Source organism: Pseudonocardia sp. (assembly GCF_025465255.1).
In the GTDB taxonomy this organism is placed as follows: Bacteria; Actinomycetota; Actinomycetes; order Mycobacteriales; family Pseudonocardiaceae; genus Pseudonocardia.
This window is the reverse complement of record NZ_JAODNI010000204.1, coordinates 1-55796: the sequence shown is the minus strand read 5'-3', so window position 1 is coordinate 55796 and position 55796 is coordinate 1. Positions and strand designations below refer to the sequence as shown.

Below are 55796 nucleotides of genomic sequence, written 5' to 3'. Positions count from 1 at the left end.
GTGCGGCGGGGGGCGTTGCGCTCGCCGCGGGCCCCGCACCGCAGAACCGTAGGAAGGCTGGGTCCCGGGCGTTGCGAAGCTGAGGGGCCTGCACGGTGCGTGACCGTCTGGACGCGACGAGCGGCGGCCCCTGCGTCCTGATGCCGCAGGTCCTGCTCCGAATGCCGCGGGCTCTTTCAGGAACGCGCGGAGATGCCCTGCAGGCCGTCCGTTCGACCGTCCGGCTCCCACGCCCGCAGCCGTAACCCGCTCTCGAACCGCCGGGGCTCGCCGCTCACCGGGTCCGTGAACTCCAGCGTGCGCGCGAGCAGCTGCAGCGGGCCGGAATAGTCGTCGAGCGGAGTGTCCAGCAGCTCCGGGTAGAGGTCGTCGCCGACGATCGGGATGCCCAGCGAGCACAGGTGCAGCCGCAGCTGGTGGGTGCGCCCGGTGAGCGGCCGCAGCCGGTAGCGGCCCAGGCCACGGGCGTGGTCGACGAGCTCGACGTGGGTCTCCGCGTTGACCTCGCCCGGCACCTCCTGCGCCCGGATGACGCCGCGTTCCTTGACGATCCGGCTGCGCACGGTGCGGGGCAGCGTGAGCTCCGGCCGGTACGGCGCGACGGCCTCGTAGGTCTTCCGCACGAGCCGGTCCCGGAAGAGCGTCTGGTAGCGGCCGCGCAGCTCCGGGGTGATCACGAACAGCACCAGCCCGGCCGTCACGCGGTCCAGCCGGTGCGCGGGGCTCAGCGTGGGCAGCGCGAGGTCGCGCCGCAGCCGCACCAGCGCGGTCTCCACGACGTGCTTCCCGCGGGGGATCGTGGCGAGGAAGTGCGGCTTGTCCACGACGAGCAGGTGCTCGTCGCGGTGCACGATCCCGATCTCGAACGGCACCGGCGCCTCGACGGGCAGGTCCCGGTGGAACCAGACGAAGGACCGCGGGACGAACGGCGCGTCGACGGCCAGTGGCCCCGTGAGGTCGACGATGCGCTCCTCGCGCAGCATCTCGTCGATCCGGGCGGGGTCCACCCGGGGCAGCCGCTCGACGAGGTGCTCACGCATGGTGCGCCACGGACCGTCGTCGGGGGTCCGCAGCCGGGCCGGGTCCAGCCCGTGCCGCTGCGGCAGGGGAGAGCGGAGCTTGCGCCTCATCGGGGTCCAGCCTACGGGCTCCCGACGAACGGCCGGCTCGCTGCTCCGAGCGGTGTTCCCGCTCGTTCTCAGGCCCGGAAATCCGCGTCATGGAGCCACAACGCGGTTCCTGGGGCTTCGTAAGCGCGTTGTGGAGCCACAACGCGCTTTTCCGGCCCTCAGAACGGGATCAGCGGCACCACGACCGTGCGGAGCAGGATCACCGCGACGAACACGGCCACGAACGCCAGGTCGATCGCGACCGACCCGAACCGCACCGGCTTGAGCACCCGCCGGACCGGCTCGATCACCGGTTCGGTGATGCCGTGGGTGATCCGCCGCGCCTGGTAGAGGCCGCTGCCGCCACCGCCGGTGGACAGCACCCCGATCCAGTCGACGACCACCCGGGCCACGAGCACGAGTTGGAACAGGACCAGGACCAGCCCCACCAGACTTGCCACGATCACGGGACACTCCTTCGCACTCGATCCCGATCGTCCCTCGCACCCGAGTGTCCCCGTCCCAGGTGAGAGTGGCCTGAGAGTTCCCCCGGAGCCGGAAGTGTCGGACCCCCTCCCTAGGCTGCTGCGGCGAAAGGGGGAACGCGTGACGCCATCGGCCGGACCGCCACTGACCGGACCAGCAGTCGTCTCGCCCGCGGCGGACGCGACCGCGCGGGCCCGCTGGCGTGCGCTCGCCCTCACGGACCCGATCGCCCGGCTCGTCCGTAACGCCGCGCACGCCGGGATCGACGACGAACTCTTCGACCTCCGCCAGCTCGCCCTCGCCGCGGTGGACCTGGTGGTCGGGTCGATGGGGTTCGCCCGCGAGGCCACGCTCGAGGAGGTCTCGGACACGCTGACCGGTCTCGCCGCCCGGATGGCGCCCGAGCACGCCGGCCAGGCCCGGGACGTCGCCGCCGTGGTGTTGAAGGGCCTGCTCAACGAGACGCACGAGCACCGCCGCTTCACCTACTGGTTCGCCGACCTCTCCGGCGAACGCGCGCGGTCCGAGCCCTACAGCTTCCGGCTGCTCGCGCTGCGGGATGCCGAGTACGGCCCGGTCCTCGTGGCAAGTGACCAGGCGATCACGCTCTTCCTGCACGGCCTGGACGTCGATCTGGAGGACGCGGACCGCGCACTCGCGCACGTCCTGCAGCGGCAGCTGGACGACCGCCGGTTCGACGCCGCCGTCCGCACCGCCGCCCAGGCCGAGCGCAGCAGCGTCGGCATCTCCGCGACCCTGGCCGAGCTGCTCGACGCCACCCGCCGGGACGTCGGCACGCACGACTGGCTGGTCGACGTGCCGGACCGGCTCGCCGCGGCGCGCCGGCACGTGGAGGAGCGGATCGGCGAGGACGACCGGTTCCTCGAGCACGTGCAGAGCGGTCTGGACGCCGAGACGTCGCCGGACGTGCGGGCCGCGTCCGGCCGGATCGTGGACCTGCTCGCCCGGGTCCGGAGCGTGCACCTGGACCTGGAACGCCGGCTCGTCGGGGCCCGGGAGGTGTTCCTGTCCGCCCAGGTCCGGCAGCGCCTCGCCCGTCGCCGCCGGCTTCGCATGCTGGCGCTCGGGGACGACCTGCTGCTCCCCGTCCTCGCGGCTCCCCGGGCGGACGCGACGGTGGTGACGAGCGCCTTCGCGGACCGGGCGCTCGGGGTGAGCGTGCCCCGCCTCGTCCACTTCGACGACCTGGTGGACCAGCTCTGGGCGCCCCCGCGGCAGCGCGAGGCGGCCGAACCGGAGGTCGAGGACGTCGGCGCTGCGGACCCGGACGCAGAGGAGGACGTGCAGCGCTACCCCGCCCCGGTCGTCGCGGCCGCACGCGAGGTGCTGGACACCGCCCGCGACGAGCCCGCACGCGTCTCGGCCCTGCTGGACGCGTGCGAGGGCTCGGACGAGGCGGACCAGGTGGCCGAGCTGGTGCTGCTCACGGCGTTGTGGGCGTTCGCCCCGGACGCCGCGGACGGGGAGTCGACGGACGAGCGCACGGACGCCGGCGCGCTGGCGTCCGGCCTGGTCGCGGAGGACGACGGGCGCGTGCTGGACCACAGGCTCGCCCGCGGCCGGGACCTCGTGCTGCGGGCGTCGGTGCGCACCGCGGCGGAGGACGAGGCGGAGGACATGGACGCGGAGGAGTTGACGGCATGACGGCCGTGGCGGCGGACCTGACCGAGGTGCGGGCGGCGGCGGAGCTCGTGGCGTTCGGCCTGCGGCGCCGTTCCCGCCCGGTGGAGGGCAGCGAGTACCGGGCCCTGCTGGACCGCTACCGCAGCGAGCTGCGCTTCCGGGACGTCGTGGACACGATGGCCGAGGGGCTCGGGCTGGAGGTCCTCGGGACGCCGCGCTCCGGGATCGTCCTGGCGCCGGAGCCGAGCGGCCCGTTCGCGACCCGGCTCGGGGACCTGCGGACCATGGACGCCGAGGAGAAGCTGGTGTTCGGCCTGATCCTGCTCGGCATCGCGGCGTATGCGTACCCGCAGGACGTGGACTTCGACGATCCCGAGACCAAGCTCGTGGACGTCGTCAAGATCGACGAGTTCCTCCGCTCGGCGATCGACACCCTGCGCGTCCAGGAGGGCGAGGGCCCGGCGGGCGGGCACGACGGCGAGCGCGCCCGCGCCGCCGCCGAGGCCTACGCGGACCTGCCGCAGCTGATCACCACCCAGACCGGGCGCCGCGCCCGCGGCTGCACGCTCCGGGCGATCGAGGACGCGCTGGGCTGGCTCTCGGACCAGGGCGCGGCCAAGGAGGCGCCGACGCTCGGACCGGACGTCCACCACCTCACGGACCGGTTCCGGTTGCTCGTCGGGGACTCGGCGGGCGGCGCGGCGCTGGACGCACTCCGCGAGCTGCGGGCCGCCCAGGACGGGGCAGCGCGATGAGTCCGCCGCTGATGTGGCAGATGCGACGGGTGCGGCTGGACCGGATCGGGCCGACGGCCGCGCGGTTCCTGAACGTCACGCTGGACTTCACGGGCGCGGACGGGCATCCGCTGGACTCCATCCTCTGGCTGCGCAACGGCGGCGGGAAGTCCACCGTCCTGTCGCTGATCTGCGCGTTGATCCGCCCGCACCGGAGGGACTTCCTGGCCACCCAGGCCACCGGCAAGCACCTCGAGGACTATGTCCTCGGGGCGGACACCGCCCACGTCGTCGTCGAGTGGTCCGGGCCGGACGGCAGGAAGCTCGTCACCGGCGCCGTCTACGAGTGGGCGGACCGGGCCCAGCCCGCGGACCCGAACCGGGACCACGACCGGCTCTCCGCGCGCTGGTACCTGTTCCGGCCGGACGCGGACGGGCGGGCTTCCCTGGACGGCCTGCCGTTCGAGACCGACGGGAAGCCGACGCCGCAGAAGGAGTTCGTGGCCGCCGTCCGGGCCTGGGACGTGATCCCGCATGCCGGGATCGCCGTCACGGACGGGCAGGACCGCTGGAGCCGGATGCTCGACGACCACGGCCTGGACCCGGCGATCTTCACCGCGCTGTTGCAGATGAACGCCACCGAGGGCGGCATCGAGGGACAGTTCCAGTTCCGCAACGCGGACCAGTTCGTCCGCTATCTGCTGGAGCTGATCGTCGATCCCGAGGTACCCGGGCAGGTCTCGGACATCCTCGAGCGGGTCCGGGCGGGGCTGGCCGAGCGGCCCGAGCTGCTGGCGGACCTGACGTTCGCGGACGAGGCCTCGCCGCTGCTGCGCCGGCTCGCGGAGAACCGGGCGGCGCAGGAGCAGGCGGAGGAGGCGGAGCGGGAGCTGGAGGGTTCGGCGGTCGCGCTGGCCACCGCGGTCGCCGCCGCCACGGCCCGCGCCGAGCGGGCCGCCGCCGAGCACGAGGACCGGGTCACCGAGCTGCGCGGGGTGGTCGCGGAGCACCAGGACCGGGCCGCCCTCGCCGGGGCCCGGGTGCGCGGGCTGCGCCGGATCGCCGCCGAGCACCGCCGCGCGTCGGCTCAGCGGGACGTCGAGCTGTCCCGGGCCGCGCAGCAGCGGGCCGCGGCGCGGAAGGCGGCGTGGCGGGCGGTCCCCGAGGTCCGACGGCTGCGGGACGCCCGGGCGCGCGTCACCTCGCTGACGGAGCAGCTCGCCGCGGCCAAGGCCGACGCCGAGCCTCTTCGCCGGCGCCGGGACGAGGCTGCGCTGGACTACACGCGCAGCCTGGACGTCGCGCTGTCCGAGCACGACGAGCAGGCCGCGGGCCTGGACGAGGCGGTCTCGACGGCCCGCCGGGGCGAGGCTGCCGCCCGCGCCCGGGCCCACGAGGCGACGGCCGAGCAGGGCCGCCTGTCCGGGGAGCTCGCCGCCGTCGTCGCGTCCCTCGCGGACCTCGACGCGGCCCTGGAGTCGGCCCGCGGGCAGGGCCTGCTGGACGCGGAGGAGGACGTCGCCACGGCGATCGCCCGGCACGAGGCGGCCGACCGCGAGGCGGCCGCGGACCTCGAACGGCTCCGCGAGGAGCGGCCCCGCCTGCGGGAACGCCGCCAGGAGACCGTCCAGGCCGCGGACGAGCTGGCAGGCGAGCGGCGCACACTGACCGAGCGGCGCCGCACGGACGCCGAGCGCGCCGCCGGGCTGCGCGCCGTGGTCGACGAGCTCGCGGGCGACGAGCGCCTCCGCACGCTCTCCGGCGGCGACGAGATCGATCCGGTCGCCGAGGCCGGTGACCTGGAGGACCTCCTCACCACGGCGATCTCCCGTTCGGAACGGCAGCGGGTGGAGCTGGCCGTCGAGGGCGCCGAGGACGAGCGTTCGCTCGCCGCCCTCACCACCACCGGGTTGCTCCCCGCGACGCTCGATCTCGTGCGGGCGCACGAGACCGTCGAGGCGGCGGGGATCGCGGCGACGACCGGCTGGCGCTACCTCGCGGAGTCCGTGTCCGCCGCGGCACACGCCGCGGTGCTCCGGGCCGCGCCCGCGCTGGCCGCCGGGCTGCTCCTGCACGACCCCGCGGACCTCCCCGTGGCCGAGCGGGTGCTGACGGACGCGGGCCTGCGGCCGACGTCGCCGGTGGTCATGGCGACCACGGCGGACCTGCAGGCGGTCGCGGACTCCGCGCACCGCGAGGAGACCCCGTTCCCGTTCCTGGTCCCGCCCGCCGCGGCGCTCCTCGATCCCGCCGCCGCGGGCACGGAGATCACCGCCCGCGAGTCCGCCCGCGCGGGCCGGGCGACCGCCGACGCCCAGCTCGCCGCGCTCCGGGACCGCGACGACGACCTGCGACGGCGCTTGCGCGGCCTGCGCGCGGACTGCCCGCCCGGCACCCTCGAGACCCAGCGGGCCCGCATCGCAGACGCCGACGCGCGGCTCGCCGCGATCAGCGAGGACCTCCGGCGGGTCGAGGCGGACCGCGCCGCCGTCGAGGAGCAGGAGCAATCCCTCGACGAGCGGCGGGCCACCCAGGAGGAGGTCCGCAGGGTCGCGGCGTTCGCCGGTGCCGTGCTCACCGGTCTCGCCGCCCGGCTGACACAGTCCGAGCCGAGCCGTGCCCGCGCCCGCGCGCTGCCCGCCGAGATCGAGGTGCACCGCGCGGCGACCGAGCGGGCCACCACCGAGGAGGAGGGCCACCGCCGCACGGCGGCCGAGGCCGCGGACCGGCTCGCCGCCGTCCGCCGGGCCGCGAGCGGCCACCGGGAGGCCCGGGAGGCCCTGTCCCTCGGGGGCGAGGAGAAGCCGGACGGGCTGTTCGCCTCCGCGTCCGGGGTCCCGGTCCCGCTGGCCGAGGCTTGCCGCGCGTACGAGAGCGCGGAGCAGGCCTACCGCCGGGAGGTCTCGGACTCGGCGCTCGCCGCGTCGCTCGAGGAGGCGCGCCGGGCCGTCGAGGGGCCGTCGGGGCAGGTTGCGGGCCTGACGGCGATCGTGCGGGAGTCCGCCGCGGATCTCGCGGACAGCGCCGAGGCCGCCGATCCGGACTCGCTCGCCTCGGCCCTGGCCCGGGCCGAGGAGGCCGCGGACCGCGCCGGCGAATCCGTCGGCGCGGCCAAGGCGGAGCTGCGCGCCGCGGAGGCCGAGCTCGCCACCTTCCCCACGGCCGAGGTCGAGCTCGCGGACGAGGAGATCCCGGCGGATCGGGCGGCCGCGCTCGCCGCCGCCGAGGCCGCCGAGGAGGAGCTGGTGAGGCTGCGCACCGCCGTCGAGGCGGCGAGGACCGAGGTCGAGGCGGTGAAGGCGCTGGGCGCGGAGGCCCACGAGCGGCACACCGGGCTGACCCACCAGGCCGAGCTGCTGGGCGTCGCCCCGGGAGATTTGTCGGACGCCGCGGATCCGGGCGGTGTCGAGGACGTCCGGAGCGCCGTCGCGGCGATCCGGCAGCGGATCGACGCGGTCGCCACGGACGCCCGGCGCGCCCGCGGGGCGGTCGAGAAGGTGGCCCGGGACATCGTCCTGTGGGCCTCCGCGGACCGGTTCGCCGAGGTCAACCCCACCGTCCGGGACCGCTTCCGGGTCGCCGACGTGGCCGGGGAGATCGGTCCGGAGGCCGCGTCGCTGGCGCAGGAGCTGGACCTGTTCGCGGCGAACTTGCGCGGCCGGCTCGGGGAGCTGGAGGAGCACAAGTCCGTCGTCGTCACGGCGATGACGGGCATGGTGCGGCAGGCGCTGAAGTCCTTGGCGCGGGCGCAGGCGCTGTCCGAGCTGCCGGAGAGCCTCGGCGCGTGGGCCGGGCACCGGTTCCTGGACGTCGGGCCGCGGTCGGCCGTCGAGACGGCGGACGCCGTGGTCCGGGACCGGTGCGCCCGGCTCGTCGACGCGCTGACGGCCCGCGGCGCCGAGGTCCCGCGCGGTCAGGAGCTGCTGTGGCAGGCGACCAACGCCGTCGTCGGGGACGGGAACTGGCGGGCCCGGGTGCTGAAGCCGTCGACGGCGCTCGCCCTGGAACGGGTGTCCGTCGAGCGGATGCGGAAGTGGTCCGGCGGCGAGAAGGTGACGATCTCGCTGCTGCTGTTCTGCATGGTCGCGAAGCTCCGTGCCACGAGCCGCGGGCGTGACCTGCCCGGGCTCGGCGCGCTGCCGCTGGACAACCCGCTGGGCAAGGCGAACTACGTGGTGTTCCTGGACCTGCAGCGCAAGGTCGCCGCAGCCAACGGCGTCCAGCTGATCTTCCTGACCGGGGTGGGGGACATGAAGGCCGTCGGCCGGTTCCCGAACATCATCCGGATGCGGAACACGGCGAACCGAGGCCGGGAGTACGTGCGGGTCGCGGACCGGACGCTGGCGGGGGAGGACCCGTCGGGCGCGATCGACACCACGCGGATTCACCGGGACGACCCGGTACTCACGCTGCTGTGAGCCTCTCCCCGCTCGCCGCGCGACTGGCCGCGTTCGTGGCAAAGGCACCGTCGAGTCGGATCACTCTGGAGCAGATGTGGTCGGCGGCGCTGGCCGCGGACACGAGTCTGCTGGGTGCCGACAACAGCCGCGCACGGCTCCGAGAGGCGTTCGACGAGCTGGCACAGACGGCGGTCGTGACCCTGCCGAGTCCTCGGGGTTCGGCTGGGAGTGCACCCCGTTGCCCCCGCTGCCCTCATGGGTCACGCGCGTGGCGACGGCGCGACCTCCCGTTTCCGCGTCGAAGGTCGTCTGGCACGCAAAGCTCTCGTGGGTCTACCGGCTCGAGCGGGAGCGCCGTCTCACCGCGAATCAGCTCATTCTGCTTCGGGGCGTACAGGAGTTCCTCCGGAACGATGCTGCCCGACTGGGTGTTCCTGCGCAGGAGCGCTCACTGGAACTGACCGGCGACGAGAAGCTCCTGTTCACGATGCTGAACGGGCGCCTGTTCGACTGCTCCACAGAGGAACGGCTGAGCCTGGGCCTGCTCCGCAGCCGGATCGTGCCCACCCCACAGCTGCCGCACGAGGTCGGTGCGGGCCCGGTCACCCTGATCGTCGAGAACATCGCCACCTACGATTCGCTCGCCTGCGAGCTTCCTCCGGACGGCGAGGTCGGACGAGTCGTTCTCGGCCGCGGGAACGATCTGGGGAGCGTCCTCACCGGGCTCGCTGCGGTACCGCCCTGCGAGCTGCGGTACTTCGGGGATCTCGACGTCGAGGGACTCCGGATAGCACGAAGGGGAGCAGCCTCCGCGGCGGTGCTCGGGCTTCCGGAGCTCCGCCCGGCGGCGCGGTTGTACGCCCTGCTCGTCGAGCACGGCCATCCGCAGCCCGCGAAGGCCCGGACGATTGCGGATCTGCCGGCCCTCGTCGCCTGGCTCCCGGAGTCCGTCCGAGGCTCGGTCGGCAGCACGTTCGCTGCCGGACGACGCCTTGCCCAGGAGTGGGTGGGCCGGGAGCTGCTCCGCACGGTCGATCTCGCGAAGGTCTGAGTTCGAGCTCGACAGGGGAGTTGCCGCGATCATGAGCGAACCACGCTAACGTCGAGCTCGACTCGACTGCGACACCACGCTGGTGGCTGGCGTGATCGAACCAGCGTGGTGTCGCGCTCGAGGCTCAGCCGGTGCCGACGAGCTGGTCCGGGTGGCGCCGGACCTCGTCCAGCACCGCGTCCGCGGCCCCCCGCACCGCCGCGTCCTCCCCGAGCGACGACGCGAGCACCGTCGGCGGCGAGGGCTGCAGCGAGCGCGCCCGCAGCTCGGCCTCGAGGGCCGGCCGGATCGCCTCGGCCAGCTCCGCGTAGACCCCGCCGAGGACGACCACCGGCACGTCGAGCACGTTGAGGACGGACGCGAGCGCGACGCCGAGCGCCGTCCCGGCCCGCCCGACCGCGGCGATGGCGCGACCGTTCCCGCCGCTCAGGGCCTCCTGCAGGGCGGCGACGTCGGGAACGCCGGCGTCGACGAGCAGGGCGGACTTCCCCGCGTACTGCTCGACGCAACCCCTGCCGCCGCAGCCGCACTCCGGGCCGTCGCGGTCGACGACGACGTGCCCCAGCTCCCCGGCGAGCCCGTGCACGCCGCGGAACACCCGCCCACCGAGCACGATCCCGCCGCCGACCCCGATCTCCGCCGAGATCACGACGAAGTCCGGCGCCACACCGAGATGGGCCAGCGCGCCGAGGGTGGCCTCGTTCTCCACGATCACGGGCACGCCCAGAGAACGGGCCAGAGCGAGACCCGGCCGGGCGCCGGTGAGCCGCGGCAGGTTGGGCGCGCGGAGGATCTCCCGGGCGTCGGGCCCGCCGTCCCCGAGCAGCGCGGGCACCGCGAGAGCCGCGCCGAGGACCCTGCGGCCGAGCTGGTCGCGAAGGTCGACGGCGAGGTCCGCAGCGGCCGAGCAGAGGGCGTCGGCGCTCCTCCCGCGGTTGTCCCGACCGATCTTCCGCAACGCGCACACGTGCCCCGTCAGGTCCGTCGCGCAGACGGCGAGCGAGTCGACGTCGAGCGCGATCCCGAGCGCGACCGGCCCGTCCGGATGGAACCGGACAGGACGTGACGGCCGTCCGACGCCACGGGGCGGCGCGATCTCCTCGGCCAGCACCCCGGCCGCGAGCAGGGGGTCGAGCAGGGTCGCGACGGTCGCGCGGGTCAGTCCGGTCCGGGCCGCGAGCTCGGCCCGGGAGGCACCCTCGGACTCGCGCAACGCGCTGAGGACGAGCCCCGAGTTGTGCCGGCGGAGCGCCGGCGGCCCGGCGGGTGCGGGCCGGGTCACCGGCGGTCCAGGTACTTCCCGGCCGCGTCGCGGTAGCGCTCGGCGAGGCCGTCCGTCTCGGGTGCCTCGAACACCTCGGTCCCGCCCGCGGCCGCCCACGCCGGCGGCTCGTCGCCCCCGGCCAGCACCCAGGCCGCCTGCCGGGCCGCGCCGTCGGCGACGTACTCGCCCGGCGCGGGCACCGTCACGGGCACCCCGAACACCGTCGGCGCGATCTCCCGCACGGCCTGCGAGCGGGCGGACCCGCCGATGAGCCGGACCCCGTTCAGCGAGACCCCGGCGCCGGCGAGGGCGTCGATCCCGACCCGCTGGCCGCTGAGCATCCCCTCGACCGCGGCCCGCGCGATGTTCGCCGGCGTCGCGTTCCGGAGGGTCAGGCCGTGCAGCGCACCGGTGGAGTTCGGCAGGTTGGGCGTCCGCTCACCCTCCAGGTACGGCACGAGGACGACGCCCTCCGCACCCGGCGGCGCGGACAGCGCGAGCCGGCTCAGCTCGTCGAGGTCGACGCCGAGCATCCGCGCGGCCGCGTCGAGCACCCGGGCCGCGTTGAGGGTGACGACCAGCGGGAGGAACGCGCCGGTCGCGTCCGCGAAGCCGGCGATGGTCCCGGTCGGGTCCGCGGCCTGCTGCGTCCCGCGGGCGGACACCACGCCGGAGGTCCCGAGCGAGACGATCACGTCGTCGCCGGAGCTGAGGCCGAGCGCCGCGCCCGCGTTGTCCCCGGCGCCGGGCCCGATCCGGTACCCCGGCCCGTCGACGCTCTCCGCCGGGCCGAGGACCCGCGGGAGGATCACGTCGTCCCGGCCGAGCCCCTGGCGCAGCAGGTCCCTGCGGTACGCCCCGCCGCGGGCGTCGAAGTATCCGGTGCCGGACGCGTCGGAACGGTCGGTGACCAGCGCGTCCAGCCCGGGTGCGCCCGCGAGCTGCCAGGAGAGCCAGTCGTGCGGCAGGCAGACGGCGGCGCTGCGCTGCGCGTTGGCGGGCTCGTTCTCGGCGAGCCAGCGGAGCTTCGTGACGGTGATCGACGCGACCGGCACGGTGCCGGTCGCGTCCGCCCACGCCTGCGCCCCCAGCTCCTCGACGAGCGCGGCGGCGGCCGGCGCGGAGCGGGTGTCGTTCCAGAGCAGCGCCGGCCGCACGACCTCCCCCCGCTCGTCGAGGCAGACCATGCCGTGCTGCTGCCCGGCGACGCTCACCGCGTCCACGCCGTCGAGGCCGCCGGCCTGGTCCAGAGCCTGCTGCAGGGCGTCCCACCAGTGCTTCGGCTCGATCTCGGTGCCGTCCGGATGCGCCGCGCGGCCTCCGCGGACGAGCTCGCCGCTCTCGGCGTCACGGACGACGACCTTGCACGACTGCGTGGAGGAGTCGATCCCGGCGACCAGTCCCATACCGGTCACCGTGCCCGCATGAGGTGGTCGAGCGCCAGTTGGTGCAGCCGCACGAAGCCGTAGCCGCGCCGTCCGGCCGCGTCGGCGTCGAAGTCCTCGAACGCGGAGCGGTCCGCGAGCAGCTCCGCGTAGCCCTCGCCGGGTGCCAGCGTGGGCGTCGACAGGTCGGGAACACCGGCCGTCGCGAGCGCCTCGGCGACCTCGGGGTCCGCCCGGAACGCGGCCGCGCGCTCCTTGAGCAGCAGGTACATCTGCATGTTCGCCGCCGCGGAGTCCCACACGCCGGTGATGTCCTCGGTGCGGGACGGCTTGTAGTCGAAGTGCCGCGGCCCGTCGTAGCCGGAGTTCTCGAGCAGGTCCACCAACGAGAAGGCATTGACCAGGTCGCCGTGGCCGAAGACCAGGTCCTGGTCGAACTTGATGCCGCGCTGGCCGTTGAGGTCGATGTGGAAGAGCTTGCCGTGCCAGAGCGCCTGGGCGATGCCGTGCACGAAGTTGAGCCCGGCCATCTGCTCGTGGCCGACCTCGGGGTTCACCCCGACCATCTCCGGATGCGCGAGCCCGGAGATGAACGCGAGCGCGTGCCCGACCGTCGGCAGCAGGATGTCCCCGCGCGGCTCGTTGGGCTTGGGCTCGATCGCGAACCGCAGGTCGATCCCTCGGTCGAGCACGAACTGGCAGAGCAGGTCCATGGCCTCGCGGTAACGGTCGAGCGCCGCCCGGACGTCCTTCGCCGAGTCGTACTCCGAGCCCTCGCGGCCACCCCAGAGGACGAACGTGCGCGCGCCCAGGTCGGCGGCGAGCTCGACGTTGCGCAGCACCTTGCGCAGCGCGAACCGGCGGACGGACCGGTCGTTGCTGGTGAAGCCGCCGTCCTTGAAGACCGGGTGCGTGAAGAGGTTCGTCGTGATCATCGGGACGGTCATCCCGGTGGCGGTGAGCGCGTCACGCAGGCGGGCGATCTGCTTGTCCCGCGTGCCGGCGTCCGCACCGAAGGGGATCAGGTCGTCGTCGTGGAAGGTCAGGCCCCAGGCACCGCGCTCGGCGAGCCGCTCGACGGCCTCGACGACGTCGAGGGCCGGGCGGGTCGCGTCGCCGAAGGGGTCCCGGGCCTGCCAGCCGACGGTCCAGAGGCCGAAGGAGAAGCGGTCGGCGGGGGTGGGGGTCGGCATGGCGTCTCCTCATTAAGGCAGAACCTGAATTAATGCCCGGAGGCTAGCGCCTCAAGGGCTTGTGCGCGAACAACGTTGTTCGGGCGACGACAACCGCGCACGAGCGTCGATCCTGCCGGGCAGGCAGGATCATGCTCATGGAGACGGTGCTGATCACGGGTGCGGCGGGCAGGATCGGGCGCATGCTGCAGGCCCGGATGCCGCGCGAGGGCCGGACACTGCGGCTGCTGGACGTCCGGCCGGTCGAGCCGGCACCCGGAGGCGAGGTGGTGGCGGCGAGCGTCACGGACCTCGACGCGATGGTCTCCGCCTGCGACGGCGTCGACGCGCTCGTGCACCTCGGTGGGATCTCCGGCGAGGCGGACTGGGCCGAGATCCGGGACGTCAACATCGAGGGAACGTTCGCGGCGTTCGAGGCGGCGCGCCGGGCCGGGGTTCCGCGGGTGGTGTTCGCGAGCAGCAACCACGCCGTCGGGTTCCAGGTCCAGCCGGACGACCCGGACCTCGAGATGCCGGACGACCTGCCTCCGCGTCCGGACACGTTCTACGGCGTGAGCAAGGTGCTGGGCGAGGCGCTCGGCACGCTCTACCACGACCGGCACGGCCTGGACGTCGTCTGCCTGCGGATCGGGACGTGCGCGGACCGGCCCCACGACCTGCGCGGACTCGCGACGTGGCTCTCCCCGGACGACTGCGCCCGCCTCGTCGAGGCCGCGCTCGCCTGCCCGGAGCCAGGGTTCCGGACGGTCTGGGGTGTCTCGGCGAACACCCGTCGGGTCTGGTCCCTCGACGGCGGACGGGAGATCGGCTACGAGCCGCAGGACGACGCGGAGATCTTCGCGAGCGAGATCGGCCCCCGGGAGGAGAAGCACGACGAGGCCGGTCGCCGGTACGTCGGCGGCGCCTTCACCCTCTAGCGCTCCGCCCCTCGGGCGCGGAAATCGTCGCCAGGGCAACCGTTTCCGCGCACGGGCGGCGCAGCTGCGTCGCAGGGCTGCGTCACAGGGCCATCGCGTCGGTCCAGAGGCGGGCGGAGCGGCCCGTGAGGACGTCGAGGAGGGCGCCGGCCTGCGCATCCGTCAGCGACGCCACGTAGTCGACGACCGCCCGGCTCCGCGCGAGGTCCCCCACCCGACGCTGCTCGACGACGCCCTCGTCCGCCAGTGCCGCGTACTCGCCCCGCGCCAGCTCGACCAGGTCGTGCAGCCGCGGCGGCAGGGACGGCGCGCTCTCGGTCCCGGCGTCGGCGAGCCAGTCGTGCAGGGCGCCGACCAGGCCGGTCACGATCGTCGCCTGTCCGCGTTGGACCGACGCGAGATCCGCGCGGCGCAGGACGAACTGCTGGTGCACGAACTTCAGCACCGCGACCTCGTGCCACTGCTCGGTCCGCAGGGTGACGTGGGCGGCACGGACGGGCGGGTCGGTGAGCACGTGCACCCCCGCCACCAGCCTCGACGTCCAGCGCGCCGAGAACTCCGCGACCGCCCGCTCCGCCGCCATCGAGCCGTCGAACGGGATCGACAGCAGCCCGTCGACGAGCTCCGCACGCACCCGGGCGACCGCATCACGGAACGCCTCGTCGTCGAAGATCCAGCTGTCCCGCTCCCGCATCCGGACGCGCAGCCGCTCGAGTGAACTGCCCGGACCGGCGGCCGGTGAGCGCTCCCAGCCGCTGAGCTCCGCGGACACCCCGGCCTGCTGCAGGATCCCGACGCGGTGGAAGTCCTCGACGTCGTGGATGGCGTAGGCGATGTCGTCCGCGGTGTCCATGACGGCCGCCTCGACGGTCTGTTGCCAGGGCGTGATGACCTGGTCGAAGGGCGAGCGGCTGGCGATCAGCTCGCCGAGCTCCGTGCGGTAGGCGGAGAACTTCGCCGAACCGGCGTGCGGCGCGTCCGGCAGGGGCCCGCCGCCGCGGGGCGGCAGGGGAGCGGTGCTCGGGTGCGGGTCCGGATACCCGCGGCGCGCCCACGGGTACTTCAGCACCGCGGCGCGGACGGCGGCGGTGAGCCCGAGACCCTCCCGGCCGGGCCCGTGCAGGTCGATCGTGGTGATGATCCGGAAGCTCTGCGCGTTGCCCTCGAAACCGTCGGTCAGCCCGAGCCGCTCCCGGGCCAGCCGGTCCAGGACCTGCTCGCCGAGGTGCCCGAACGGCGGGTGCCCGAGATCGTGGGCGAGCGCGGCGGCCTCGACGACGTCCGGGTCGCACCCGCCCAGCCGCGCGATCTGCTGTGCCGCGACCGGATCGTCGTCGAGCCGTTCCGCGATCGCCCGGGCGACCTGCGCGACCTGCAGGCTGTGCGTCAGGCGGTTGTGCAGCAGGAGCCCGGAACCGTTGGGGCTCACCACCTGCGTCACGCCGGCGAGCCGGGCGAAGAACGGGGACGCGGCGATGCGGTCCCGGTCCACCCGGAACGGGCTCCGCGCGAGCCCGGCCCCGGACTCGTCGGCGCCCGGCGCCCGGGCCGCCCGGGCGGCGGGCACGGTCGGCGACGGAAGTGCGGTCACGGCGGGCAGGCTAGCCCGGTCCCGCACGCCACCGCGTCCGCGTCAGGCCTTCAGGGGCCGCAGCCGCACCGGGATCCCGCCGACCGGGACCGGGAGGGACGTGTTGTCCCAGCGCAGCCGGTACCCGGGTGCGACGTCCCACCGGTAGGTCCGCAGCAGCTCGTGCAGGATCGCCGTCACCTCCAGCGTGCCGAAGTGCAGCCCGATGCACTTGTGCACGCCGCCGCCGAACGGCACCCACGCGTCCCGGTCCGAGCGGTCCTCGCGGCGGTCCGGGCCGAAGCGGTCCGGGTCGAACGTGTCCGGGTCCGTCCAGCACGCCGGGTCGAAGTGGTTCACCGCCTGCGCGACGATGATCCGGGCCCCCGCCGGGACGTGATGTCCCACGACCGAGGTTTCCTGCACGGCGGTCCGCATCACGACCGGCACCGGCGCGTTCATCCGCAGCGCCTCCTTCACCACCAGGTCGAGCGTGCGGAGCGAGCGCAGCGCCGCGACGTCCGGTGGCCCGTCGCCGAGCGCGAGCGACTCCGCGCGGGCCCGCTCCTGCCACTCCGGATTGCGGCCGAGGTGGTAGGCCGCGGCGGCGGTGGCGGTCGTCGACGTGTCGTGCGCGGCCATCATCAGGAAGATCATGTGGTTGACGACGTCGTCGTCGGAGAACCGTTCGCCCTCGGGCGTCACCGCGTGGCAGAGGGCGGTGAAGAGGTCGTCCCCGTCGCCGTTGCGCTTGGCCGGCAGGTTGTCCCGGAACCACTGCTCCAGCACCGCCCGCCCGCGGAGACCCTTGTTCCAGCGGGTCCCCGGGATCGGCCGGCGCACGAAGGCGTTGGCCGCTCGGACGCAGTCGACGAACGCGCGGTTGACCTGCTCGGCCTCGGGCCCGCTGCGGCCGTCCATGAAGACCCGCGTCGCGACGTCCAGGGTCAGCCGCTTGAGCGCCGGGTAGAGCCGCAGCTCGGAGTCCCAGGTCGGCATGATCTCCCGCACCACCGGCACGGTCTGGTCGACGTAGGTGGCGACCCGGTCGGCCGTGAACGCCTCCTGCATGATCCGCCGGTGGGCCTTGTGCTCGTCGAAGTCCAGCAGCATGAGGCCGCGGTGGAAGAACCGGTCGACCATGTCGCGCCAGCCCTCCTGGGAGAACGCCTTGTCCCGGTTGGTGAGCACCTCGCGGGTGGCCGCGGGCCCGGCCACGACGATCGTGCGCCCGAGCGGCGTGCGCATCCACCACACCGGTCCGAGCCGCTCGGAGCGGCGGCGCGTGAAGTCGCTGCCGTAGCGGATGTACTGCAGCAGGTGGCCCAGCAGGGGCAGCCCGTCGTCACCGGGGACCGGCACGAGGTCACCGGGGTCTCCCAGGGGGCGCGTCGCTCCGCCGACCCCCCGGCCGAGCAGGGCGGCATCGACGGAATCGGGCACGGGCAGGGTCAGGACGGACGAGAATCGCTCCCGTGCACGCGTGACGGCGCGTTCGACGACGGCCATGGCGTCTCCTTCGACACTCGGTATCCGGTCGTCCTGACGCTAGACACTCAATGCAGATGTGTCCATAGAGTTGACGTTTTACGGTACGGCGTCCACCCTTGGCGCGTGGAACCGCAGTCGATGGCCCGGCGGGCCCGTGTCCGCCTCCGGGACGACGCCCTGGACGTCGCGGAGGAGATGGTCGTCGACCGGGGGTTCGCGGCGTTCTCGATGCGGGACCTGGCCACGCGGGTGGGGGTCAGCCGGCAGACGCTCTACAGCGAGTTCGGGGACCGGCGCGGCGTCGCGTCCGCGCTGGTCCTGCGGTCGACCCGGCGCTTCCTCGACGAGATCGAGGCCGCGCTCGCCGGCGAGGAGGACCTGCACGCCGCCTGGGTTGCCGCGGTGCGCGGTGCGTTGTCGACGGTCGCGGAGAACCCGCTGGTCAAGGCCTTGCTGACGGGTGACGGCGCACCGGAGCTGTTCAGCACGGACAGCGAGCCGATCGTCGCGGCCGCCCGGGACCGCGCGGCCGCCTACCTGCTGCGCCGGTGGCCGGAGCTCGACCCGGACGACGTCGCCCTCGCCTCGGAGGCCGCCACCCGCCTCACGATCAGCCACCTCGCCCTGTCGCTGCACCCCGCGGACCGGGTGGCCGAGCAGATCGCCACCGTCGTCTCACGGATCTGCGGCCCCACTGCTCGTGCGCGGTAATCGTCGTCGGAACAACGTTGTCCGCGCACGGGCGGCGTCAGCCGCGGGACAGGCGTGGGAGTAGCGCGGAGGCGACGGTGATCATGAACGCCGCCGCCACGACCAGGACGCCGAAGTCCAGTGTGATCGTCGCCTCGGTGCCGACCAGGAGCCCGCGCAGGGCGTCGACCTCGTAGCTCAGCGGGTTCACGTGGTTGATCACCTGCAGCCAGCCGGGCATGAGTTCCACCGGGTACAGCGCGTTGGAGGCGAAGAACAGCGGCATCGTGATCGCCTGCCCGATGCCCATCAGCCGGTCCCGGGACAGCACGAGTCCGGCGATGGTGATCGACAAGCAGCAGAAGAACGCCGACCCGAGCATGAGCGCGACGACGACGCCCAGCAGCTTCAGCGGGTTCCCGGTGAGCGATACGCCCAGGACCAGCGCGAGGATGAGCACCACGACGGCTTGTGCGACCGCCCGCACCCCTGCCGCGAACGCCTTCGCCGCGACGAGCGCGACCCGCGGCGTCGGCGTCACCATCAGCTTCGAGAGCACCCCGGCGTCGCGTTCCCAGATGATCTGGATGCCGTAGAAGATCGCGATGAACAGCGCGGACTGGGCGAGGATGCCGGGTGCGAGGAAGTCCAGGTAGGGCGTCGAGCCGGTCGGGATCGCGTGGATCCGGGTGAAGACCTGGCCGAACACGATCAGCCACAGCGCGGGCTGCACGGCGCGGGTGACGAGCTCGGTGCGGTCGTGACGGAGCTTCTGCAGCTCGACCAGGCACATCGTGCCGATCCGGGACAGCGTGGTCCGGACGAGCCGGAGCGGCCCGGGTTCGGTGTCAGCCGACGCGGCCGGCGGTGCGACGGGCAGCACGGACATCCCGCATCCCTCCGTTCTCGGTCGTGAGCGCGTCCCCGGTGTTGTGCCGGAAGACGTCGTCGAGGGTCGCGGCAGGGCCGATCTCGGCCTTGAGCTCCGCGGGTGTGCCCAGCGCGCGGATCCGGCCGCGGTGCATGAGCGCGATCCGCTCGCAGTGCTCGTCCGCCTCCTGCATGGCGTGCGTCGTGACCAGCACCGTCATCCCGGTCGCCGCGCGGATCGCCGCGATGCGGTCCCAGACGCCGTCCCGCGCGACCGGGTCCAGGCCGACCGTCGGCTCGTCGAGGACCAGTAGCTGCGGGGCGCTGACCAGTGCCTGCGCCAGCTCGAGGCGCCGGACCATGCCGCCGGAGTAGGTCTTGGCTGAGCGGTCCGCGGCCTCGGTGAGGTCCATGGCGTCGAGCACGGCGTCGACCTGTGTACGGCGGTCCCGCCGCGGGACGTCGAAGAGCCGCGCGAACAGCATGACGTTCTCGCGCCCGGTGAGCGTGCCGTCCGCCGAGAGTTGTTGCGGGACATACCCGATGAGCCGGCGCACGGCCGTCCGCTGCCGGGCCACGTCCCGGCCGAGGACCGTGATCGCCTCCGGCGGCGCGGGCAGCAACGTCGTGATCATGCGGATCGTGGTCGTCTTGCCGGCGCCGTTGGGCCCGAGCAGGCCGAAGACCTCGCCGCGGCGGACCTCGAGATCGAGCCCGTCGACGGCGACGGTGTCCCCGAAGGCGTGGCGCAGCCCCGTGCAGCGGACAGCGGGGACGGTCATGGAGCCTCCTCGGCGGAAGCCAGCTCGTCGAGCAGGTGGTGGAGCGCGGGCAGGGCCGCGGCGAGCGCGTCGACCTCGGCCGCGGGGAGCCGGTCCAGGGCGTCGCCGACGAGTTCGCGCCGGATGGAGCGCCAGCGCACGAGCCGTTCGGTGGCGGCGTCGGTGAGGAACAGCCGCGCCGCGCGCCGGTCCGCCGGATCGGTCTCGCGGAGCAGGTACCCGGCCGTGACGAGCTGGTTGACCAGCGTCGACACCGAGTTCCCGGCCAGGTGCAGGGACTGCGCGGCCGCGGCGACACCGGTCCCGGGCTCGGACTCGATGAGCTGCAGGAGCTCCACCTGGGCGCCGCGCAACGGTGGTCCGGAGAGCTGCCCGCGCAGCCGGCGACGGAGGACTCGGCGGAGGCCCCTGACGGCGCCCAGCAGGGCGTCCGCGGTCAGGGTCGCGCTCGACGTGGTCACTCTGTCGAGAATAGCTCGTAGTCAGAGCTATTAGCAACGGTAAGAATGCGTCGTGCGTGGTTCTCCTTGCCAGGGCGACGAGAACCGGGCACAGGCGACGCAGTCGCGATTACGCGGCGACCGGGAGTCCGACGGCGGAGGCGAGCTCGTCCAGCACGGCGATGTTCAGCTCGAAGGCGTGGACCGCCTCGTCCGCGACCTGCTCGCGGTTGAGCTCGTCGAACGGGGCGGCGTCGAGCAGGGCGCGGTAACGGGTGCGGAACGCCGACGGGCTGCCGAGGGCGGCGAAGTCGTAGAAGAGCGCGCCGGGACCGGTGATCCCGTAGGTGCGTTCGAGCAGCTTGCCGACCATCTGGCCGCCCGCGAGATCGCCGAGGTAGCGCGTGTAGTGGTGGGCGATATGGACGGTCGGGGACGTCGTGCCCCCCGTCCGGAGCCGTTCCGCGTACGCCTCGGTGGTGGGCAGCACGGTCAGCCGCTCCTCCCAGCCCGGGCCGCGGAGGAACTCCAGGTCCCTCCGCAGAGCGGGGAGCCGGCGCAGCTCGTCGATCACGAAGGGCCGGCCGACCGGGTCCGCCCGCATCGCGTCGCTCGACGCCTCGAGCGCGCCGTAGATCACCCAGTACTGCTCCGCGAGCAGGCCGTAGGCGTCGAGCGGGAGACGGCCGCCGAGCAGCTCCTCCATGTAGGACGAGTGGTGCGCGCGCTCGTGCACCGCGCGCGTCGAGGACCTCAGGACCTGGGACAGCGGAACCAGCTCGTTCACCGGGGCGGCCTCCACGCTCTTTCATGACACCGTGTCAGCAAAAGGCTACGGGAGGGACGCGATCGAGACCAGCCTCAGCCGGCGCCCACGGACCGCAGCACCACCCGGACGGCCGCCTCGATCGCGGCGGGCACGTCCGGCGGCGGGACGTCCACGATCTGCCGTGCGGACAGCGCCGCCCCGATCATCGCGACGAGCACCGCAGGGTCCTCGTCGGCCATCTGACCTGCGGCGATGCCGGCCTCGAGGATGTCGGTGAGCCGGCGGGTGAGCGGGTCCGCGTGCGCGGCGATCCGCCGGTACGCCGACGGGTCCAGGGTGGACGACAGGGTCGGGCCGGGGGGCAGATGGAAGTCCGCGAGACGTTGCAGCTGCAGCCGGACGTAGACGGCGAGCTGCTCGACGGGCGTCCTCGCGGCGTCCAGCGCCTCGGCGAGGTCCTCGACGTAGCGGGCGGCCTCGTGTTCCACGAACGCGACGAGCAGGCTCGACTTGTCCGGGAAGTGGTTGTAGATCGACGTCCGGCCCACGCCCGCCGCGGCCGCGACCCCGGAGAGCGTCACGGCGTCGAAGCCGCGCTCGTAGAGCTCCTCCCGCAGGGCGTCGAAGACCCGGGTGCGGACCTCGCTGCGGTGCTCGGTGAGCGACCGTCCGATGATCTTCGGCATCCCGGCTCCCTCGACGTCGTGGTCAGCGTACGGGGGCCCCGGGCGCGCGGGAGCCGCGAGCGCGTGGGCGAGGCGCGCGACGTCCGCGCGGACCGTTCGGCCGATCCACCGTCGGGCACCGTGCGGGTCAGCGCGACCCGGGTGCCGTGCCCCGTCCCGGGGAGGAACTCCCAGCCGTCGGTCTCGTCGCCGAGGACCTCCCGGGCCGCCGCCTCCGGGCCGACGAGCTGGCGCTCCACCCGGACCGTGTCGCCGTCGATCTCGGGTCGGTCCAGGTCGAACTCCGCGACGTACTCCTCGTGCCGGGCCGTCATGTCGGTGGTCGGGGCCACGGTCTCACCGGCCAGCAGCCGGCCGAGGCCCTCGACGCACGCGGACCAGCCGCTGGCGAAGCTGGCGGCGCCATGATGGTCGTCGAACGCGTGGTGCAGGACGAGGACGCTGCCGGCGCCGTCCGGCCGGATCTCCCGGCGGAGGTGGTCCGTGCCCCAGGAGAACGCGAAGAGCTCCGGCGGGTCGACGTCGATGATCCGGCCGTCGGGCGCGCCACCGAAGGTGATCTCGGCGCCGGCCCGCAGCTCGAACCGGGGCGGCATCCGCCGGTACGGCGCCAGCCAGGCGTCGATCTCGGCGAGCGGTCCCGGGCGGAGCGCGTAGCGGCGGCGCTGGGCGTCGGCCCGGTCTCCGGCTGCGCGCGGCCCCCCCCACCTGGGAGGCTGGACCCATGAGTGACGAGCAGTGGTACTACTGCCTCAAGCACAACACGGTGGAGCCCCGCGACGGCTGCCGCGCGGCGGACCGGCTGGGTCCGTACCCGGACAAGGAGACGGCCGCGCGGGCGCTGGAGATCGCCCGCGAGCGGACCGAGGCCGCGGACCGGGCCGACGAGGAGTGGCGCGAGCGGGGCAGTACCCGCTGATCAGGCGCTCCTCCGGTCCGGGAGGACGGCTTGTCCCGGAGGATGCGGGACTGAACGCTCGCCCGGCTCGCCCCCGATGCGTACGCTTCTCGCGATGATGCAGGTGCATCGACGCGGTCCTCGGTCCGGGCGACGTGTCGGGGCATCGTGGTACGACGCGAGGGAGCGTGGTGATGACCGCTGACCAGCCGGGTCGGGTCGTGGTGGTGACGGGCGGCAGCCGCGGCCTCGGGCGGGAGATGTGTCGCTCGTTCGCCGCGGACGGACACCGGGTCGTGGTGGCCAGCCGCAAGGCCGAGGCCTGCGAGAAGCTCGCCGCGGAGCTGCGCTCGGAGTTCGGCCCGACGACCGGGGCCGAGGCCGTCGGCGTCGCGTGCCACGTCGGGCGGTGGCAGGACTGCGACGCCCTGATCGACCGGGTGCTCGCCGAGTACGGCCGGATCGACGTCCTGATCAACAACGCCGGGATGTCGCCGCTGTACCCGTCGCTGGGAGAGATCTCCGAGGAGCTCTTCGACAAGGTCTTCGGGGTGAACCTCAAGGGCCCCTTCCGGCTGGCGGTGCGGGCGGGGGAGGCGATGCAGGCCGGGGACGGCGGGCAGATCGTCAACGTCAGCAGCATCGCCGCCGTCGTGCCGGCGGTCGGGGAGCTGCCCTACGCGGCGGCCAAGTCCGCCCTGAACACGATCACGCTCGGGCTCGCCCGCGCCTTCGGGCCGACGGTGCGGGTCAACGCGGTCATGCCCGGCATGTTCCGCACGGACATCAGCCTGGCCTGGGACGAGGAGATGCTCGAGCACGGCAGCGCGGACGCCGCACTGAAGCGGATCGGCGAGCCGCACGAGATCGTCGGGGCGATCCGGTACCTGACGGGGGAGGGGTCGAGCTTCACCACGGGCTCGATCCTCAAGGTCGACGGAGGCATGGCGTGGTCACCGGCGTGAACGAGAACGGGTCTCCCCAGCCCGCCCCGGGGCGGACCGCGCAGGCCGCGGAGGGCCAGGACACCCGCACCCGGTTGCTCGACGCGGCCGAGACGCTCTTCGCGGAGCGCGGCACCGAGGCCGTGTCCCTGCGCGAGATCGGCCGTGCGGCCGGTGCCCGGAACGTCATCGCCGCGCAGTACTGGTTCCACGACCGGGACGGGCTCATCCGCGCCCTGCTGGACCGGCACCGCGTCGAGATCGAGGCCCGTCGGCACACGCTGCTCGACGCCTACGAGAGCGACGGCATCGCCGACGCCGACGCGGACCCCGCCGCGCGCTTCCACGCCCTCGCCGGGGCGCTGGCCCGGCCGTTCGCCGTCAAGCTGGACCAGGGGGAGAGCGGCTCGGGCTACCTGCGCACCCTGGCGGACCTGATCACCCGGCCCGACCCGGCGATCGAGACGCTCGGGATCGACGGCAGCGACAGCAGCATCCTGCGCTGGCGCATGCTCGTCGAACCGCTGCTGGAGCCGGAGGCCGTCGCACTGCACCGGCGCTTCCACGTGATCCGCTTCGTGGCCGTCGAGCTCGCGCAGCGCTCGCGGGTGCCGGGCCGCACGGACCATCGGCTGTTCGTCAGCCAGCTCGTCGACGCCGCGGCGGGACTGCTGTCCGCGCGGGTCTCGGAGGAGACCCGCAGGCTCAGCGCCGGCCGTCGGCCCAAGGGCGAGGCGTGAGCGGCTCGGGCGTGGACCGCGAGTCGCTCGGCGAGCTGGTCGACCTCGAGGCGCTCTCGTCCTGGCTGCGCGTCCAGGGGCACGGCGGGAAGATCGGCGAGGTCGAGCCGCTGGCCGGGGGCACGCAGAACGTCGTCGTGCGGATGGAGCTCGACGGGCGGCAGGTCGTGCTGCGCCGTCCCCCACCGCACCCGCGGCCGTCGAGCAACCGGACGATGGCCCGCGAGATCGCGGTGCTGCGCGGCCTGGCCGGGACCGATGTCCCGCATCCCGGGCTGATCGCGGGCTGCGAGGACCCGGACGTTCTGGGCGTCGTCTTCTACCTGATGGAGGCGGTCGACGGGTTCAACCCCGGCGAGACGATCGCGCCCGCCCACGCCGCGGACGAGTCTGTGCGGCACGGCGCCGCGCTGGCCGTGGCGCGGGCGGCCGCCCGGCTCGGGGCCGTCGACCCGATCGCGGCGGGGCTGGAGTCGCTGCGCAAGCCGGGGAGCTTCCTGGGCAGGCAGGTTCCGCAGTGGACGGCGCACCTCGAGTCCTACCGCGAGTTCCCGGACTTCGAGCCGGGCGGGCTGCCGGACGTCGCGCTGGTCGCGCGGTGGTTGGAGGAGAACCGGCCGCCGGATGCGGCGCCGGGGATCATGCACGGGGACTTCCACCTGAACAACGTCCTGCTGGACACCGTCGAGCCGCGGGTCGCCGCGATCATCGACTGGGAGATGTGCACGGTCGGGGATCCGCTGCTGGACCTCGGCTGGCTGCTCGTCACGTGGAGCCGAGAACCGGCCGTCATGGACGTCGGGGGCCCGTTCGCCCGGGCGGGCGGGCTGCCGACGCGCGCCGAACTCGTCGAGGCCTACGGGTCCGCCGGCGGGCGGGAGCCGGTGAACGTCGACTGGTACACCGCGCTCGCCGGGTTCAAGCTCGGCATCGTCCTGGAGGGGACGAAGGCGCGGGCCTCGGCCGGGCAGGCCCCGGTGGAGACGGGGGAGAGGCTGCACGCCCACGCGAAGGGCCTGCTCGCCGTGGCCGGCCGAATCGCCCGCGGGGAGTGGTCCGTCCTGGACTCCTGAGCCGAGCGTGGCGCCCGCTCAGCCGACGAGCAGGACGTGCAGGGTGCGGGGGCCGTGGACGCCCTCGACCCGGTCGAGCTCGATGTCGCTGGTGGCGCTGGGTCCGCTGATCCAGGTTTGGGGGCGGTGCGGGTCCAGGGCCGCGACGGCGTCGGAGACCCCGCCGACGACCTGGTCGGTCCGTACGACGCAGACGTGCAGGTCAGGTACGAGGGTCGCGGCGCGGCGGCCCTGTCCGGGGCCGTGGTCCAGGACGATCGTCCCGGTCTCGGCGATGCCGAGCCGGGCGGTGGTCAGGACCCCGTCGAGGGCGTCGAGCGCGGTGACCGGGAGATGGGTGTCGGCGACGAGCTCGGGTCCGGCCGGGTGCAGGTCCGGCGGGAGGTCGGTGGGGACGAGCAGGCGCCCGACGCCGTCGAGGGCCTCGGCGAGCCGGTCGGGTAGTTCGGCGGGGGTGCAGCGGACGACGGTGGCCTTGTAGTCCGCGACCCGTTCGGCGAAGAGCCCCACCGGGTCCGGGACGACCGGCGCCGTGAGGCGGGGGACCTCGACGTCGGCCGGGGTCTCGTCCCGCGGGACGTCCCGGAGGGCGGTGCGGACCCGGGCGAGGATGGCGTCGCGGGCGTTCACCGCCGGCCCCCGTCGGTGCGCGACCACCAGGCGCGGAACGACTCCGGCGGCGGCACCGGGGTGTCCCGGGCATCCGACCAGGCCGAGACCGGCCAGGGCAGCGAGCCCAGCGCGCGACGCCCACCGGGCGCGCGTCGTCGGACCGTCCGGTCGAGAACGCGGGAGCCGAGGCCGGAGAGCTTCTCGGCCGCGGCGGTCCGTGCGCTGCGGCCGAACATCCACGAGGCCGCCTTCATCGCCGCGCCCTGCAGGGACGGGCGGCCCCGGTGGGCGTCGACGACCTGTGAGCGCAGGTGCACCAGAACCTCCGGGATGTCGATGCGGACGGGGCAGACCTCGAAGCAGGCCCCGCACAGGCTCGAGGCGTACGGGAGGGAGTCGACCTGCTCGTCGTGGCCGACGCCGCGGAGCATCGGGGTGAGGATCGCGCCGATCGGGCCGGGGTAGACCGAGCCGTAGCTGTGCCCGCCGGTGCGCTCGTAGACCGGGCAGACGTTCAGACACGCCGAGCAGCGGATGCAGCGCAGCGCTTGGCGTCCGACCTCGTCGGCGAGGACGTCGGTTCGGCCGTTGTCCAGCAGGACGACGTGCACCTCCTGCGGCCCGTCGCCGGGGGTGACCCCGGTCCACATCGAGGTGTAGGGGTTCATCCGCTCCCCGGTCGAGCTGCGCGGCAGCAGCTGGAGGAACACGTCGAGGTCCTCCCAGGTGGGGACGAGTTTCTCGATCCCCACCACGCTGATCAACACCTCCGGCAGCGTGAGGCACATCCGCCCGTTGCCCTCGCTCTCCACGACGGCGAGCGTGCCGGTCTCGGCGACGGCGAAGTTCGCGCCGGACACCGCGACCTTGGCGCGCAGGAACTTCTCCCGAAGGTGCTCGCGGGCCGCGGCGGCGAGGCGCGCGGGCTCGTCGGTGAGGTCCGCCGGCGCGGGCTTGCCGGCGCGGCCCATCTCGCGCAGGAAGATCTCGCGGACCTCGGAGCGGTTGCGGTGGATCGCGGGAACGAGGATGTGGCTGGGCAGGTCGTCCCCGAGCTGGACGATCAGCTCCGCGAGGTCGGTCTCCCACGCCGTGATCCCGGCGTCGGCGAGAGCCTCGTTGAGGCCGATCTCCACGGTGGCCATGGACTTGACCTTCACGACCTCGTCGGTGTCGTGCGCCCGGGCGATGTCGACGACGATCCGGTTGGCCTCGGCGGCGTCGCCGGCCCAGTGCACGGTCGCGCCGGCCTTCGTCAACGCCGTCTCGAGCTGGGTGAGGTAGGTGTCGAGGTGGCGCAGGGTGCGGTCCTTGAGCGCCGCCCCGGCTAGCCGAAGCTCCTCCCAGTTGTCCACCTCGGCGACCACGGCCGCGCGCTTGCCGCGGATGGTGCCGGTGGCGTGGGCGAGGTTGCGACGAAGCTGGGTGTCGGCGAGGGCGGCCTTGGCGGCGGTGGGGAACGGCGGCGTGCCGAGGAACGTCGCGCCTCGCGCACTCGCTCGTGGCGCGGGCTCGGCGCTCCGCGCAGAACGCCGGGTCGAGGATTCCCTCGCAAGCTCGCTCATCGAATCGCTCCGGCCGGGCGAGGGGCCCGGGGCGGGCCGTCGGTGCGAGAGGCCTCGGCGCTCGCCGCCGCGCTGCCCGCGGTCGGCCGGGCCGGTTCGTCGATCACAGCTTCGGTGCTGGCGAGGATCTCCGCGAGGTGCATCACCCGCACCCCGGAGCGCTCCCGGCTCAACAGCCCGCCGATGTGCATCAGGCAGGAGTTGTCCCCCGCGACCAGCACCTCCGCCTGTGTCTCCCGCACGTGCCGGGCCTTGTCCGAACCCATCGCCACCGACGTGTCGGCGTTCTTCACCGCGAACGTCCCGCCGAACCCGCAGCACTCCGAGGCGGCGGGCAGCTCGACGAGCCGGAGCCCGCGGACCGCCTCCAGCAGCCGCCGCGGCCGGTCCCCGACGCCGAGCATCCGCAGCGAGTGGCACGTCGGGTGGTAGGTGACCAGGTGCGGGAAGTACGCCCCGACGTCGACGACGTCGAGCACGTCGACCAGGTACTCGGTCAGCTCGTATGCGGGCGGGGCCTGCTCGACCGCACGCACCAGCCCCGGGTCCCCGGACCGCTGCGCGACCAGCCGGTGCTGGTGGCGGACCGACCCGGCGCACGACCCGGACGGCACCACGACCGCCTCGTACCCCGCGAAGGCCTCGAGATGGTTGCGCAGCAGGGGGACGGCCTCGTCGAGGTAGCCGGTGTTGACCATCGGCTGCCCGCAGCAGGTCTGCGCGGCGGGGAAGTCCACGTCGACGCCGAGGCGGCGCAGGAGCGTGACGACCGCCCTGCCGGTGTCCGGGAACAGGGCGTCGTTGATGCAGGTGACCATCAGGCCGACCGTCATGGTGTTCCTCCGGTGGTGGACGGAGTTCGTGCTCGGACCCTAGGCCAGGCCTCCGGGCCGGGGCCGCGCCGGCCGTGGTGAATGCGATCGAGATCCGCGCCCGGGGCTTCCACCGGGGCCTCCCCTGAAACCTCGCCCCCCAGGCGCGCGGTCCGGTCTAACGCGCGCGGTCGACACCGCGCGTGGCGCGAGACGCGCGCGTGGGACGGCCGCTAGCTCGTCGCGGCCCGGTGGACCCCCGCGAGGTGCACGTACGCCGCGGCATTGAGCAGGATCGACTTCCGCTCGTCCTCGCCGAGCTCCTTGCGGACCTTCCCCGGCACCCCCGCCACCAGCGAGTTCGGCGGGATCTCCATCCCCTGCGTGATCACCGCGCCCGCCGCGATCAGCGATCCGGAGCCGACCCGCGCGCCGTTGAGGACGACCGCGCCCATGCCGACCAGGACGTCGTCGCCGATCGTGCAGCCGTGCAGCACCGCCCGGTGCCCGACGCTGACCCCCACGCCGACCGTGCACGGGAAGCCGGGGTCCGCATGGACGACGCTGCCGTCCTGGACGTTGGAGCGCTCGCCGATCGAGATCGCGTCCATGTCCCCGCGCAGCACGCATGTGTACCAGACACTGGCCTCAGCGCCGACGCTGACACGGCCGGCCAGGACCGCGCCGGGCGCGACCCAGGCGTCAGGGTGGATGTCCGGGAAGACGCCGTCGATGGTGATCATTCGCTCATGCTTCCAGTTCGCGGAGGGCCTTCTCGAACGCGGCCAGGATCTCGTCGTTGAACAGGACGAACCGCACGAGCTCGACCGCCGTCGGCGTCTCCCGCACCGTCCGCACGGCGATCCGCGCGGCGTCGTCGAGCGGCCAGCCGTAGACCCCCGCGGACACCGCCGGGAACGCGATGCTCCGCGCGCCCAGCTCGTCGGCCACGCGCAGCGACTCCCGGAACGCCGAAGCCAGCAGCCCCGAGCGGTCCTCGCGCTTCGCGTAGACGGGCCCGACGGTGTGGATCACCCAGCTGGCCGGCATGCGGCCGGCCGTCGTGGCGACGGCCTGCCCGGTCGGCAGCCCGTCCTGCAACGGCCCGGCCCGCAGCTCCTTGCACTCCTTCAAGATGTCGGGCCCGCCCGCGCGGTGGATGGCGCCGTCGACCCCGCCGCCGCCGAGCAGCCCGGAGTTCGCCGCGTTCACCACGGCGTCGACCTGCTGTTCGGTGATGTCGCCCTGCGCCAGCTCGATGCGCGTCATCGTGTTCCCTTCAGCCCCGTGCTCTCCTGAGTCTGGCGAGCAGCGGGATCGCCGCGATCTTCTCGTCCGTCAGGGACTCCCACCGGACTTCCCCGGTCGGCCGCGGGCCACGCCTCCCGCGGCAGTCGATGATCCGTTCCGGGGTGACCACCACGTCCACCGGGATGTCGTGCGCCGCCGTCGGGATGACGCCGGCCGGGCGGACCTGCAGCTCGTGCACCGTGGTGACGACGAGCGTCCGCTCCGAGATCAGGCCGGCCGCCCCGGCGAGTGCGAACTCCAGGTCCGCGAACCCGCCGCCCTTGCCCAGCCGGGCACCGTCCTCGCCGACGGCCACGCAGCCCGTCACCACGAGATCCACCGGTTCCAGCTCGTCGACGGCCACCCGCCGGGCCGAGCGCGTGGCGTTGCTGATCGACACCGCGCGGCGCGGCGGATCCGCGAGGTGCTCGGGGTCGAGGAGGAAGAACGGGTCCTCCTCGGCGAGCTTCGGGACCGCCATGTAGAGCGTCTTGCCGTCCTCCAGGGCGCGCTGGCGGACCGGGAGCTGCGCGGAGTCCGGGTTCGACTTGATCGCCCGCGCGTCCTTCCATTCCGGAAGGGAACGCACGAGCTCGGCCGTCGCCTCGGCGCCGCGGAAGTTCGAGATCCGGTGTCGCGCACCGGGGAACCGGGCGACCTTCGCCTCGGTGAGCGCGGTCCAGACCTCGTCGCGCAGCGCCGCCTTCGCGGCGAGTACCTCGGGATCGCCGCCGGCGTCGTGGTCGTGGCGTCGGGGGGAGCGGGGCATGGGGCGATTCTGCGCCGGCGGCGCTCGTGCGCGGAAATCGCTGCCGGAACAACGTCATCCGCGCACAGGCGCAGAATGCGTGGATGATTCCGCACAGCTCGCACTGGGGCGCGTTCTCCGCCGAGCGGGTGGACGGCGAGCTGATCGTCCGGCCCCACCCCGACGACCCGAACCCCTCGCCCCTGCTGCAGAACATCCCCGCCTCGGTCTCGCACCGGGCGCGGATCGCGAGCCCGGTCGTCCGGCGCGGGTGGCTCGAGGACGGCCCCGGGCCCGACGACCGGCGCGGGCGGGACGAGTTCGTGCAGGTGAGCTGGGACGAGGTGCTGGACCGGCTGGCCGCCGAGCTGCGCCGGGTGTACGACGAGCACGGCCCGAGGGGGGTCTACGGCGGCTCCTACGGCTGGGCCAGCGCCGGCCGCTTCCACCACGCGCAGGGCCAGCTGCACCGCTTCCTCGCCCTGGCCGGGGGTTACACCCGCTCGGTCAACACCTACAGCGGCGGCGCGGCGGAGGTCCTGCTCCCGCACGTCCTGGGCCCGTTCGACTCGGTGACCCGCTCGGTCGTCACCTGGGACCAGCTCGCCGCGCACACGGACACGGTCCTCGCGTTCGGCGGGATGGCGCTGAAGAACTCGACCGTCGGCGCGGGTGGGGTCAGCCGGCACGTCGAGCGGGACGCGATGCGCGCGGCAAAGGCCCGTGGCACGGAGTTCGTGCTGGTCGGGCCGCTTCGCGCGGACCTGTCCGAGGACGTCGCCGCGCGGTGGCTGCCGATCGAGCCGGGTACGGACACGGCGCTGATGCTCGGCCTCGCGCACACGCTGCTGGTCGACGGACTGCACGACGGCGAGTTCCTGCGCACACACACCGCGGGCTGGCCGGAGTTCGAGGCGTACCTGCGGGGCAAGGACGCCGCCTGGGCGTCGGCGATCTGCGGTGTCCCGGCGGCCGACATCCGCCGGCTCGCCCGCACGATCGCCCGGGGCCGCACGCTGATCACGGTGTCGCAGTCGCTGCAGCGTGCCGAGCACGGTGAGCAGCCCGTCTGGGCGGGTCTCGCGCTCGCGGCGATGCTCGGCCAGATCGGGCTCCCGGGCGGTGGCTTCGTCTACGGGCTCGGTTCGCTCGCCCACTACGGCCGTCCGCGCAACGCCGTCCCGGTCCCGACGATGACCCGCTCCGTCAACCCCGTGCGGGACTTCATCCCCGTCGCCCGCGTCGCCGACATGCTGCTGTACCCCGGCGAGCCCTACGAGTACAACGGCGAGCACCGCACCTACCCGGACACGAAGCTCGTCTACTGGTGCGGCGGCAACCCGTTCCACCATCACCAGGACCTGAACCGGCTGCGCCGCGCCGTCGCCCGCGTCGACACGTTCGTCGTGCACGAGCCCGCCTGGACCGCCACCGCCCGGCACGCGGACGTCGTCCTGCCCAGCACGGTGACGCTCGAACGGGAGGACATCGGCGCGGGCGGGACGGACCCGCTGGTCATCGCGATGCGCCGCGCCGCGGACCCGTTCGGCGAGGCCCGGGACGACTACGCCATCTTCTCCGGGCTGGCCGCGCGGCTCGGGTTCACCGACGGGTTCACCGAGGGCCGCACCGCCCGCGAGTGGCTCGAACACCTCTGGCTCCGCACGCAGAAGGCGCTGGCGGGCAAGGGCTTCCCGGCTCCGGACTTCGACGAGTTCTGGGCGGCGGGGGAGTGGCGGCTCCCGTCCGGACCCGATGACGGCGGCATGCTCGCGTCGTTCCGGGCCGATCCCGGGGGACGCCCGCTGCACACGCCCAGCGGGCGGATCGAGATCGGGTCGGCGACCATCGCCGGCTTCGGCTACGACGACTGCCCCGGCCACCCGGCCTGGCTCGAGCCGACCGAGGCGCCGGACGAGTGGCACCCGCTCCGGCTCGTCGCCAACCAGCCCGCGACCCGGCTGCACTCCCAGCTGGACTTCGGCGCGACGAGTGCGGCGGCGAAGGTCCGGGGACGGGAGGTCGTGCGGGTGCACCCGCACGACGCGGCGGCTCGCGGGATCGTCGACGGGGACGTGGTCCGCCTGCACAACGACCGCGGCGCCTGCCTGGCCGCGGCCCGGATCACCGACGAGGTCCGGCGCGGCGTGGTGCAGCTGCCGACCGGCGCCTGGTACTCGCCCCTGGATCCCGACGACCCGACGGCCCTCTGTGTCCACGGCAATCCGAACGTGCTGACCAGGGACGTCGGCAGCTCGCGGCTCGCGCAGGGCTGCACGGGACAGCTGACGATCGTGCAGCTCAGCCGCTGGGAGGGGGAGGTCCCGCCGGTCCGGGCGCACGAGCCGCCCGCCGTGCGGACCACGGCGTAGCCGCGGTTCAGCGGTTGCGCTCGGCCCAGGCGTGGATGCGGTCCTCGGGACGGCGGATGCCGTCCAGCCTGCGCACCGCGGCGACCAGCCCGGGACCGGCGCGGTGCTCCGCGACGGCGCGTTCGGCGGCGGCCAGCTCGGCCGCGGCGACCTGGTCCGACGTACTGTTGTCCAGGTCGTTGCCGCCGATCCGGGCGAACTCGCCGCCCTCGGCGTCCTCGGGCGAACGGCCACGCTCGACGTTGTACGGGTTGTCCGCCGGCAGCCGTCCGGTGAACCGGCCGTAGGCGCCCACGCAGAGCAGGAGACCGCCGACGACCAGGCTGAAGATCACGTTCGGCATCCGGAACACGAGGAGGTTCAGGTCGGAGTCCAGCACCAGCACGTTGGCGAGGCCGGACAGCAGGAACAACGCGCCGACGACCGTCTCGATCGTCGAGGCCATCCGGCCGCCACGGACGCCCGCGACGACCAGGACCGCGCCGAACACCACGGAGACCACCGAGAGCAGGCCGTTCGAGGACAGACCGAGCACCGGCGCCCCCGTTGTGGAGAAGAAGCCCAGCCGCTCGCCGAAGCCGAGGACGGCGAAGACCCACAGGCCCAGCCCGATCACCACGGACCCGGTGCGGTGGATCCGGTCCAGCCTCGTCCGGGAGACCCCGGTCGTCTCGGAACCACCGGTGGCGGCGGTCGTCGTGCGTGCGCTCATCACGTCCTCCTCGAGCAGTGCCCGAGGAGGGGATGTCCCGTTCTAAATCGGGTCAAACCTTGTTCACATCGCGGATTGGCTCAGTGGTCCCGGAGGGCCTCGATCAGCTCGTCCTTCGACATGCCCGACCGGCCGTCGATCCCGATCTCCTTGGCCCGCTGGTACAGCTCGTCCTTGGTCATGTCGTCGTAGCTGCCGGCCTTCCCGCCGCGCTTCCCGACCTCGCCCTTCCCGTCGCGGGCCGCCGCGTTGGCGATCCGGGCGGCCTTCTCCTTGGAGTTGCCCTCGTCCCGGAGCTCGGAGTACATCTTCTCGTTCTTGATGCTGGAGTTCGGCATACCGGAGCACTACCCCGAGAAGCTCAGCGCGACACCTCTCGTCGGCGTAGCGGCGTGCGCCGTTCCGGTCGGTCAGGCCTGCGGCCGCACGTACCTCGCGAGCGGCGGCTCGGCGGGCGTGTGCGGGTAGAGCGCCGCGGAGTCCGCCAGGATCGCCGCGGCGTGCGCGAAGTCCGTCGGGAAGGTCACGGGGTTCACCCCGGGCATGAAGGGCGCCAGGCAGACGGATGGGTCGATGCGTCCCGGGTCGGCCGGGCCGTCGTGAGTCAGCGCGTCGAGGGTGAGTGCCCAGGCCACGGCGTCGGACGTCCCGGTGCTGAGGTGGTCCGCGGGGTGTGCGGGGCAGACGTCCTGGAGCGCGACGTTCGTGACGTCGCCGCCGTCGTCGGCGAGGTCCGATCCGGCCGGCTGGGGCGTGACCACCTCGTCGGTGAGCGTGTAGACGGTCGTGTAGTCGACGCCGGGGAACGTCTGGCGGCCGGAGTTGAGCGCGGCGAGGAACGCGGAACCGGTGCGCTGCTGCCAGAAGGAGGGCGCGCACGTCGGGGCGCAGACGCCGACCGCGGCGAGCGTCCCGTCGTTGCTCGGGGCCAGCCCGACGACGTCGGAGACGAGGTCCCGGGTGTCCGGCCAGAAGCGCAGCGCCCAGCGGCCGACCATCCCGCCCTGGCTGTGGCCGAGGAGGGCGACGTCCCGGTCCGCGTGCCCGGCCATCGTCCGAATCGCGTACACGACGTACTCGCCGCGGACCTGGACGTCGGCCATGTTCCTGCCCGGCGAGGTCGAGGTGCACCACGGGATCCCGGCCGCGGTGAGGGCCGGCTCGTAGTTCCAGCCGAAGTTCTCCGGCGGGTCGAGGGTGGTGCCCGACAGCAACAGGACCGGGTCGGCCTCCGCATCGCCCAGGTCGTCGAGCGGCACCGAGCAGTGCAGGCTCGCGGCCAGCACGTCGTCTGGGATCGAGAGGTCCGGGCCGTCCTGGTCGAGCGGGGCGAACTCGCCGGTGTCCGGGTCGGGGAGGAACGGCAGCAGCGGATCGGCCGAGGCCGTCCCGGCGAGCAGACCGGCGCCGAGCACGGCGACGATCACGGACGCGACGAGACTGCGGCGGCGCACGGGTCCTCCTCGGGCCGCGCCCCACGGTGGGCGCGATTACCGAGGAGTAACGACTCACATGATGATCGGTGACGCCCCCGTCTCAACCCCGCGAGTCGGCACCTTCCGTCGTCCGAAACCCTCCGACCGGCGGACGGGGATGTGCGTGTCGGCCTACCGAAAGTGCCGACTCGCGGGTGGGTAGGGTTGAACGGTGAGTTTCACGTTGCTTCCTGCGGTCGATGTCGCCGACGGCCAGGCCGTCCGTCTCGTGCAGGGGGAGGCCGGTACCGAGACCGGGTACGGCGCGCCCCTCGAGGCCGCGATGAACTGGCAGCGCGACGGTGCCGAGTGGATCCACCTGGTGGACCTCGACGCCGCGTTCGGCCAGGGCTCCAATGCGGAGCTGCTCGCCGAGGTCGTGGGCAAGCTGGACGTCAAGGTCGAGCTCTCCGGCGGCATCAGGGACGACGAGTCCCTGGCCCGTGCGCTCTCGACCGGCTGCACCCGGGTCAACCTCGGCACCGCCGCACTGGAGAACCCCGAGTGGTGCGCCAAGGTCGTCGGCGAGCACGGGGACAAGATCGCCGTCGGGCTGGACGTCAAGATCATCGACGGGCGGCACCGGCTGGCCGCGCGCGGCTGGACCACCGACGGCGGGGACCTCTGGGAGACCCTGGCGCGCATGGATCGCGACGGCGTCGCCCGGTATGTCGTCACCGACGTCAGCAAGGACGGGACGCTGCAGGGGCCGAACGTGGAGCTGCTCAAGCAGGTCGCGGCCGCCACCCCGGCTCCCGTGATCGCGTCCGGTGGGATCTCCACCGTGGACGATCTGGTCGGGCTCGCGAAGGCCGCGGCCGACGGCGCGAACATCGAGGGCTCGATCGTCGGCAAGGCGCTCTACGCCGGCCGGTTCACGCTGCCCGAGGCGCTGCGCGCGGTCCAGGCGGTGAGGGCCTGACATGGGGGTCGCGGTCCGTGTCATCCCCTGCCTGGACGTCGACGCCGGGCGGGTCGTCAAGGGTGTCAACTTCAAGGAGCTCCGGGACGCCGGGGACCCGGTCGAGATGGCCGCGGTCTACGACGCCGAGGGCGCGGACGAGCTGACGTTCCTGGACGTCACGGCGTCCTCCGGCGAGCGCGCGACGATGGTCGACGTCGTCCGGCGCACCGCCGAGCAGGTCTTCATCCCGCTGACGGTCGGGGGCGGCATCCGCACGCCCGACGACGTGGACCGGATGCTGCGCGCGGGCGCGGACAAGGTCAGCGTCAACACCGCCGCGATCGCCCGGCCGGAGCTGCTGGGCGAGATGGCCCGGCGGTTCGGCTCGCAGTGCATCGTGCTGTCGGTGGACGCACGGCGGGTGGTGGACGGCCCGCCGACGCCGTCGGGCTTCGAGGTCACGACGCACGGCGGGCGCACCGGAACCGGGATCGACGCCGTCGAGTGGGCGGTGCGCGGTCAGGACCTGGGCGTCGGGGAGATCCTGCTCAACTCGATGGACGCGGACGGCACCCGGGCCGGGTTCGACCTCGAGCTGATCGAGAAGACCCGGGCCGTCGTGGCCGTCCCGGTGATCGCCAGCGGTGGGGCAGGCGCGCTGGAGCACTTCCCGCCGGCCGTCCGGGCCGGGGCGGATGCAGTGCTGGCCGCCAGCGTCTTCCACTTCGGGCAGCTGCGGATCGGCGAGGTCAAGGACGCGCTGCGCGCGGATCACGTGGAGGTCCGATGAGGGTCGAGACGTCCGAGCTGGACCCGGCCGTCGCCGCCCGGCTGACGCGGAACGCGGACGGGCTGGTGTGCGCGGTCGTCCAGCAGCGGGGGACCGACGAGGTCCTGATGGTCGCCTGGATGGACGACGAGGCCCTGCACCGCACGCTGACCACGGGCCGCGGCACGTACTGGTCGCGTTCGCGCGAGGAGTACTGGGTCAAGGGCGACACCTCGGGCCACGTGCAGCACGTGCACGAGGTCCGGCTGGACTGCGACGGGGACGCGGTGCTCGTCGTCGTGGACCAGGAGGGCCCGGCCTGTCACACCGGTGCCCGCACCTGCTTCGACGCGGACCGTCTGCTCTGACACCCGCTCACGCACATGCCGCAACCTGTGCGTCGACCCGTGAACGTGGGCGTCAGCGGGCGGGTGGTGCCATGACCCAGCGGATCCCCTGGGTGACGAGCCCGCCTGCGGCGCGGACGGCGGTCTGCTCGACCAGCGGCAGGTAGGGCAGGCGCAGGGGAAGCCTGGCCCAGCGGGGGAGCAGGGCCACCGCAGCCGCTCCGAGCAGGGCGTACGGCGCGCGGGCGACGATCGGCAGCGGCGGGTTCAGCAGCAGGAACCGGGCGGTCGAGCGGGCCTCGGATGTGCCCTCCAGCTCCGGGCGGAACCCCTCGATACGCGCGGCCAGCTCGGCCTCCGTCTCCGGCGGGTCCGGCACCCCGAGCTCGCGGGCGATGCGGGCGGTGTCCGCCACGTAGCCGTCGCGGCCCTCCTGGTCCAGCGGTGCGGTGCCGTAGCGGCTGTGCGCGCGCAGGAAGCTGTCGATCTCGGCGAGGTGCACCCACTCGAGCAGGTGTGGGTCCGACGCCGAGTACGGCCGCCCGTCCGGTGCGGTTCCCCTGACGACGGCGTGCACGGACCTGATCCGCTCGATGGTCGCGCGGGCCTCGGCCTCGGGGCCGAACGTCGTCGAGGCGAGGAAGTAGCTGGTGCGGGCGAGGCGGCCCCACGGGTCCCCGCGGTAGCCGGAGTGGCCCGCGACGCCGGCCATCGCCAGCGGGTGCAGGGACTGCAGGAGCAGCGCCCGGAGCCCCCCGACGAACATCGACGCGTCCCCGTGCACCGCCCGGATCGGGCGGTCCTCGTCGAACCAGCGCGGGCCGGGCGCCTCGTGGATCCGGACGCGGCGCTGCGGGCCCTCGGCGCCGGCGACCTTCTCGAACACGCCGGCACCGAGCCGGGCCCGCAGATCCGACACGCCCGCCGAGAGACTCACCACGACCCCATCATGCGGCCGCTCCCGGGCGGCGGCCACCCGATGATCCGCGGGCCGGCTCGGCTCATCCGTCGAGGGATCCGGTCAGGTAGCGCTGGATCGTCGGCGCGATCGCCGCGACGACCGCCGGGTGGTCGGCGGAGGCCAGCGGTTCGAGCCGCAGGACGTACCGCACCATCCCGAGGCCGAGGATCTGGGTCGCGCAGAGCGCCGCGCGCTCGTCCGGCCGGTCCGGGGCCACGGCGCCGACGAACCGGCCGAGGATCACCCGCGAGACGAACTCCCGCATCATCCGCGCGGCATCCGGGTGCGCGGCCACGCTGCGGATCATCGCGACCAGCGGGCCGCCACCCGCCCCGTCCCACACCTGCAGGAACATCGCCACGATCCGCTCGCCGATCCGCTCCGGATCCCCGGGCAGGACCTGCTCCAGGATCGCCTCGGGGTCCATCGGCAGGTCCAGGGAGGCCGTGAACAGTGCGTCCTTGCCGCCGAACCAGTGGTTGACCATGGCCGCGTCGACGCCTGCCCGGTCCGCGATGCGCCGGACCGTCGCGCCCTCGTAGCCGCGCTCGGCGAACTCCGACCGGGCCGCGGCCAGCAGCGCCTCGCGGGTGTCCGCGCCGCCGGCCCGCCTGCCGCGGCGACGACCGGGGGATGCGGCGTCGGCGGGCTCCGGAGGGGAAGGACGGGATGCGGACACACACCCATCTTCACCGATCGCGCCGACCGGAGAGGCGGCGAGGTCGTTCACCGCCCGCTCGACCGGGCCCGGCCGGGACGGGCGACAATGGTCCGATGACCGCCAGCCTCACCGCACTCGCCGCCGCGCTGGGCGCGGTCACCCCGAGCCGCGAGGAGTTCCGCCGCCTCGCCGAGAACCACCGCGTCATCCCCGTGGCCCGGCGCCTGCTCGCCGACGACGAGACGCCGGTCGGGGTGTACCGCAAGCTCGCCGGGGGCCGCGCCGGCACGTTCCTGTTCGAGTCCGCGGAGAACGGCCGGTCCTGGTCGCGCTGGTCCTTCGTCGGCGCCCGGTCCGCCGCGGCGCTCACCACGGTCGACGGGGAGATCCGCTGGACCGGCGAGGTGCCGGCCGGCATGCCCGCCGAGGGCGACGTGCTCGACGCCCTGCGGACCGTCATCGAGGAGCTGCACAGCGAGACGCTGCCCGGGCTGCCCCCACTCACCGGCGGCCTCGTCGGGTACATGGGCTACGACATCGTCCGGCGCCTCGAGCGCATCGGCAGCGCCGAGAACCCGCCGGTCGACGACCTGATGCTGCCCGAGCTGGTCATGCTGCTCGCCACGGACATCGCGGCGCTGGACCACCACGAGGGCACGATCACGCTGCTGGCCAACGCGATCAACTGGGACGGCTCCACCGAGCGCGTCGACGAGGCCTACGACGACGCCGTCGCCCGGCTGGACCGGATGACCGACGAGCTGTCCGCCCCGGCCGCGTCGACGGTCGCGGCGTTCACCCGCGTCACCGGGCCGGAGTTCCTCCGTCGCCGCACCCCGGCCGAGCACCACGCCGCCATCGAGGTCGCGAAGGAGCAGATCCGCTCCGGCGAGGCGTTCCAGATCGTCGTGTCGCAGCGCTTCGAGATGGACTGCGAGGCGGACCCGCTGGACGTCTACCGCGTCCTGCGGGCCACCAACCCGAGCCCGTACATGTACCTGCTCAACCTCGAGGACGCCTCGGGCGGCACGCCGTTCACGATCGTCGGTTCCAGCCCGGAGGCCCTGGTCACGGTGGTGGACGGGCAGGCCACCACGCACCCCATCGCCGGGACGCGGTGGCGCGGCGAGACCGACGAGGAGGACGAGCTGCTGGAGAAGGACCTCCGGACGGACGAGAAGGAGCGCTCCGAGCACGTCATGCTCGTCGACCTCGGCCGCAACGACCTCGGTCGCGTCTGCGAGCCGGGCACGGTCAAGGTCCGCAACTTCTTCTCCGTCGAGCGCTACAGCCACGTCATGCACCTGGTCTCTACGGTCACCGGGACGCTGCGCGCGGACCGCAACGCGGTCGACGCCGTGCTGTCCTGCTTCCCGGCCGGCACCCTGTCCGGCGCGCCGAAGGTCCGCGCCATGCAGGTGATCGACGAGCTGGAGCCCACCCGGCGCGGCCTCTACGGCGGGATCGTCGGGTACCTGGACTTCGCGGGGAACGCGGACACCGCGATCGCGATCCGCACCGCGCTGATCCGGGACGGGCGGGCGTATGTGCAGGCCGGTGGCGGGATCGTCGCGGACTCGGACCCCGAGGCCGAGGACACCGAGTGTCGCAACAAGGCGAAGGCCGTCCTGGCCGCGGTCGCGACCGCGGCCACGCTCGCGAGACCGTCGATGCGACGATGAGCCCGCCCCGGCCCAGCGGGGGACGACGGCTCACCGTCGTCTGCCTCGGGCTGCTCGCGGGCGCGCTGGCACTGTGGGGCTCCACCAGGCTGACCTGGGCCTCCGCCGTCGTGGCGACGGCGCGGGGTCCGGTCCCGGCCGAGGCGACGGGGGCCGGGATCGCGCCGTCGGTCACCGGTGTCGCCGTGCTGGCGGTGGCCGCCGTGGCCGCGTCCGTGGCGGTGTCCGGGATCGCCCGCCGGGCCCTGGGGGGCATCGTCGGGCTCGCCGGCGGGGCGTCGGCCTGGGTGGCGTTCGACTCCTGGCTGAGCCCGCCGGACGCCGTGACCCTGCTCCGGCTCTCCGGCACCGCGGCGTCGAGCGAGCCCGTCGGGGACGTCGTGGTGGCGCAGAGCGCGGCGCCGTGGCTCGGGGTGCTGGGCGGGCTCCTGGTGCTGGTCGCGGGCATCGTGCTCGTGGTCGCGGACCGGAGCCTGCCGCGGATGGGCGCGAGGTACGCGGCGCCCGGCGCGGAGAAGACGGCCGTGGACCCCGACCGGGCGGCGTGGGACGCGCTCGACGAGGGCCGTGATCCGACCGTCGATCCGGGGAACGCGCCCGGCCCTGCGGATCTCGATCACACGGACGCAACCCCGGACGACGGGCGGGGACCTGGACGCGGCGGGCGGCGGAGGGCTGTTTAGCATGGGCGGAACGCCTGGTAGGACCGGACCCGAGAGGGGAGCAGCCCCGTGGGCGAGCACGGTGAGGACGAGGCAGTGAGTGGATCCCTGAGCTCCGGAAGTGTGCTCGACTCCATCGTGGACGGTGTCCGGGAGGACCTGGCCGTCCGCGAGGCGCAGATCGACTTCGCCGGGATCAAGAGGCTGGCCGCGGCCGCGCCGCCGCCGCGGGACGTGCTGGCCGCGCTGCGCGAGCCCGGCATCGGAGTGATCGCCGAGGTGAAGCGGCGCAGCCCGTCGAAGGGTGCGCTGGCGAACATCCCTGATCCGGCCGTGCTGGCCAAGGCGTACGCCGAGAACGGCGCGCGGGTGATCAGCGTGCTCACCGAGCAGCGCCGCTTCGGTGGCTCGCTCGCGGACCTCGACGCGGTGCGCGCCGTCGTCGACGTGCCGATCCTGCGCAAGGACTTCGTCGTCACCCCGTACCAGGTGCACGAGGCCCGGGCGCACGGTGCGGACCTGGTGCTGCTGATCGTCGCGGCGCTGGAGCAGAACGTGCTGGACTCGCTGCTGGACCGGGTCGAGTCGCTCGGGATGACCGCACTCGTCGAGGTGCACACCGAGGAGGAGGCGGACCGCGCGCTCGAGGCGGGGGCCAAGGTCATCGGCGTCAACTCGCGGAACCTGCACACCCTCGAGGTGAACCGCAGCGTGTTCGGCGAGCTCGCCCCGGGCCTGCCGAACGACGTCCTGCGCATCGCCGAGTCCGGCGTCCGCGGGCCCAGTGACCTGCTCACCTACGCCGGCTGGGGCGCGGACGCGGTGCTCGTCGGCGAGGGCCTGGTGACCAGCGGGGACCCGGGCGCAGCCGTGCGGGGGCTGGTGGCTGCGGGCTTCCACCCCTCGTGCTCCAGAATGGTGCGGTGAGCGAGCGTACGAGCGAACCAATGTCACAGCGTCCGCGAAGCGCCGAGTTCGCGCAGCGAACGAGAACGGTGAGTACTTCCCAGGTCCAGGCGAGCGACGGCATCGACACGCCGTCGGGTCACGAGCCCGACGAGAGCGGCCACTTCGGCCGCTACGGCGGCCGATGGGTGCCCGAGGCCCTGGTCGCGGCGCTGGACGAGCTGGAGACGGCGTACGAGAAGGCGCGGCACGACCCCGAGTTCCTGAACGAGCTCGACCGGCTGCACCGGGACTACTCCGGCCGCCCGTCCCCGCTGACGGACGTCCCGAAGCTGTCGCAGCACGCCGGCGGCGCGCGGATCCTGCTCAAGCGCGAGGACCTGAACCACACCGGCTCACACAAGATCAACAACGTGCTCGGCCAGGCGCTGCTCACCAAGCGCATGGGCAAGAAGCGGGTGATCGCCGAGACCGGCGCGGGCCAGCACGGCGTCGCCACGGCCACGGCCTGCGCGCTGCTGGACCTCGAGTGCGTCGTCTACATGGGCGAGGTCGACACCCGGCGGCAGGCGCTCAACGGCGCCCGGATGCGGCTGCTCGGCGCCACCGTCATCCCGGTCAAGACGGGGTCGCGGACGCTGAAGGACGCGATCAACGAGGCGCTGCGGGACTGGGTCACCAACGTCGACTCGACGCACTACCTGCTGGGCACGGTGGCCGGCCCGCACCCGTTCCCGCAGATGGTGCGGGACTTCCACCGGATCATCGGGCTCGAGGCGCGGGCGCAGGTGCTCCAGCGCACCGGCCGGCTGCCCACCGCGATCGCGGCGTGCGTCGGCGGCGGCTCGAACGCCATCGGGATCTTCCACGCGTTCCTCGACGACGCGGGCGTCCGGCTGGTGGGCTTCGAGCCCGGCGGCGACGGCATCGAGACCGGCCGGCACGGCGCCACCCTGACCGAGGGCTCGCCGGGCGCCCTGCACGGCGCCTTCTCCTACCTGCTGCAGGACGAGGACGGCCAGACCAGCGAGTCGTACTCCATCTCCGCCGGGCTGGACTACCCGGGCGTCGGGCCGGAGCACGCGCTGCTCAAGGACATCGGCCGCGCGGAGTACCAGCCGGTCACCGACGCGGAGGCGATGGACGCGTTCGCGCTGCTCTGCCGCACTGAGGGGATCATCCCGGCCATCGAGTCCGCGCACGCCGTGGCGGGTGCGCTGCGGCTGGGCAAGGAGCTCGGGCCGGACGCGGTCATCCTGGTGAACCTCTCCGGGCGTGGGGACAAGGACGTCGACACGGCCGCGAAGTGGTTCGGGATGATCGGCGAGGACGAGAGCGCGGAGTCGGCGGACGGGACGGCGATCGCGGAGGGTGCCGTCAAGGACACTGCGGGTTCGTTCGCGGACGCCGGCAGCAAGACCGAAGGGATCCAGTCGTGAGTGTCGCCGACGTCTTCGCGAGGTGCCGGGCCGAGGGCCGGGGCGCCCTGGTGGGCTACCTCCCCGCCGGCTACCCGACCGTCGAGGGCTCCGTCGAGCTGCTCACCGCGATGGCCGAGGGCGGGTGCGACCTCCTCGAGGTCGGCATCCCGTACTCGGACCCGGTGATGGACGGCCCCACGATCCAGGCCGCCGCGGAAGGTGCGCTGCAGAACGGCTTCCGGCTCCGGGACGTGTTCTCGGTGGTCGAGCGGGCGACCGCGGCCGGCGGCAACTGCGTCGTCATGACGTACTTCAACCCGGTGCTGCGCTACGGCGTCGAGAACTTCGCCCGGGATCTCGCCGCGGCGGGCGGGCTCGGGGTGATCACCCCGGACCTGATCCCGGACGAGGCCGGCGAGTGGTTCGCGGCGTCGGAGAAGTACGGCCTTGAGCGGATCTTCCTGGTCGCGCCCTCGTCGACGGAGCAGCGGATCGCGTCCACCGCGGCCGCGAGCTCGGGCTTCGTCTACGCCACGTCGATCATGGGCGTGACGGGCGCGCGGGACACCGTGGCCGGGGCGGCCTCGGAGATCGTGGCCCGGACCCGTCCGCACACGACCCTGCCGATCGGTGTCGGGCTCGGGGTGCGCAACGGCGACCAGGCCGCCGAGATCGCCGGGTTCGCGGACGGCGTCATCGTCGGCTCCGCGTTCGTGACGGCCGCGGAGCAGGGCGGCCCGGAGGCCGTCCGCGCCCTCGCGCAGGAGCTCGCGGCCGGCGTCGCCCGCGCAGGCCTGGCCACCCAGCCCGCCTGACCGCGAGCCGCCCCTGGCCGCGTTATGGCTCCACAACGCGACTTTTCGGGCGCTCTGAGCGCGTCGTGGCTCCACGACGCGGCTCGACGGCGGCGGCGGTTCCGTCGGGGACGCGCGCTACGGTGGGCCGGTGAGTGGCGCGCTGCCCGGCTTGGTCCTGGCCTACCTGCCCAGTCCTGACCGCGGGGTCTGGCACCTCGGCCCGATCCCGATCCGGGCCTACGCGCTCTGCATCATCCTGGGCATCGTCGTGGCGGTGACGTGGGGCGAGAAGCGCTTCGTCGCCCGCGGCGGGGAGCCCGGCACGGTCCTGGATGTCGCGGTGTTCGCGGTGCCGTTCGGCCTCGTCGGCGGCCGTCTCTACCACGTCGCGACGGACTGGCGGACCTACTTCGGCCCCGGCGGGGACCCGATCCGGGCGCTGATGATCTGGGAGGGCGGCCTCGGGATCTGGGGGGCCGTCGCGCTCGGCGCGGTCGGCGCCTGGATCGGCTGCCGCCGCAGAGGGGTCCCGCTACCGTTCTTCGCGGACGCGGTGGCGCCCGGGATCCTCGTCGCGCAGGCCGTCGGGCGGCTCGGCAACTACTTCAACCAGGAGCTCTACGGCGGCCCGACGACGGCGCCCTGGGGCCTGGAGATCTACGAGCGGGTGGACCCGGCGACGGGCCTCCAGGACTCGCTGAACGGCGTCGCGGTCGGTGATCCGATCGCCGTCGTGCAGCCGACGTTCCTCTACGAGCTGATCTGGAACCTGATCGTCGCCGGGCTGGTCGTCGTCGCGGACCGCAGGTTCAGACTCGGGCACGGCCGGGTGTTCGCGCTCTACGTCGCGGGCTACACCTTCGGCCGGTTCTTCATCGAGCTCCTGCGCACGGACCCGGCCACGCGCGTGTTCGGGGACATCCGGATCAACGTCGTCGTCTCGGCCGTGGTGTTCGTGCTCGCGGTCGTGTACTTCGTGCTGGCCCGGGGCCGGGGACCGCGCGAGGTGCCACCCGCCGCCGCGAGCGGCCCGGACGGCGGTTCGAACGAGGGGGACGCGCCCGCGCCCGGCGGGACCGACGCGACGGACCCGGACGAGAAGAGCGAGGCGGACCGGGAGGCGGAGCGCTCGGCCTCCGGCAAGGCCGGCGACCGCAGCTCGTGAGCGCGTTCTCGGGCTTCGGGGACGGCGCCGTCGAGTTCTACGACGGGCTCGAGGCGGACAACTCGAAGGCGTACTGGACGGACCAGAAGGCCGTCTACGACGAGCACGTCCGCGGCCCGATGCTGGCACTGCTCGCCGAGCTCGAACCGGAGTTCGGTGCGGGCAAGGTCTTCCGGCCGTACCGGGACGTGCGGTTCTCCGCGGACAAGACGCCCTACAAGACGCACTGTGGCGGGTACGCCTCGCCGTTCTACGTCCAGGTGGGCAGCGACGGCCTGATGGCCGCCTGCGGTTACTACGCGATGGCGCCCGACCAGGTGGCGCGCTACCGCACGGCCGTGGACGACGAGCGCCGCGGCGAGGAGCTGCGGAGGATCGTCGCGACGGCGGAGAAGGCCGGTCTCGAGATCGGCGGCGAGACGCTGAAGACCCGGCCCAAGGGCGTCGCCCCGGAGCATCCCCGGCTGGAACTGCTGCGGCACAAGGGCCTGCACGTCCGCCGTCGCTGGGGCCCGGACGACGTCCTGCACGAGCCCGGCTGCGTGGACCGGGTGCGCGAGGTCTGGCGGGCCGGGCGGCCGCTGGCGGAGTGGCTCGCGGACCACGTCGGCCCCAGCGAGAACCCGCGGCGGTGATCGCGTTCGCCGGTCACGGCCGCGGCGCGGTGACGAGGCGCCGCACCCCGGCGTAGGCCGCGACCCCCAGCAGCACCCCCGCCACGTCGCCCAGCCCGTCGGACACGTTCCCGTCCCGGCCGATCGGCAGCAGCGCCTGCAGCACCTCGGAGAGCGCCGCGTACGCGGCCAACAGGGCGAGCACGGCCCACGCCGCCGTCCCGGCGAACCTGGCGGCCACCGCCAGAAGCGTGAACAGGGCCAGATGGACAAGCTTGTCCGCACCGGAAAGAGCAGTCGGCAACCCGGATGCGGGAGCGAACAGCACGACCACGCTGACCAGCAGCGCAAACGTCACCGGCCACCACCGCACTGTTCCCTCGCCTCCAACCTGATCGTTACAGAGAGCGCGCTAGGCTGTCCCGTGTGACCCGCCGTACGAAGATCGTCTGCACCATCGGCCCCGCCACGGCCACCCCGGACCGTATCCGGGAGCTCGTCGACGCGGGGATGGACGTCGCGCGGCTGAACTTCAGCCACGGGACCCGGGACGACCACAAGCGCGTCTACGAGATGGTCCGCGCCGCCGCGGACGCGTCGGGCCGTGCCGTGGGCATCCTGGCGGACCTGCAGGGGCCGAAGATCCGGCTCGGCACGTTCGCCGACGGCCCCACCGAGTGGCACACCGGCGAGGAGGTCCGGATCACGGTCGAGGACGTGCCCGGCACGCACGACCGGGTCTCGACCACCTACAAGGGCCTCGCCGAGGACGCCAGGGCGGGGGACCGCCTGCTCATCGACGACGGCAAGGTCGGCCTGCGCGTCGTGGCCGTCGAGGGCGACGACGTGGTCTGCAAGGTCACCGAGGGCGGCCCGGTCAGCAACAACAAGGGCCTATCCCTGCCCGGCATGAACGTGTCGGTCCCCGCCATGTCGGAGAAGGACTGCCTGGACCTCGAGTTCGCGCTGGACCTGTCCGTGGACGTGATCGCGCTGTCCTTCGTCCGCAGCCCCGCGGACATCGACGGGGTGCACAAGATCATGGACGGCAAGGGCGTCCGGCTGCCGGTGATCGCCAAGCTCGAGAAGCCGGAGGCCGTCGACAACCTCGAAGCCATCGTGCTGGCGTTCGAGGGCGTGATGGTCGCCCGCGGCGACCTGGGCGTCGAGCTGCCGCTGGAGAACGTGCCGCTGGTGCAGAAGCGGGCGATCCAGATCGCGCGGGAGAACGCCAAGCCGGTCATCGTGGCCACCCAGATGCTGGACTCGATGATCACCAACTCGCGGCCGACCCGCGCCGAGGCCTCGGACGTCGCGAACGCGGTGCTCGACGGCGCGGACGCGCTGATGCTCTCCGGCGAGACGGGCGTCGGCCGGTTCCCGATCAAGACGGTCCGCACGATGGCGACGATCATCGAGGCGGTCGAGGCCGGACCGGCCGGCGTCCCGCCGCTGAACCACGTGCCGCGGACCAAGCGGGGCGTGCTGTCCTACGCCGCGCGGGACATCGGCGAGCGCCTCTCCGCCCGTGCCCTGGTCGCGTTCAGCCAGTCCGGGGACACCGTGCGCCGGCTCTCCCGCCTGCACACGCGGCTGCCGCTGCTGGCGTTCACCCCCGCCCCCGAGGTGCGCAGCCAGCTCGCCATGACCTGGGGCGTCGAGACGTTCCTGGTGGACCGGGTGGATTCCACGGACGCGATGGTCCGCCAGGTGGACCAGGCCATGCTGTCGATCGGCCGCTTCCAGCCCGGTGACCTGGTGGTCATCGTGGCCGGTTCGCCGCCCGCGACGGTCGGCTCGACGAACCTCATCCGGGTCCACCGGCTGGGCGAAGAGGATCACGCCTGACGCGACCTGCGAGACTGCACGCGTGAGCAGCAGCGATCCGCAGGTCGGGACCGAGGTCGGGGTCGACGGGACGCCACGCGGGCAGGCCGTCCTGGACGATCTGGTGCGCCTCCTGGACCTGGAGGTCCTCGAGGTCAACCTGTTCCGGGGCGTGAGCCCCGCCGAGTCGCCGACCAACGTGTTCGGCGGCCAGGTGGCGGGGCAGGCGCTCGTCGCCGCGGGCCGGACGGTCCCGGCGGACCGGCACGTCCACTCGTTGCACGCGTACTTCATCCGGCACGGTGATCCGAGCATCCCGATCGTCTTCGAGGCCGAACGGATCCGCGACGGCCGCTCCTTCAGCACCCGCCGGGTCCTCGCGATCCAGCGCGGGGAGGCGATCTTCGCGCTCTCGGCCTCGTTCCAGGTCGACCAGTCGGGGCTCGCGCACACCACGCCGATGCCCGCCGGCGTCCCCGAGCCGGAGGCCCTGCCCGACCTCGCGGAACGGGTCGTGGGCGGCGACAAGGGCGGCTGGCTGACGATGCTGCCGCGCTCGCTGGACGTCCGGCTGGTCGACGAGCCCGTGTGGACCGAGGGCCGGGTCGCCACCGACGAGCCGGTGCGGGCCTGGATCAAGGCCGACGGGGTGCTGCCGGACGACCGGTTGCTGCACCTGTGCCTGCTGACCTACGTCAGCGACCTCACGCTCCTGGGATCGGTGGTGTCCCGGCACGACGTCAGCACCACGCAGGTGCAGATGGCGAGCCTGGACCACGCCATGTGGTTCCACCAGCCCTTCCGCGCGGACGAATGGCTCCTCTACGAATGCTGGTCGCCGGCGGCGTCCGGTGGCCGCGGCCTGGGGATGGGCTGCTTCTACACGCGCGAGGGGGTCCTGGTGGCGAGCACGATGCAGGAAGGTCTGGTCCGGCTGCCGCGCGCCTGAGCCGGGCGGGGCAGGATGGGGCCATGACGGAGCAGGATCGCGCCTGGGGTTTCCGGACCCGGGCGGTGCACGCGGGGTCGGTGCCGGACTCGGCCGTCGGAGCGCGGGCGGTGCCGATCTACCAGTCGACGAGCTTCGTCTTCGAGGACACGAACGACGCCGCCAGCCTCTTCGCGCTGCAGAAGTACGGGCTGATCTACAGCCGCATCGCGAACCCCACGGTCTCCGTGCTCGAGGAGCGGCTGGCCAGCCTCGAGGGCGGGATCGGTGCGGTGGCGACGGCCAGCGGCCAGGCCGCGGAGTTCCTCACGTTCGCGTGCCTCGCGGGAGCGGGGGACCACGCCGTCGCGGCGTCCGGGCTCTACGGCGGCACGATCACCCAGCTCGACGTGACGCTGCGCCGCTTCGGCGTGGACACCGTGTTCGTCGGCGGGGGAGACCCGGCGGACTACGCGAAGGCCATCACGGACAGGACCAAGTTCGTGTTCACCGAGGTCGTCTCCAACCCGGGCGGTGAGGTCGCGGACATCGCCGGGCTCGCGGAGGTCGCGCACGCCGCGGGCGTCCCGCTGATCGTCGACGCCACGCTGGCGACCCCGTACCTGTGCCGGCCGATGGAGCACGGCGCGGACATCGTGATCCACTCGGCGACGAAGTTCCTCGGCGGGCACGGCACCACGCTCGGCGGAGTCGTGATCGAGTCCGGCCGGTTCGACTGGGGCAACGGGCGCTTCCCGTCGATGACCGAGCCCGTCCCGTCCTACGGCGGCCTGACGTGGTGGGGGAACTTCCAGGAGCTCGGCTTCCTGACCAAGCTGCGGGCCGAGCAGCTCCGTGACATCGGGGCCACGCTGTCCGCGCACTCGGCGTTCCTGCTGATCCAGGGCGTGGAGACGCTGCCGTTCCGGATGGACGCGCACGTGGCGAACGCCCAGGCCGTCGCCGAGTGGCTGCAGGCGGACCCGCGCGTCGAGTACGTCCGCTACGCCGGGCTGCCGGACCACCCGCACCACGAGCGCGCGAAGCGGTACCTGCCGAAGGGCCCGGGCGCGGTCTTCGCCTTCGGGGTGAAGGGCGGCCGGGCCGCGGGCGCGAGGTTCATCGAGTCCGTGCAGCTCTGCAGCCACCTCGCCAACGTCGGCGACGCCCGCACGCTCGTCCTGCACCCGGGCTCGACGACGCACCAGCAGCTCACCGACGCCCAGCTCGAGGAGGCGGGCGTCCCGGAGGACCTGATCCGGATCAGCGTGGGCATCGAGGATCCGGAGGACATCCTCTGGGACCTGGACCAGGCGCTGGCCGCCGCGGTGAAGGAGGCCTGATGGGCACCGTGCCGAATTCCTGGGCGAACCCGTCCGCGCTCGCGCGGCAGCGGATCCTGCGCGAGACCCGGACCGTGGCCATGGTCGGCGCGTCGCCGAACCCGGCGCGGGCCAGCAACTTCGTCGCGACGTACCTGCTGGCCAGCACGGACTACGACGTCTGGTTCGTGAACCCCAACGCGACGGAGATTCTCGGCAGGCCTGTGTACCCCACGCTCGCGGACCTGCCCGCCGTCCCGGACATGGTGGACACGTTCCGCCGCCCCGAGGACCTCGGGGGCGTGCTCGACGAGGTGCTCGCCCTGGACGGGGTGAAGACGTGGTGGCTGCAGTTCGGACTGTGGGACGAGGCCCTGGCCGCGAAGGCGGAGGCCGCCGGGCTCGCCGTCGTCATGGACAGGTGCCTGAAGGTGGAGCACGCGCGTTTCCACGGCGGGCTGCACCTGGCCGGGTTCGACACCGGCGTGATCAGCGCCCGCCGGCGCGAGGCGTAGGAGCTCAGGTCAGCAGCAGGACGGTCAGGATCGACGTGAGGGCACGCAGGAACCAGAACGCGGGGAAGGCGATCAGGGCGAGCCGCCAGAGCTCGCTCCAGCCGCGCTTCCTGGCCACCTGGTGGGTCGGCCAGGAGGCGCCGGCCGTGCAGATCGCGATCCAGAGGAGCTGGATCACCCAGCCGACGGCATTGCCGGGCCTGCCGAACAGCACCACCAGCAGCAACGCCACGACGGCCCACACGGCGGCGCCGGCGAGCGCGCGGGAGTAGGGGACGGCCGGCCGGAGGCCGGTCGGCGGGAGTGCCTCGGCGGCCGGGTAGGGCGGCGCGCCGGGCATCGGTGCGTGCGGGAGCTGCGCCGAGGGGTCGATCGGCTGGTACCCCGGCCCGCCCTCCCAGGAGAAGGACTCCCGGGGCCGGCCTCGCGCCGGCCGAGACCTCTTGCCCCCACCCGGGCGTCCGCCGCCATTTCCGGCCATACGGCGAGGGTAGCCCGGCGGCAGCTCAGCCGTAGGTGAGCCGCCGCAGGAGGCGCTCCGCGGGGCCCCGCTCCCCGTACCGTTCCGCGACGACGGCGAGCACCAGGATCAGCAGCCACGTGCCGACCGCCAGCACGGACACCTGCCACACGGTCAGCCGGGCGCCGAGGTCCAGTGTCCAGGCGGGCAGCAGCGCGGCGAACACGACGGACTGGCCGAGGTAGCAGGACAGCGAGCGTCGCCCGCACGCCCCGAGCGGCCCGCCCCCCGTGCTCCTGGCGCGGGTCGCGAGCAGGCCGAACAGCGCCGCGTACCCGAGCCCGCCCGCGTAGCCGGTGAGGGCGTGCAGGGCGTGCACCAGCCCGCCGACGGCGGGGCCCATGGTCCAGAGTCCGGCCGCCGCGAGCGCCAGTGGCAGCCCGCCCAGGACCGCCGCCGCGAGGCCGCCCGCCGCGACCCGGGCCAACAGCGCCCGGTGGCGCTCCGGCTCGTCGAGGATGCGTCGACGGGCCGCCCACGCCCCGAAGGCGACCGCGCCGAAGACGCTGAGGGTCTGGGAGAGCACGCCGATCAGGCCCCACTCGATCGCGTGGTTCACCAGCGCGGTCAGCGGGTCCCGGACGCCCGAGGAGAACAGCACGCTCGTGCCCCGGCCGTCCGCAGCGGCGCTGCCGAAGGCCACGAAAGTGCCGACCACGGTCCCGACCACCGCGGTGGTGAGCAAGGACACCGTGGCGCCCACCACCAGGACCCCGGCCAGCAGCACGGTCGTCAGGCCGTAGGCGCCGATGATGTCCCCGGGGAACAGGAGCAGGCCGTGCACCAGCCCGATCAGCAGCAACGCGCCGCCCCGCCGGCGGACGAGGGACGTGACGGCCCGTGGTTCGGCGCCCGCGTCCGACCGGCGGCGCGCGAGCTGGGTCACCCCGTAGCCGACCAGCACCGCGAACAGGGGATAGGCGCGGCCGTCGACCAGGACGAGCTGCGCCGCCGCCACGACCGCGGAGACGCGGTCGAGCTCGGCGGGGTAGCCGCGGACGCCCAGCGGCCGCCCGTGCAGCAGGACGTGGGCGTTCGCCAGGGCGATGAGCAGCAGCATCCCGCCACGGGCGAGGTCCGGTGCGAGGGCCCGCGCGGCGGTGGGGGTGGCGCCGGGATCGGCCTGGCGGGTCATGGCGACAGCCTAGGGAAGCACCGGCGCGTCACCCGATGAGCGCAGGGGCGGCGCCGGGCGTGATCCCCGTCGCGGCGCGCCCGGGGGCCGAGGGTCTAGCCTTCGTGCGTGTCTACCCCTCCTGTCACCGTCACTGTCACCGGAGCCGCTGGCCAGATCGGTTACGCGCTGCTCTTCCGGATCGCCTCCGGGCAGCTCCTGGGGCCCGACACCCCGGTGAAGCTGCATCTCCTGGAGATCCCGCAGGCCGTCAAGGCCGCCGAGGGCACCGCCATGGAGCTCGAGGACTGCGCGTTCCCGCTGCTGTCCGGCATCGAGATCTTCGACGACGCCACGGCCGCGTTCAACGGCGCCAACGTCGCGCTGCTCGTCGGCGCCCGCCCGCGCACCAAGGGCATGGAGCGGGGAGACCTGCTCGAGGCCAACGGCGGCATCTTCGCCCCGCAGGGCAAAGCGATCAACGAGGGCGCGGCGGACGACATCCGCGTGCTCGTCGTCGGCAACCCGGCCAACACCAACGCCCTCATCGCCCAGGCCGCCGCGCCGGACGTCCCGGCCGAGCGCTTCACCGCGATGACCCGGCTGGACCACAACCGCGCCCTCGCGCAGCTGTCGAAGAAGCTGTCGGTCCCGCTGAGCGACATCAAGAAGCTCACGATCTGGGGCAACCACTCGGCCACCCAGTACCCGGACCTCTACCACGCCGAGGTCGCCGGCAAGATCGCCGCCGAGCAGGTGGAGGAGTCCTGGCTCAAGGACGAGTTCATCCCGACCGTGGCCAAGCGCGGCGCGGCGATCATCGAGGCCCGTGGCGCGTCGTCCGCGGCGTCGGCGGCGAACGCGGCCATCGACCACGTCTTCGACTGGGTCAACGGCACCCCCGAGGGTGACTGGACCTCCGCGGCCATCCCGTCCGACGGCTCCTACGGCGTCGCCGAGGGCATCATCTCGAGCTTCCCGGTCACGTCGAAGAACGGGAAGTGGGAGATCGTCCAGGGCCTGGAGATCGACGCGTTCTCCCGCGGGAAGATCGACGCGTCCGTCGCCGAGCTCGTCGAGGAGCGCGAGGCCGTCAAGGGCCTCGGCCTGCTGTAACCCTCTCCTCATCGCACGAACGGCACTCTCGTTCAGACCTTTTGAGCGAAAGTGCCGTTCGTGCGTTCGGGCGGGGGCTCAGGACTCCAGGACGACGATCGCGAAGGCTTCGGCCGGCATCGTCAGGGCGTCGCCCTCGCCGACCACCGGCTCGCTCGCCAGCAGGATCCGCTCGACGGGCGCCGCGAGCTCGAGCGTCACCTGCTCCGGGCCGAGGTTCACCAGCACCCGCAGCCGCCCGCGGTGGATCACCAGCGTGCGTGCCTCCGGGTGGACGTCGACGCCGACCTCGTCCAGCCAGGGGTCCGAGAGCTCCGGCCACGCCCGGCGCAGCGCGATGAGCTCCTTGTACAGGGCGAACAGGGTCTTGTGCGGCTCCTGGTGCGGCTCGGTCCAGTCCAGCTTGGAGTCCGTGAAGGTGCTCTCGGCGTTCGGGTCCGGGACCTCGACGTCGCTGTCCCAGCCGTGCTCGGCGAACTCCGCGGTCCGGCCCTTGCGGACGGCCTCACGCAGGCCCTCGGCCGGGAAGTAGGAGAAGAACTGCCAGGGCGTTCGCGCGCCCCACTCCTCGCCCATGAACAGCATCGGGGTGAACGGCGAGGTGAACAGCAGCGCCGCCCCGCAGGCCAGGATGCCGGGGGAGAGCGTCTGGGTGAGCCGGTCCCCGGTGGCGCGGTTGCCGATCTGGTCGTGGTTCTGCAGGTAGGTGACGAACCGGTGGCCCGGGATGCGGGTCGTGTCCACCGGGGCGCCGTGCGTCCGCTTCCGGAAGCTGGACCAGGTGCCCTCGTGCAGGAACCCGTGCGTGAGGACGTGCGCGAGCCCGGCGAGGTCCGCCTCGGCGAAGTCCGAGTAGTAGCCCTGGGACTCCCCGGTGAGCACGGTGTGCAGGCTGTGGTGGATGTCGTCCGCCCACTGGGCGTCCATCCCGAGTCCGCCCGCGTCGCGTGAAGTGATCATCCGCGGGTCGTTGAGGTCGGACTCCGCGATCAGCGACAGCGGCCGGCCGACGTGCGCCTCCAGGGCCGTGACCTCCTTCGAGAGCTGCTCGAGGACGTGCTGGGCCCGGGTGTCCCGCAGCGCGTGCACGGCGTCGATCCGCAGCCCGTCGACGTGGAAGTCCCGCAGCCACATCAGCGCGTTGTCGATCGCGAAGCGCCGCACCTCGTCCGACCACGCGCCGTCGAGGTTCAGCGACGGGCCCCAGATGTTGGCACCCGCGAAGTACGGCCCGAAACGGTCCAGGTAGGCGCCGGAGGGCCCGAGGTGGTTGTAGACGACGTCGAGCACGACGCCGAGCCCGCGGGCGTGCGCCGAGTCCACGAAGCGTTTGAACCCGTCCGGCCCGCCGTAGTTCTCGGTGACCGCGTACCAGCCGACGCCGTCGTAGCCCCAGTTCCGGGGCCCGTCGACGGCGTTGACGGGCAGCACCTCGACCATGTCGACCCCGAGCGCGACCAGATGGTCCAGCTTCTCGATCGCGGCGTCGAAGGTGCCCTCGTCGGTGAACGTGCCGATGTGGCACTCGTAGAGGACGCTGCCGGCCAGCGTGCGGCCCGTCCAGGCCTGGTCCGTCCACCAGAACGCGTCGTGGTCGTAGCGCCGGGAGGCGGCGTGCACTCCGCTCGGCTGCCACGCCGAACGCGGATCGGGCAACGGGGTCTCGTCGTCGTCGATCAGGAAGGCGTACGCCGAACCGGGACCGTTGTCCTCGACGTCCACCCGCCACCAGCCGCCGGCCGCACGCTCCATCGGGAACGCCTCGCCGTCGACCACCACCCGGACCCTGTCCTTCTCGGGGGCCCACACCGCGTACTCAGCCACGGAGGGAATCCTGCCGGTTGGCGAGCGTGGCCGCGCGTCCTGCCCCCTGGTTTCCGGTGTGATCCTGGGTTCCCGGGCGGGTGACGGTGGCGCGGTGGTGGCCGGATCGGAACCGCCGGACGGTCGGGGGGCAAGAATCGTCCGGCGGTTCCGGCAACGTGGTACCGGCAGCACGGGGGTCGGCCGGTAGCCACAATCGTTGCGAATTCGACTGTAGGGAAACCGCGGGCGGCCTCACTCGGCTGAACAGCCGCTTTTTCCTACAGATTATCGTGAATGACGGAAGTGTGATTTCCGGATGATTCGGTGATCGAGTCAACCGGTCTTCTCGAGCGCCTCCGTCATGCGGGGGATGTCCCGGGCACGTGCGGCGAGCCGCTCGACCACCTGCTCCAGGACGCGGTCGACGTTCTCGGCCAGGGCCGCGTCGGTGTCCCCGAGCCCGTCCATGACGTCCCGGAAGAACACCTCCCAGACGGTCTCGGCCGTGGCCCGGCCGCGGGGGGTGAGGTCGATGAGCAGGCTGCGGCGGTCCCGCGGGTTGTTCCGCCGGACGACGTGCCCGGCCAGTTCGAGCCGATCCAGCTGTGAGGTGATGGTCGCGGGCGTCACGCCCACCCTGCGGGCGAGCGCGGACGGGGTGCAGGAGCCCTCGTGCAGCAGATGGACCAGGATCGTCGTCCCCGACGTGCCCAGCCCCAGTGCCTGCCCGACGGTCTGCCGGTAGGCGTCCGCCACCGCCACCACCTGTCGCAGCCGTGCTGCGAGGTCGTTCACCGTTCTCCTTCTTGCCTCGATCCTCGAGACACCATCGCTGTCAACGGTGATCACGGCAGGAGTGGTTCCGGGAGGTGACAAGCGTCATCCGGTACAGAATGCGCCTGACGCAACAGTTGCCGGGCGGAAGTGGGGGCGGCCCCCCCGTCGTCGAGCGACCCGCGGGCCGACCCCGATAAGGCCCGACCGACGAGCAACCCCACCGGGTACCCCCCGAGGAGCCCCACCAAGCAGAAAGGAAC

General features: G+C 73.4%; 55 protein-coding genes and 1 pseudogene. 26 read left to right on the top strand and 30 right to left on the bottom strand.

The features are described 5' to 3' along the window. Nucleotides 1-176 precede the first annotated feature (176 nt). Nucleotides 177-1130: an RluA family pseudouridine synthase gene (locus JWP64_RS24615; RefSeq protein WP_297501661.1), complete on the bottom strand. Its 954-nt coding sequence runs from the start codon at nucleotides 1128-1130 to the stop codon at nucleotides 177-179. A gap of 158 nt (nucleotides 1131-1288) precedes the next feature. Continuing rightward, on the bottom strand, nucleotides 1289-1576 hold the full coding sequence (locus JWP64_RS24610; protein WP_297501658.1) for a YggT family protein: 288 nt from the start codon (nucleotides 1574-1576) through the stop codon (nucleotides 1289-1291). Nucleotides 1577-1715: 139 nt separating this feature from the next. On the opposite strand from JWP64_RS24610, the gene JWP64_RS24605 reads away from it, so the two are divergent. The 4 genes from JWP64_RS24605 (at nucleotide 1716) to JWP64_RS24590 (ending at nucleotide 9424) form a co-directional block, all read left to right on the top strand. Beyond that, nucleotides 1716-3260, top strand: a complete 1545-nt coding sequence (locus tag JWP64_RS24605) for a hypothetical protein (protein ID WP_297501655.1) — start codon at nucleotides 1716-1718, stop codon at nucleotides 3258-3260. Next, nucleotides 3257-3994, top strand: a complete 738-nt coding sequence (locus tag JWP64_RS24600) for a hypothetical protein (protein WP_297501651.1) — start codon at nucleotides 3257-3259, stop codon at nucleotides 3992-3994. Before JWP64_RS24605 ends, JWP64_RS24600 begins: the two co-directional genes overlap by 4 nt. Further along, nucleotides 3991-8391: a hypothetical protein gene (locus JWP64_RS24595; protein ID WP_297501648.1), complete on the top strand. Its 4401-nt coding sequence runs from the start codon at nucleotides 3991-3993 to the stop codon at nucleotides 8389-8391. The genes JWP64_RS24600 and JWP64_RS24595 overlap by 4 nt, the downstream gene beginning before the upstream one ends. A gap of 469 nt (nucleotides 8392-8860) precedes the next feature. Next, a complete protein-coding gene (locus JWP64_RS24590) occupies nucleotides 8861-9424 on the top strand; it encodes a Wadjet anti-phage system protein JetD domain-containing protein (protein WP_297501645.1) in 564 nt (187 codons plus the stop codon). A 124-nt stretch (nucleotides 9425-9548) separates the two neighbouring features. Here the strand turns inward: JWP64_RS24590 and JWP64_RS24585 are convergent, their stop codons facing one another. Genes JWP64_RS24585 through xylA form a run of 3 tightly spaced genes read right to left on the bottom strand, consistent with a single transcriptional unit; the run spans nucleotide 9549 to nucleotide 13266 of the window. Next, on the bottom strand, nucleotides 9549-10706 hold the full coding sequence (locus tag JWP64_RS24585) for an ROK family transcriptional regulator (RefSeq protein WP_297501642.1): 1158 nt from the start codon (nucleotides 10704-10706) through the stop codon (nucleotides 9549-9551). Continuing rightward, nucleotides 10703-12094, bottom strand: coding sequence for an FGGY family carbohydrate kinase (locus JWP64_RS24580; protein WP_297501639.1), 1392 nt, complete (start codon nucleotides 12092-12094; stop codon nucleotides 10703-10705). The genes JWP64_RS24585 and JWP64_RS24580 overlap by 4 nt, the downstream gene beginning before the upstream one ends. A gap of 5 nt (nucleotides 12095-12099) precedes the next feature. Next, nucleotides 12100-13266: a xylose isomerase gene (xylA, locus tag JWP64_RS24575; RefSeq protein ID WP_297501636.1), complete on the bottom strand. Its 1167-nt coding sequence runs from the start codon at nucleotides 13264-13266 to the stop codon at nucleotides 12100-12102. Nucleotides 13267-13403: 137 nt separating this feature from the next. Here xylA and JWP64_RS24570 point away from each other — a divergent pair, with 137 nt between their 5' ends. Beyond that, nucleotides 13404-14183 carry an NAD(P)-dependent oxidoreductase gene (locus JWP64_RS24570; RefSeq protein ID WP_297501633.1) on the top strand — a complete coding sequence of 260 codons (780 nt, stop codon included), beginning with the start codon at nucleotides 13404-13406 and terminating at the stop codon, nucleotides 14181-14183. Between the two features lie 82 nt (nucleotides 14184-14265). Here the strand turns inward: JWP64_RS24570 and dgt are convergent, their stop codons facing one another. Together dgt and JWP64_RS24560 are read right to left on the bottom strand one after the other, a co-directional pair. After that, nucleotides 14266-15750, bottom strand: a complete 1485-nt coding sequence (dgt, locus tag JWP64_RS24565) for a dGTP triphosphohydrolase (protein WP_297501768.1) — start codon at nucleotides 15748-15750, stop codon at nucleotides 14266-14268. A 66-nt stretch (nucleotides 15751-15816) separates the two neighbouring features. Then, nucleotides 15817-17262, bottom strand: coding sequence for a cytochrome P450 (locus JWP64_RS24560; RefSeq protein ID WP_297501630.1), 1446 nt, complete (start codon nucleotides 17260-17262; stop codon nucleotides 15817-15819). 105 nt (nucleotides 17263-17367) lie between these two features. Here JWP64_RS24560 and JWP64_RS24555 point away from each other — a divergent pair, with 105 nt between their 5' ends. Next, nucleotides 17368-17955: a TetR family transcriptional regulator gene (locus JWP64_RS24555; RefSeq protein WP_297501627.1), complete on the top strand. Its 588-nt coding sequence runs from the start codon at nucleotides 17368-17370 to the stop codon at nucleotides 17953-17955. A 37-nt stretch (nucleotides 17956-17992) separates the two neighbouring features. Here JWP64_RS24555 and JWP64_RS24550 read toward each other — a convergent pair whose 3' ends face one another. The 7 genes and pseudogenes from JWP64_RS24550 to JWP64_RS31690 form a co-directional block, all read right to left on the bottom strand. After that, a complete protein-coding gene (locus JWP64_RS24550) occupies nucleotides 17993-18823 on the bottom strand; it encodes an ABC transporter permease (RefSeq protein ID WP_297501624.1) in 831 nt (276 codons plus the stop codon). After that, entirely contained in the window at nucleotides 18783-19586 is an 804-nt protein-coding gene (locus JWP64_RS24545) for an ATP-binding cassette domain-containing protein (RefSeq protein WP_297501621.1), read from the bottom strand. The genes JWP64_RS24550 and JWP64_RS24545 overlap by 41 nt, the downstream gene beginning before the upstream one ends. Then, nucleotides 19583-20047 carry a MarR family transcriptional regulator gene (locus JWP64_RS24540; RefSeq protein WP_297501619.1) on the bottom strand — a complete coding sequence of 155 codons (465 nt, stop codon included), beginning with the start codon at nucleotides 20045-20047 and terminating at the stop codon, nucleotides 19583-19585. Before JWP64_RS24540 ends, JWP64_RS24545 begins: the two co-directional genes overlap by 4 nt. A gap of 109 nt (nucleotides 20048-20156) precedes the next feature. Then, the gene (locus JWP64_RS24535) at nucleotides 20157-20813 is read right to left on the bottom strand and encodes a heme oxygenase (biliverdin-producing) (protein ID WP_297501616.1); all 657 of its coding nucleotides are present in this window, start codon (nucleotides 20811-20813) and stop codon (nucleotides 20157-20159) included. A 74-nt stretch (nucleotides 20814-20887) separates the two neighbouring features. Further along, nucleotides 20888-21481 (bottom strand): TetR/AcrR family transcriptional regulator, encoded by a 594-nt coding sequence (locus tag JWP64_RS24530; protein ID WP_297501613.1) that lies wholly within the window; start codon nucleotides 21479-21481, stop codon nucleotides 20888-20890. Further along, entirely contained in the window at nucleotides 21373-22077 is a 705-nt protein-coding gene (locus tag JWP64_RS24525; RefSeq protein WP_297501611.1) for a hypothetical protein, read from the bottom strand. Before JWP64_RS24525 ends, JWP64_RS24530 begins: the two co-directional genes overlap by 109 nt. Further along, nucleotides 22078-22161, bottom strand: a pseudogene (locus JWP64_RS31690) (transcriptional regulator); the annotation flags it as partial. A gap of 44 nt (nucleotides 22162-22205) precedes the next feature. Here JWP64_RS31690 and JWP64_RS24520 point away from each other — a divergent pair. The 4 genes from JWP64_RS24520 (at nucleotide 22206) to JWP64_RS24505 (ending at nucleotide 25136) form a co-directional block, all read left to right on the top strand. After that, a complete protein-coding gene (locus tag JWP64_RS24520; RefSeq protein ID WP_297501609.1) occupies nucleotides 22206-22400 on the top strand; it encodes a hypothetical protein in 195 nt (64 codons plus the stop codon). 173 nt (nucleotides 22401-22573) lie between these two features. Further along, nucleotides 22574-23344, top strand: a complete 771-nt coding sequence (locus JWP64_RS24515; protein ID WP_297501607.1) for a glucose 1-dehydrogenase — start codon at nucleotides 22574-22576, stop codon at nucleotides 23342-23344. Further along, nucleotides 23329-24063: a TetR family transcriptional regulator gene (locus JWP64_RS24510; protein WP_297501605.1), complete on the top strand. Its 735-nt coding sequence runs from the start codon at nucleotides 23329-23331 to the stop codon at nucleotides 24061-24063. The genes JWP64_RS24515 and JWP64_RS24510 overlap by 16 nt, the downstream gene beginning before the upstream one ends. Further along, a complete protein-coding gene (locus tag JWP64_RS24505) occupies nucleotides 24060-25136 on the top strand; it encodes a phosphotransferase family protein (protein ID WP_297501602.1) in 1077 nt (358 codons plus the stop codon). The genes JWP64_RS24510 and JWP64_RS24505 overlap by 4 nt, the downstream gene beginning before the upstream one ends. Nucleotides 25137-25154: 18 nt before the next feature. Here JWP64_RS24505 and JWP64_RS24500 read toward each other — a convergent pair whose 3' ends face one another. The 6 genes from JWP64_RS24500 to JWP64_RS24475 all read right to left on the bottom strand — a co-directional run bounded on the left by JWP64_RS24500 (nucleotide 25155) and on the right by JWP64_RS24475 (nucleotide 30184). Next, nucleotides 25155-25766 (bottom strand): lactate utilization protein C, encoded by a 612-nt coding sequence (locus JWP64_RS24500; RefSeq protein WP_297501599.1) that lies wholly within the window; start codon nucleotides 25764-25766, stop codon nucleotides 25155-25157. Then, entirely contained in the window at nucleotides 25763-27313 is a 1551-nt protein-coding gene (locus JWP64_RS24495; protein ID WP_297501596.1) for a lactate utilization protein B, read from the bottom strand. The genes JWP64_RS24500 and JWP64_RS24495 overlap by 4 nt, the downstream gene beginning before the upstream one ends. Continuing rightward, nucleotides 27310-28146, bottom strand: a complete 837-nt coding sequence (locus tag JWP64_RS24490; protein WP_297501593.1) for a (Fe-S)-binding protein — start codon at nucleotides 28144-28146, stop codon at nucleotides 27310-27312. The genes JWP64_RS24495 and JWP64_RS24490 overlap by 4 nt, the downstream gene beginning before the upstream one ends. A gap of 212 nt (nucleotides 28147-28358) precedes the next feature. Further along, nucleotides 28359-28868 (bottom strand): gamma carbonic anhydrase family protein, encoded by a 510-nt coding sequence (locus tag JWP64_RS24485; protein ID WP_297501589.1) that lies wholly within the window; start codon nucleotides 28866-28868, stop codon nucleotides 28359-28361. Nucleotides 28869-28872: 4 nt separating this feature from the next. Then, complete coding sequence (locus JWP64_RS24480) at nucleotides 28873-29394, bottom strand: O-acetyl-ADP-ribose deacetylase (RefSeq protein ID WP_297501586.1); 522 nt, start codon at nucleotides 29392-29394, stop codon at nucleotides 28873-28875. Nucleotides 29395-29404: 10 nt separating this feature from the next. Further along, a complete protein-coding gene (locus tag JWP64_RS24475) occupies nucleotides 29405-30184 on the bottom strand; it encodes a 5-formyltetrahydrofolate cyclo-ligase (protein ID WP_297501583.1) in 780 nt (259 codons plus the stop codon). 83 nt (nucleotides 30185-30267) lie between these two features. Between JWP64_RS24475 and JWP64_RS24470 the strand changes: the two genes are divergently transcribed. Beyond that, the gene (locus tag JWP64_RS24470) at nucleotides 30268-32535 is read left to right on the top strand and encodes a molybdopterin guanine dinucleotide-containing S/N-oxide reductase (protein WP_297501580.1); all 2268 of its coding nucleotides are present in this window, start codon (nucleotides 30268-30270) and stop codon (nucleotides 32533-32535) included. Nucleotides 32536-32542: 7 nt separating this feature from the next. Here JWP64_RS24470 and JWP64_RS24465 read toward each other — a convergent pair whose 3' ends face one another. From JWP64_RS24465 to JWP64_RS24455, 3 genes are all read right to left on the bottom strand, one after another. After that, nucleotides 32543-33247: a DUF4383 domain-containing protein gene (locus JWP64_RS24465; protein ID WP_297501577.1), complete on the bottom strand. Its 705-nt coding sequence runs from the start codon at nucleotides 33245-33247 to the stop codon at nucleotides 32543-32545. Nucleotides 33248-33327: 80 nt separating this feature from the next. Then, nucleotides 33328-33585, bottom strand: coding sequence for a Rho termination factor N-terminal domain-containing protein (locus JWP64_RS24460; RefSeq protein ID WP_297501574.1), 258 nt, complete (start codon nucleotides 33583-33585; stop codon nucleotides 33328-33330). A gap of 72 nt (nucleotides 33586-33657) precedes the next feature. Further along, nucleotides 33658-34701 (bottom strand): lipase, encoded by a 1044-nt coding sequence (locus JWP64_RS24455; protein ID WP_297501571.1) that lies wholly within the window; start codon nucleotides 34699-34701, stop codon nucleotides 33658-33660. A 193-nt stretch (nucleotides 34702-34894) separates the two neighbouring features. On the opposite strand from JWP64_RS24455, the gene priA reads away from it, so the two are divergent. From priA to hisI, 3 genes are read left to right on the top strand one after another with little or no spacing between them, the layout of a single operon-like run. Then, nucleotides 34895-35644 (top strand): bifunctional 1-(5-phosphoribosyl)-5-((5-phosphoribosylamino)methylideneamino)imidazole-4-carboxamide isomerase/phosphoribosylanthranilate isomerase PriA, encoded by a 750-nt coding sequence (priA, locus tag JWP64_RS24450; RefSeq protein ID WP_297501568.1) that lies wholly within the window; start codon nucleotides 34895-34897, stop codon nucleotides 35642-35644. A 1-nt stretch (nucleotide 35645) separates the two neighbouring features. Beyond that, nucleotides 35646-36416 carry an imidazole glycerol phosphate synthase subunit HisF gene (gene hisF, locus JWP64_RS24445; RefSeq protein WP_297501565.1) on the top strand — a complete coding sequence of 257 codons (771 nt, stop codon included), beginning with the start codon at nucleotides 35646-35648 and terminating at the stop codon, nucleotides 36414-36416. Beyond that, nucleotides 36413-36763, top strand: coding sequence for a phosphoribosyl-AMP cyclohydrolase (hisI, locus tag JWP64_RS24440; RefSeq protein WP_297501562.1), 351 nt, complete (start codon nucleotides 36413-36415; stop codon nucleotides 36761-36763). The genes hisF and hisI overlap by 4 nt, the downstream gene beginning before the upstream one ends. A gap of 52 nt (nucleotides 36764-36815) precedes the next feature. Here hisI and JWP64_RS24435 read toward each other — a convergent pair whose 3' ends face one another. Both JWP64_RS24435 and JWP64_RS24430 read right to left on the bottom strand, forming a co-directional pair. Beyond that, a complete protein-coding gene (locus tag JWP64_RS24435) occupies nucleotides 36816-37682 on the bottom strand; it encodes an oxygenase MpaB family protein (RefSeq protein ID WP_297501559.1) in 867 nt (288 codons plus the stop codon). A gap of 61 nt (nucleotides 37683-37743) precedes the next feature. Beyond that, complete coding sequence (locus JWP64_RS24430; protein WP_297501556.1) at nucleotides 37744-38382, bottom strand: TetR family transcriptional regulator; 639 nt, start codon at nucleotides 38380-38382, stop codon at nucleotides 37744-37746. 95 nt (nucleotides 38383-38477) lie between these two features. Here JWP64_RS24430 and JWP64_RS24425 point away from each other — a divergent pair, with 95 nt between their 5' ends. The 7 genes from JWP64_RS24425 to JWP64_RS24395 all read left to right on the top strand — a co-directional run bounded on the left by JWP64_RS24425 (nucleotide 38478) and on the right by JWP64_RS24395 (nucleotide 45632). Continuing rightward, nucleotides 38478-40046, top strand: a complete 1569-nt coding sequence (locus JWP64_RS24425) for an anthranilate synthase component I (RefSeq protein ID WP_297501553.1) — start codon at nucleotides 38478-38480, stop codon at nucleotides 40044-40046. Continuing rightward, nucleotides 40043-40729, top strand: a complete 687-nt coding sequence (locus JWP64_RS24420; protein ID WP_297501551.1) for a Trp biosynthesis-associated membrane protein — start codon at nucleotides 40043-40045, stop codon at nucleotides 40727-40729. Before JWP64_RS24425 ends, JWP64_RS24420 begins: the two co-directional genes overlap by 4 nt. A 75-nt stretch (nucleotides 40730-40804) precedes the next feature. Next, a complete protein-coding gene (gene trpC, locus JWP64_RS24415) occupies nucleotides 40805-41635 on the top strand; it encodes an indole-3-glycerol phosphate synthase TrpC (protein WP_297501549.1) in 831 nt (276 codons plus the stop codon). 68 nt (nucleotides 41636-41703) lie between these two features. Next, nucleotides 41704-43053 carry a tryptophan synthase subunit beta gene (gene trpB, locus JWP64_RS24410; RefSeq protein ID WP_297501546.1) on the top strand — a complete coding sequence of 450 codons (1350 nt, stop codon included), beginning with the start codon at nucleotides 41704-41706 and terminating at the stop codon, nucleotides 43051-43053. Beyond that, nucleotides 43050-43850 carry a tryptophan synthase subunit alpha gene (gene trpA / locus JWP64_RS24405; protein ID WP_297501543.1) on the top strand — a complete coding sequence of 267 codons (801 nt, stop codon included), beginning with the start codon at nucleotides 43050-43052 and terminating at the stop codon, nucleotides 43848-43850. Before trpB ends, trpA begins: the two co-directional genes overlap by 4 nt. Nucleotides 43851-43980: 130 nt before the next feature. Beyond that, the gene (gene lgt, locus JWP64_RS24400) at nucleotides 43981-44997 is read left to right on the top strand and encodes a prolipoprotein diacylglyceryl transferase (protein WP_297501540.1); all 1017 of its coding nucleotides are present in this window, start codon (nucleotides 43981-43983) and stop codon (nucleotides 44995-44997) included. Beyond that, complete coding sequence (locus JWP64_RS24395; RefSeq protein WP_297501536.1) at nucleotides 44994-45632, top strand: DUF2461 domain-containing protein; 639 nt, start codon at nucleotides 44994-44996, stop codon at nucleotides 45630-45632. Before lgt ends, JWP64_RS24395 begins: the two co-directional genes overlap by 4 nt. Nucleotides 45633-45645: 13 nt before the next feature. Here JWP64_RS24395 and JWP64_RS24390 read toward each other — a convergent pair whose 3' ends face one another. After that, nucleotides 45646-45969, bottom strand: a complete 324-nt coding sequence (locus JWP64_RS24390; RefSeq protein WP_297501533.1) for a VanZ family protein — start codon at nucleotides 45967-45969, stop codon at nucleotides 45646-45648. Nucleotides 45970-46037: 68 nt separating this feature from the next. Between JWP64_RS24390 and pyk the strand changes: the two genes are divergently transcribed. From pyk to JWP64_RS24370, 4 genes are read left to right on the top strand one after another with little or no spacing between them, the layout of a single operon-like run. Next, nucleotides 46038-47459, top strand: coding sequence for a pyruvate kinase (gene pyk, locus JWP64_RS24385; RefSeq protein ID WP_297501530.1), 1422 nt, complete (start codon nucleotides 46038-46040; stop codon nucleotides 47457-47459). 22 nt (nucleotides 47460-47481) lie between these two features. After that, nucleotides 47482-48387, top strand: coding sequence for an acyl-CoA thioesterase II (locus tag JWP64_RS24380; RefSeq protein ID WP_297501527.1), 906 nt, complete (start codon nucleotides 47482-47484; stop codon nucleotides 48385-48387). Between the two features lie 23 nt (nucleotides 48388-48410). Further along, complete coding sequence (locus JWP64_RS24375; RefSeq protein ID WP_297501525.1) at nucleotides 48411-49709, top strand: O-acetylhomoserine aminocarboxypropyltransferase/cysteine synthase family protein; 1299 nt, start codon at nucleotides 48411-48413, stop codon at nucleotides 49707-49709. Next, nucleotides 49709-50203 (top strand): CoA-binding protein, encoded by a 495-nt coding sequence (locus JWP64_RS24370; RefSeq protein ID WP_297501522.1) that lies wholly within the window; start codon nucleotides 49709-49711, stop codon nucleotides 50201-50203. The genes JWP64_RS24375 and JWP64_RS24370 overlap by 1 nt, the downstream gene beginning before the upstream one ends. Before the next feature lie 4 nt (nucleotides 50204-50207). Here the strand turns inward: JWP64_RS24370 and JWP64_RS24365 are convergent, their stop codons facing one another. Together JWP64_RS24365 and JWP64_RS24360 are read right to left on the bottom strand one after the other, a co-directional pair. Continuing rightward, nucleotides 50208-50684: a hypothetical protein gene (locus JWP64_RS24365; protein WP_297501519.1), complete on the bottom strand. Its 477-nt coding sequence runs from the start codon at nucleotides 50682-50684 to the stop codon at nucleotides 50208-50210. A 25-nt stretch (nucleotides 50685-50709) separates the two neighbouring features. Continuing rightward, complete coding sequence (locus JWP64_RS24360) at nucleotides 50710-51858, bottom strand: DUF418 domain-containing protein (protein WP_297501517.1); 1149 nt, start codon at nucleotides 51856-51858, stop codon at nucleotides 50710-50712. Nucleotides 51859-51966: 108 nt separating this feature from the next. On the opposite strand from JWP64_RS24360, the gene JWP64_RS24355 reads away from it, so the two are divergent. After that, nucleotides 51967-52953 (top strand): malate dehydrogenase, encoded by a 987-nt coding sequence (locus JWP64_RS24355; RefSeq protein ID WP_297501515.1) that lies wholly within the window; start codon nucleotides 51967-51969, stop codon nucleotides 52951-52953. A 78-nt stretch (nucleotides 52954-53031) separates the two neighbouring features. Here JWP64_RS24355 and treZ read toward each other — a convergent pair whose 3' ends face one another. Together treZ and JWP64_RS24345 are read right to left on the bottom strand one after the other, a co-directional pair. Next, nucleotides 53032-54777: a malto-oligosyltrehalose trehalohydrolase gene (gene treZ / locus JWP64_RS24350; protein ID WP_297501512.1), complete on the bottom strand. Its 1746-nt coding sequence runs from the start codon at nucleotides 54775-54777 to the stop codon at nucleotides 53032-53034. Between the two features lie 315 nt (nucleotides 54778-55092). Continuing rightward, on the bottom strand, nucleotides 55093-55554 hold the full coding sequence (locus JWP64_RS24345) for a MarR family transcriptional regulator (RefSeq protein ID WP_297501510.1): 462 nt from the start codon (nucleotides 55552-55554) through the stop codon (nucleotides 55093-55095). Nucleotides 55555-55796: the final 242 nt, after the last annotated feature.

What these genes read in the sequence shown, in the direction of transcription:
- JWP64_RS24615 (WP_297501661.1), bottom strand. Translation starts at nt 1,130, where the DNA reads ATGAGGCGCAAGCTCCGCTCTCCCCTGCCGCAGCGGCACGGGCTGGAC.
- JWP64_RS24600 (WP_297501651.1), top strand. Translation starts at nt 3,257, where the DNA reads ATGACGGCCGTGGCGGCGGACCTGACCGAGGTGCGGGCGGCGGCGGAG.
- JWP64_RS24595 (WP_297501648.1), top strand. Translation starts at nt 3,991, where the DNA reads ATGAGTCCGCCGCTGATGTGGCAGATGCGACGGGTGCGGCTGGACCGG.
- JWP64_RS24590 (WP_297501645.1), top strand. Translation starts at nt 8,861, where the DNA reads ATGCTGAACGGGCGCCTGTTCGACTGCTCCACAGAGGAACGGCTGAGC.
- JWP64_RS24580 (WP_297501639.1), bottom strand. Translation starts at nt 12,094, where the DNA reads ATGGGACTGGTCGCCGGGATCGACTCCTCCACGCAGTCGTGCAAGGTC.
- xylA (WP_297501636.1), bottom strand. Translation starts at nt 13,266, where the DNA reads ATGCCGACCCCCACCCCCGCCGACCGCTTCTCCTTCGGCCTCTGGACC.
- JWP64_RS24570 (WP_297501633.1), top strand. Translation starts at nt 13,404, where the DNA reads ATGGAGACGGTGCTGATCACGGGTGCGGCGGGCAGGATCGGGCGCATG.
- JWP64_RS24560 (WP_297501630.1), bottom strand. Translation starts at nt 17,262, where the DNA reads ATGGCCGTCGTCGAACGCGCCGTCACGCGTGCACGGGAGCGATTCTCG.
- JWP64_RS24550 (WP_297501624.1), bottom strand. Translation starts at nt 18,823, where the DNA reads ATGTCCGTGCTGCCCGTCGCACCGCCGGCCGCGTCGGCTGACACCGAA.
- JWP64_RS24545 (WP_297501621.1), bottom strand. Translation starts at nt 19,586, where the DNA reads ATGACCGTCCCCGCTGTCCGCTGCACGGGGCTGCGCCACGCCTTCGGG.
- JWP64_RS24530 (WP_297501613.1), bottom strand. Translation starts at nt 21,481, where the DNA reads ATGCCGAAGATCATCGGACGGTCGCTCACCGAGCACCGCAGCGAGGTC.
- JWP64_RS24525 (WP_297501611.1), bottom strand. Translation starts at nt 22,077, where the DNA reads ATGCCGCCCCGGTTCGAGCTGCGGGCCGGCGCCGAGATCACCTTCGGT.
- JWP64_RS24520 (WP_297501609.1), top strand. Translation starts at nt 22,206, where the DNA reads ATGAGTGACGAGCAGTGGTACTACTGCCTCAAGCACAACACGGTGGAG.
- JWP64_RS24515 (WP_297501607.1), top strand. Translation starts at nt 22,574, where the DNA reads ATGACCGCTGACCAGCCGGGTCGGGTCGTGGTGGTGACGGGCGGCAGC.
- JWP64_RS24495 (WP_297501596.1), bottom strand. Translation starts at nt 27,313, where the DNA reads ATGAGCGAGCTTGCGAGGGAATCCTCGACCCGGCGTTCTGCGCGGAGC.
- JWP64_RS24490 (WP_297501593.1), bottom strand. Translation starts at nt 28,146, where the DNA reads ATGACGGTCGGCCTGATGGTCACCTGCATCAACGACGCCCTGTTCCCG.
- JWP64_RS24485 (WP_297501589.1), bottom strand. Translation starts at nt 28,868, where the DNA reads ATGATCACCATCGACGGCGTCTTCCCGGACATCCACCCTGACGCCTGG.
- JWP64_RS24480 (WP_297501586.1), bottom strand. Translation starts at nt 29,394, where the DNA reads ATGACGCGCATCGAGCTGGCGCAGGGCGACATCACCGAACAGCAGGTC.
- JWP64_RS24475 (WP_297501583.1), bottom strand. Translation starts at nt 30,184, where the DNA reads ATGCCCCGCTCCCCCCGACGCCACGACCACGACGCCGGCGGCGATCCC.
- JWP64_RS24470 (WP_297501580.1), top strand. Translation starts at nt 30,268, where the DNA reads ATGATTCCGCACAGCTCGCACTGGGGCGCGTTCTCCGCCGAGCGGGTG.
- JWP64_RS24465 (WP_297501577.1), bottom strand. Translation starts at nt 33,247, where the DNA reads ATGAGCGCACGCACGACGACCGCCGCCACCGGTGGTTCCGAGACGACC.
- JWP64_RS24460 (WP_297501574.1), bottom strand. Translation starts at nt 33,585, where the DNA reads ATGCCGAACTCCAGCATCAAGAACGAGAAGATGTACTCCGAGCTCCGG.
- hisF (WP_297501565.1), top strand. Translation starts at nt 35,646, where the DNA reads ATGGGGGTCGCGGTCCGTGTCATCCCCTGCCTGGACGTCGACGCCGGG.
- hisI (WP_297501562.1), top strand. Translation starts at nt 36,413, where the DNA reads ATGAGGGTCGAGACGTCCGAGCTGGACCCGGCCGTCGCCGCCCGGCTG.
- JWP64_RS24425 (WP_297501553.1), top strand. Translation starts at nt 38,478, where the DNA reads ATGACCGCCAGCCTCACCGCACTCGCCGCCGCGCTGGGCGCGGTCACC.
- JWP64_RS24420 (WP_297501551.1), top strand. Translation starts at nt 40,043, where the DNA reads ATGAGCCCGCCCCGGCCCAGCGGGGGACGACGGCTCACCGTCGTCTGC.
- JWP64_RS24375 (WP_297501525.1), top strand. Translation starts at nt 48,411, where the DNA reads ATGACGGAGCAGGATCGCGCCTGGGGTTTCCGGACCCGGGCGGTGCAC.
- JWP64_RS24370 (WP_297501522.1), top strand. Translation starts at nt 49,709, where the DNA reads ATGGGCACCGTGCCGAATTCCTGGGCGAACCCGTCCGCGCTCGCGCGG.
- JWP64_RS24365 (WP_297501519.1), bottom strand. Translation starts at nt 50,684, where the DNA reads ATGGCCGGAAATGGCGGCGGACGCCCGGGTGGGGGCAAGAGGTCTCGG.
- JWP64_RS24360 (WP_297501517.1), bottom strand. Translation starts at nt 51,858, where the DNA reads ATGACCCGCCAGGCCGATCCCGGCGCCACCCCCACCGCCGCGCGGGCC.